The sequence below is a fragment of the Pseudomonas sp. HMSC066A08 genome (assembly GCF_001813025.1).
Classification (GTDB): domain Bacteria; phylum Pseudomonadota; class Gammaproteobacteria; order Pseudomonadales; family Pseudomonadaceae; genus Pseudomonas; species Pseudomonas aeruginosa.
This window is the reverse complement of sequence record NZ_KV811242.1, coordinates 1-55,577: the sequence shown is the minus strand read 5'-3', so window position 1 is coordinate 55,577 and position 55,577 is coordinate 1. Positions and strand designations below refer to the sequence as shown.

The 55,577-nt window shown below is 65.8% G+C and carries 52 protein-coding genes, 2 tRNA genes and 1 pseudogene (1 of these 55 running past the window's edge); 30 read left to right on the top strand and 25 right to left on the bottom strand.

Annotation, left to right across the window (positions count from 1 at the left end; all coding sequences use genetic code 11):
* Positions 1–281, top strand: the end of a protein-coding gene (gene dauA, locus HMPREF2886_RS02655; RefSeq protein WP_070746751.1) for a C4-dicarboxylic acid transporter DauA. It extends 1,471 nt beyond the left edge of the window; the window shows 281 of its 1,752 coding nt (coding positions 1,472–1,752); its start codon lies beyond the left edge, outside the window; its stop codon occupies positions 279–281.
* On the opposite strand, the gene HMPREF2886_RS02650 is transcribed toward dauA, so the two are convergent.
* On the bottom strand, positions 269–742 hold the full coding sequence (locus HMPREF2886_RS02650; protein WP_033976134.1) for a WbuC family cupin fold metalloprotein: 474 nt from the start codon (positions 740–742) through the stop codon (positions 269–271). The two genes, dauA and HMPREF2886_RS02650, sit on opposite strands and share 13 nt — an antisense overlap.
* A 1-nt stretch (position 743) precedes the next feature.
* Complete coding sequence (locus HMPREF2886_RS02645) at positions 744–1,301, bottom strand: hypoxanthine-guanine phosphoribosyltransferase (protein WP_033976136.1); 558 nt, start codon at positions 1,299–1,301, stop codon at positions 744–746.
* Positions 1,302–1,470: 169 nt separating this feature from the next.
* Between HMPREF2886_RS02645 and upp the strand changes: the two genes are divergently transcribed.
* From upp to HMPREF2886_RS02605, 8 genes are all read left to right on the top strand, one after another.
* Positions 1,471–2,109, top strand: a complete 639-nt coding sequence (gene upp, locus HMPREF2886_RS02640; RefSeq protein ID WP_016562364.1) for a uracil phosphoribosyltransferase — start codon at positions 1,471–1,473, stop codon at positions 2,107–2,109.
* 2 nt (positions 2,110–2,111) lie between these two features.
* Entirely contained in the window at positions 2,112–3,395 is a 1,284-nt protein-coding gene (locus tag HMPREF2886_RS02635; RefSeq protein WP_003094970.1) for a uracil-xanthine permease family protein, read from the top strand.
* A 332-nt stretch (positions 3,396–3,727) separates the two neighbouring features.
* Complete coding sequence (locus tag HMPREF2886_RS02630; RefSeq protein WP_003117437.1) at positions 3,728–4,276, top strand: Csu type fimbrial protein; 549 nt, start codon at positions 3,728–3,730, stop codon at positions 4,274–4,276.
* A 30-nt stretch (positions 4,277–4,306) separates the two neighbouring features.
* Positions 4,307–4,840 carry a Csu type fimbrial protein gene (locus HMPREF2886_RS02625; RefSeq protein WP_073649750.1) on the top strand — a complete coding sequence of 178 codons (534 nt, stop codon included), beginning with the start codon at positions 4,307–4,309 and terminating at the stop codon, positions 4,838–4,840.
* A complete protein-coding gene (locus HMPREF2886_RS02620; protein WP_079385352.1) occupies positions 4,840–5,382 on the top strand; it encodes a Csu type fimbrial protein in 543 nt (180 codons plus the stop codon). The genes HMPREF2886_RS02625 and HMPREF2886_RS02620 overlap by 1 nt, the downstream gene beginning before the upstream one ends.
* 18 nt (positions 5,383–5,400) lie before the next feature.
* Entirely contained in the window at positions 5,401–6,189 is a 789-nt protein-coding gene (locus HMPREF2886_RS02615) for a fimbrial biogenesis chaperone (protein WP_042164345.1), read from the top strand.
* 16 nt (positions 6,190–6,205) lie between these two features.
* Positions 6,206–8,578 carry a fimbria/pilus outer membrane usher protein gene (locus tag HMPREF2886_RS02610; RefSeq protein WP_058016972.1) on the top strand — a complete coding sequence of 791 codons (2,373 nt, stop codon included), beginning with the start codon at positions 6,206–6,208 and terminating at the stop codon, positions 8,576–8,578.
* Positions 8,575–9,522, top strand: coding sequence for a Csu type fimbrial protein (locus HMPREF2886_RS02605; RefSeq protein WP_033976141.1), 948 nt, complete (start codon positions 8,575–8,577; stop codon positions 9,520–9,522). The genes HMPREF2886_RS02610 and HMPREF2886_RS02605 overlap by 4 nt, the downstream gene beginning before the upstream one ends.
* Before the next feature lies 1 nt (position 9,523).
* Here HMPREF2886_RS02605 and HMPREF2886_RS02600 read toward each other — a convergent pair whose 3' ends face one another.
* From HMPREF2886_RS02600 to HMPREF2886_RS02590, 3 genes are all read right to left on the bottom strand, one after another.
* Entirely contained in the window at positions 9,524–10,897 is a 1,374-nt protein-coding gene (locus tag HMPREF2886_RS02600) for a spinster family MFS transporter (protein ID WP_003099328.1), read from the bottom strand.
* 279 nt (positions 10,898–11,176) lie between these two features.
* A complete protein-coding gene (hemH, locus tag HMPREF2886_RS02595; RefSeq protein WP_042164338.1) occupies positions 11,177–12,199 on the bottom strand; it encodes a ferrochelatase in 1,023 nt (340 codons plus the stop codon).
* Entirely contained in the window at positions 12,196–13,113 is a 918-nt protein-coding gene (locus HMPREF2886_RS02590) for a TIGR01777 family oxidoreductase (RefSeq protein WP_070746749.1), read from the bottom strand. The genes hemH and HMPREF2886_RS02590 overlap by 4 nt, the downstream gene beginning before the upstream one ends.
* Positions 13,114–13,527: 414 nt before the next feature.
* Here HMPREF2886_RS02590 and HMPREF2886_RS02585 point away from each other — a divergent pair, with 414 nt between their 5' ends.
* The 4 genes from HMPREF2886_RS02585 (at position 13,528) to phrB (ending at position 17,971) form a co-directional block, all read left to right on the top strand.
* Positions 13,528–14,511, top strand: coding sequence for an NAD(P)/FAD-dependent oxidoreductase (locus HMPREF2886_RS02585; protein WP_003099318.1), 984 nt, complete (start codon positions 13,528–13,530; stop codon positions 14,509–14,511).
* A 152-nt stretch (positions 14,512–14,663) separates the two neighbouring features.
* Entirely contained in the window at positions 14,664–15,620 is a 957-nt protein-coding gene (locus HMPREF2886_RS02580) for a DUF523 and DUF1722 domain-containing protein (RefSeq protein ID WP_070746747.1), read from the top strand.
* A gap of 9 nt (positions 15,621–15,629) precedes the next feature.
* Entirely contained in the window at positions 15,630–16,529 is a 900-nt protein-coding gene (locus tag HMPREF2886_RS02575; protein WP_058178915.1) for a MerR family transcriptional regulator, read from the top strand.
* A complete protein-coding gene (gene phrB, locus HMPREF2886_RS02570; protein ID WP_070746745.1) occupies positions 16,526–17,971 on the top strand; it encodes a deoxyribodipyrimidine photo-lyase in 1,446 nt (481 codons plus the stop codon). The genes HMPREF2886_RS02575 and phrB overlap by 4 nt, the downstream gene beginning before the upstream one ends.
* 125 nt (positions 17,972–18,096) lie before the next feature.
* On the opposite strand, the gene pagL is transcribed toward phrB, so the two are convergent.
* The 6 genes from pagL to hemA all read right to left on the bottom strand — a co-directional run bounded on the left by pagL (position 18,097) and on the right by hemA (position 23,491).
* Positions 18,097–18,618 (bottom strand): lipid A 3-O-deacylase, encoded by a 522-nt coding sequence (pagL, locus tag HMPREF2886_RS02565; RefSeq protein ID WP_003099307.1) that lies wholly within the window; start codon positions 18,616–18,618, stop codon positions 18,097–18,099.
* A 133-nt stretch (positions 18,619–18,751) separates the two neighbouring features.
* Positions 18,752–19,549 carry a glutamate racemase gene (murI, locus tag HMPREF2886_RS02560; RefSeq protein ID WP_070746743.1) on the bottom strand — a complete coding sequence of 266 codons (798 nt, stop codon included), beginning with the start codon at positions 19,547–19,549 and terminating at the stop codon, positions 18,752–18,754.
* Entirely contained in the window at positions 19,539–20,297 is a 759-nt protein-coding gene (locus HMPREF2886_RS02555; RefSeq protein ID WP_009316212.1) for a molybdopterin-synthase adenylyltransferase MoeB, read from the bottom strand. Before HMPREF2886_RS02555 ends, murI begins: the two co-directional genes overlap by 11 nt.
* Entirely contained in the window at positions 20,291–21,121 is an 831-nt protein-coding gene (prmC, locus tag HMPREF2886_RS02550) for a peptide chain release factor N(5)-glutamine methyltransferase (protein WP_070746742.1), read from the bottom strand. The genes HMPREF2886_RS02555 and prmC overlap by 7 nt, the downstream gene beginning before the upstream one ends.
* Position 21,122: 1 nt before the next feature.
* Positions 21,123–22,205 (bottom strand): peptide chain release factor 1, encoded by a 1,083-nt coding sequence (gene prfA, locus HMPREF2886_RS02545; RefSeq protein ID WP_003099290.1) that lies wholly within the window; start codon positions 22,203–22,205, stop codon positions 21,123–21,125.
* A gap of 17 nt (positions 22,206–22,222) precedes the next feature.
* Positions 22,223–23,491, bottom strand: coding sequence for a glutamyl-tRNA reductase (gene hemA, locus HMPREF2886_RS02540; RefSeq protein WP_003095001.1), 1,269 nt, complete (start codon positions 23,489–23,491; stop codon positions 22,223–22,225).
* 143 nt (positions 23,492–23,634) lie between these two features.
* Here hemA and lbcA point away from each other — a divergent pair, with 143 nt between their 5' ends.
* The 9 genes from lbcA (at position 23,635) to HMPREF2886_RS02495 (ending at position 30,744) form a co-directional block, all read left to right on the top strand.
* On the top strand, positions 23,635–25,407 hold the full coding sequence (gene lbcA, locus HMPREF2886_RS02535; RefSeq protein WP_073649756.1) for a proteolytic complex protein LbcA: 1,773 nt from the start codon (positions 23,635–23,637) through the stop codon (positions 25,405–25,407).
* Between the two features lie 4 nt (positions 25,408–25,411).
* Positions 25,412–26,029 (top strand): lipoprotein insertase outer membrane protein LolB, encoded by a 618-nt coding sequence (gene lolB, locus HMPREF2886_RS02530; protein ID WP_003095005.1) that lies wholly within the window; start codon positions 25,412–25,414, stop codon positions 26,027–26,029.
* Position 26,030: 1 nt separating this feature from the next.
* Entirely contained in the window at positions 26,031–26,879 is an 849-nt protein-coding gene (gene ispE, locus HMPREF2886_RS02525; protein WP_033976149.1) for a 4-(cytidine 5'-diphospho)-2-C-methyl-D-erythritol kinase, read from the top strand.
* Between the two features lie 36 nt (positions 26,880–26,915).
* Positions 26,916–26,990: transfer RNA gene (locus HMPREF2886_RS02520), tRNA-Gln, on the top strand.
* 55 nt (positions 26,991–27,045) lie between these two features.
* Positions 27,046–27,987: a ribose-phosphate pyrophosphokinase gene (locus HMPREF2886_RS02515; protein WP_003099281.1), complete on the top strand. Its 942-nt coding sequence runs from the start codon at positions 27,046–27,048 to the stop codon at positions 27,985–27,987.
* A gap of 116 nt (positions 27,988–28,103) precedes the next feature.
* Positions 28,104–28,718 carry a 50S ribosomal protein L25/general stress protein Ctc gene (locus HMPREF2886_RS02510; RefSeq protein ID WP_003151680.1) on the top strand — a complete coding sequence of 205 codons (615 nt, stop codon included), beginning with the start codon at positions 28,104–28,106 and terminating at the stop codon, positions 28,716–28,718.
* A 41-nt stretch (positions 28,719–28,759) separates the two neighbouring features.
* Positions 28,760–29,344, top strand: a complete 585-nt coding sequence (pth, locus tag HMPREF2886_RS02505; RefSeq protein ID WP_033976150.1) for an aminoacyl-tRNA hydrolase — start codon at positions 28,760–28,762, stop codon at positions 29,342–29,344.
* A gap of 44 nt (positions 29,345–29,388) precedes the next feature.
* Positions 29,389–30,489, top strand: a complete 1,101-nt coding sequence (ychF, locus tag HMPREF2886_RS02500; protein ID WP_058178912.1) for a redox-regulated ATPase YchF — start codon at positions 29,389–29,391, stop codon at positions 30,487–30,489.
* A 178-nt stretch (positions 30,490–30,667) separates the two neighbouring features.
* A tRNA-Met gene (locus HMPREF2886_RS02495) sits at positions 30,668–30,744 on the top strand.
* A gap of 125 nt (positions 30,745–30,869) precedes the next feature.
* Here HMPREF2886_RS02495 and HMPREF2886_RS02490 read toward each other — a convergent pair.
* The 3 genes and pseudogenes from HMPREF2886_RS02490 to HMPREF2886_RS02480 form a co-directional block, all read right to left on the bottom strand.
* The gene (locus HMPREF2886_RS02490; protein ID WP_033976169.1) at positions 30,870–31,289 is read right to left on the bottom strand and encodes a type II toxin-antitoxin system VapC family toxin; all 420 of its coding nucleotides are present in this window, start codon (positions 31,287–31,289) and stop codon (positions 30,870–30,872) included.
* Positions 31,286–31,531, bottom strand: a complete 246-nt coding sequence (locus HMPREF2886_RS02485; protein WP_003156874.1) for a FitA-like ribbon-helix-helix domain-containing protein — start codon at positions 31,529–31,531, stop codon at positions 31,286–31,288. The genes HMPREF2886_RS02490 and HMPREF2886_RS02485 overlap by 4 nt, the downstream gene beginning before the upstream one ends.
* Positions 31,532–31,556: 25 nt before the next feature.
* A pseudogene (locus tag HMPREF2886_RS02480) lies at positions 31,557–31,882 on the bottom strand (tyrosine-type recombinase/integrase); the annotation flags it as partial.
* 300 nt (positions 31,883–32,182) lie between these two features.
* Between HMPREF2886_RS02480 and HMPREF2886_RS02475 the strand changes: the two are divergent.
* The 3 genes from HMPREF2886_RS02475 to HMPREF2886_RS02465 all read left to right on the top strand — a co-directional run bounded on the left by HMPREF2886_RS02475 (position 32,183) and on the right by HMPREF2886_RS02465 (position 36,908).
* Positions 32,183–32,386 (top strand): hypothetical protein, encoded by a 204-nt coding sequence (locus HMPREF2886_RS02475; RefSeq protein ID WP_033976173.1) that lies wholly within the window; start codon positions 32,183–32,185, stop codon positions 32,384–32,386.
* Between the two features lie 242 nt (positions 32,387–32,628).
* Positions 32,629–34,488: a DEAD/DEAH box helicase gene (locus HMPREF2886_RS02470; protein WP_003156877.1), complete on the top strand. Its 1,860-nt coding sequence runs from the start codon at positions 32,629–32,631 to the stop codon at positions 34,486–34,488.
* A 191-nt stretch (positions 34,489–34,679) separates the two neighbouring features.
* Complete coding sequence (locus HMPREF2886_RS02465) at positions 34,680–36,908, top strand: TonB-dependent receptor (protein WP_033976175.1); 2,229 nt, start codon at positions 34,680–34,682, stop codon at positions 36,906–36,908.
* Between the two features lie 69 nt (positions 36,909–36,977).
* Here HMPREF2886_RS02465 and can read toward each other — a convergent pair whose 3' ends face one another.
* From can to HMPREF2886_RS02425, 8 genes are all read right to left on the bottom strand, one after another.
* Positions 36,978–37,625 carry a carbonate dehydratase gene (can, locus tag HMPREF2886_RS02460; protein WP_003095021.1) on the bottom strand — a complete coding sequence of 216 codons (648 nt, stop codon included), beginning with the start codon at positions 37,623–37,625 and terminating at the stop codon, positions 36,978–36,980.
* Between the two features lie 61 nt (positions 37,626–37,686).
* Entirely contained in the window at positions 37,687–38,925 is a 1,239-nt protein-coding gene (locus HMPREF2886_RS02455) for a C69 family dipeptidase (protein ID WP_033976177.1), read from the bottom strand.
* A 198-nt stretch (positions 38,926–39,123) separates the two neighbouring features.
* Positions 39,124–39,576, bottom strand: coding sequence for a ribosomal protein S18-alanine N-acetyltransferase (gene rimI, locus HMPREF2886_RS02450; protein WP_003095025.1), 453 nt, complete (start codon positions 39,574–39,576; stop codon positions 39,124–39,126).
* Positions 39,573–40,274 carry a protein TonB gene (locus tag HMPREF2886_RS02445; RefSeq protein ID WP_079387590.1) on the bottom strand — a complete coding sequence of 234 codons (702 nt, stop codon included), beginning with the start codon at positions 40,272–40,274 and terminating at the stop codon, positions 39,573–39,575. The genes rimI and HMPREF2886_RS02445 overlap by 4 nt, the downstream gene beginning before the upstream one ends.
* 259 nt (positions 40,275–40,533) lie before the next feature.
* Positions 40,534–41,070: a DUF6160 family protein gene (locus tag HMPREF2886_RS02440; RefSeq protein WP_003141635.1), complete on the bottom strand. Its 537-nt coding sequence runs from the start codon at positions 41,068–41,070 to the stop codon at positions 40,534–40,536.
* Between the two features lie 30 nt (positions 41,071–41,100).
* Positions 41,101–42,120: a hypothetical protein gene (locus HMPREF2886_RS02435; RefSeq protein WP_003095031.1), complete on the bottom strand. Its 1,020-nt coding sequence runs from the start codon at positions 42,118–42,120 to the stop codon at positions 41,101–41,103.
* A 1-nt stretch (position 42,121) separates the two neighbouring features.
* Positions 42,122–43,168, bottom strand: a complete 1,047-nt coding sequence (locus HMPREF2886_RS02430) for a DUF6160 family protein (protein ID WP_070746740.1) — start codon at positions 43,166–43,168, stop codon at positions 42,122–42,124.
* 203 nt (positions 43,169–43,371) lie between these two features.
* Positions 43,372–43,974 (bottom strand): hypothetical protein, encoded by a 603-nt coding sequence (locus HMPREF2886_RS02425; RefSeq protein WP_003095035.1) that lies wholly within the window; start codon positions 43,972–43,974, stop codon positions 43,372–43,374.
* Between the two features lie 283 nt (positions 43,975–44,257).
* On the opposite strand from HMPREF2886_RS02425, the gene mksB reads away from it, so the two are divergent.
* The 5 genes from mksB (at position 44,258) to HMPREF2886_RS02400 (ending at position 51,762) form a co-directional block, all read left to right on the top strand.
* Positions 44,258–45,556: an Mks condensin complex protein MksB gene (gene mksB / locus HMPREF2886_RS02420; protein WP_003095037.1), complete on the top strand. Its 1,299-nt coding sequence runs from the start codon at positions 44,258–44,260 to the stop codon at positions 45,554–45,556.
* Positions 45,546–46,241: an Mks condensin complex protein MksE gene (gene mksE / locus HMPREF2886_RS02415; RefSeq protein WP_023126619.1), complete on the top strand. Its 696-nt coding sequence runs from the start codon at positions 45,546–45,548 to the stop codon at positions 46,239–46,241. The genes mksB and mksE overlap by 11 nt, the downstream gene beginning before the upstream one ends.
* Positions 46,238–49,084 carry an Mks condensin complex protein MksF gene (gene mksF / locus HMPREF2886_RS02410; protein ID WP_003106141.1) on the top strand — a complete coding sequence of 949 codons (2,847 nt, stop codon included), beginning with the start codon at positions 46,238–46,240 and terminating at the stop codon, positions 49,082–49,084. The genes mksE and mksF overlap by 4 nt, the downstream gene beginning before the upstream one ends.
* Before the next feature lie 111 nt (positions 49,085–49,195).
* Complete coding sequence (locus HMPREF2886_RS02405; protein ID WP_033976183.1) at positions 49,196–50,203, top strand: iron ABC transporter substrate-binding protein; 1,008 nt, start codon at positions 49,196–49,198, stop codon at positions 50,201–50,203.
* A gap of 20 nt (positions 50,204–50,223) precedes the next feature.
* Positions 50,224–51,762, top strand: coding sequence for an ABC transporter permease (locus HMPREF2886_RS02400; RefSeq protein ID WP_083318510.1), 1,539 nt, complete (start codon positions 50,224–50,226; stop codon positions 51,760–51,762).
* A 72-nt stretch (positions 51,763–51,834) separates the two neighbouring features.
* On the opposite strand, the gene HMPREF2886_RS02395 is transcribed toward HMPREF2886_RS02400, so the two are convergent.
* From HMPREF2886_RS02395 to HMPREF2886_RS02385, 3 genes are read right to left on the bottom strand one after another with little or no spacing between them, the layout of a single operon-like run.
* A complete protein-coding gene (locus HMPREF2886_RS02395) occupies positions 51,835–54,141 on the bottom strand; it encodes a PqiB family protein (protein ID WP_039028076.1) in 2,307 nt (768 codons plus the stop codon).
* Positions 54,134–54,754, bottom strand: coding sequence for a paraquat-inducible protein A (locus HMPREF2886_RS02390; protein ID WP_003107436.1), 621 nt, complete (start codon positions 54,752–54,754; stop codon positions 54,134–54,136). The genes HMPREF2886_RS02395 and HMPREF2886_RS02390 overlap by 8 nt, the downstream gene beginning before the upstream one ends.
* Positions 54,741–55,448: a paraquat-inducible protein A gene (locus HMPREF2886_RS02385; RefSeq protein ID WP_079394969.1), complete on the bottom strand. Its 708-nt coding sequence runs from the start codon at positions 55,446–55,448 to the stop codon at positions 54,741–54,743. Before HMPREF2886_RS02385 ends, HMPREF2886_RS02390 begins: the two co-directional genes overlap by 14 nt.
* Between the last annotated feature and the right edge of the window lie 129 nt (positions 55,449–55,577).

Here is a 55,577-nt window from a genome sequence, read left to right as displayed (position 1 = left end):
CGAAGGTGGTGATCATCGAGATGAGCGCGGTGCCGATGCTCGACCTGACCGCCCTGGCGGCCCTGGAGAGCATGCTTCTCGAATACCGGCAGCGCGGCATCGGCGTGATCTTCTGCGGCTGCAACGCGCGCCTGCGGCTGAAGCTCAAGCGCGCCGGCATCCATCCCGCGGCCGGCCGCATGGCGTTCGTCCACAACCTCGAGGTGGCCAGGCGCAAGGCCGAGGCCTGGCTGGCCGGCGCGGCAAGCGAAGCGGACGGGCTCGCCGCTCAGGCGAACTGAGCGCGCATCCAGTCGCGGTAGGCCGGCGCATCGGCGCTGCCTTCGGCGGGCGCCCAACTGGCGAACTCGCCTTCGCCGAGCGGGCGGTAAGGCCCGGCCTTGCATTCGAACAAGATGCTGTCCGGCTCCAGCACCACCAGGGCATGGAACACTCCGGGCGGCAGGTCGACACCGGGGCAGTCCCCAGCGGCGCTCAGTTCACGCTTGTCGAGGAGCTTCCCGTCCTCGGCGAAGACCAGCAGGCCGAGACGGCCCTTGAGCACGATCAGCGCCTCGGCCTTGCCCGCATCCAGGTGCCGGTGCGGCGGGATGTAGGTATTCGGCTGGAGGCCCACTGCCATGCGGTGGCAGGGCTCCTCCATGCAGTGGAAGTTGTGATGCTGGCGACCACGCGGCGCGTTACCCGCCCCGCTCGCCAGTTCGGCGAACAATTGCTGGTCGAGGTAGCGCGGTCCGGCCATCTCAGAGCCCCTTGACCGCGAAGATGCCCGCGGCGTTGCGCCAGTAGCCCTTGTAGTCCATGCCGTAGCCGAACACGTAGCGGTCGGCACAGTAGAGGCCGGTGAAGCTGGCCTTGAGGTCGGGCCGGGCCTTGCGCTCGTGTTCCTTGTCCACCAGTACGGCGGTGTGCACCGCGCGTGCGCCGGCATGCTTGCAGAAGTCGATGATCGCCGAGAGGGTGTGCCCTTCGTCGAGGATGTCGTCGATGATCAGCACGTCACGGTCGATGAAGGAGACTTCCGGCTTGGCCTTCCAGAACAGTTCGCCGCCGGAGGTCTCGTTGCGGTAACGGGTCGCATGCAGGTAGGACAGTTCGAGGGGGAAGTCGAGCAGCGGGAGCAGCTTGCCGGAGAAGATCAGGCCGCCGTTCATCACGCAGAAGACCACCGGGTTGGTCTCGCCGAGATCGCGGTTGATCGCCTCGGCGACGCGACCGATGGCTGCCTCGACCTCGTCGTTGTTGAACAGGCAGTCGGCTTCCGCCCTGACTTGGCGGATGTGCGCGAGATCGACGGACATGGTGCTTCTCCCTGGCTGGGCTGAGAAAAAGTCGGCAAAGGTACTCATCCGGTCGCCATCGGGCAACCCCCGGCGGTCGAGTGCGAATCAGAATAATGGTCCAGACTGTGCGGAATGCATTACGCTAGCGCAATTTTTTTGCCCGCCCCCCCGTTGGAGACAGTCGCCCATGCCCGTACATGAGATCCGCCACCCCCTCATCCGCCACAAACTGGGCCTGATGCGCCGTGCCGATATCAGCACCAAGAACTTCCGCGAACTGGCCCAGGAAGTCGGCGCCCTGCTGACCTACGAGGCGACCAAGGACCTGCCCCTGGAACAGTACGAAATCCCCGGATGGGCCGGCCCGGTGACGGTGGAGAAGATCTCCGGGAAGAAGATCACCGTGGTGCCGATCCTGCGCGCCGGCATCGGCATGCTCGACGGCGTGCTCAGCCTGATTCCCGGCGCCAAGGTCAGCGCGGTCGGCGTCGCCCGCAACGAAGAGACCCTGGAAGCCCGGACCTACCTGGAAAAACTGGCGCCGGACATCGCCGAGCGCCGCTCGCTGATCATCGACCCGATGCTCGCCACCGGTGGCTCGATGGTCGCCACCATCGACCTGCTGAAGAAGGCCGGCAGCAAGGAAATCCGCGCCATGGTGCTGGTCGCCGCCCCCGAGGGCATCGAGGCGGTACGCCAGGCCCACCCGGACGTGATCATCTATACCGCCTCGATCGACGAGAAGCTCGACGAGAACGGCTACATCATTCCGGGCCTGGGCGACGCCGGCGACAAGATCTTCGGTACCAAGCAGAAGGAAGCCTGAACATGGGCGATGCCTTCCAGGAGCCGCTCTGGCGCCAGGTGCTGTCAGGCGCGCAGATGCTGTTCGTCGCCTTCGGCGCGCTGGTGCTGATGCCGCTGATCACTGGCCTGGATCCCAACGTCGCGCTGTTCACCGCCGGCCTCGGGACCCTGCTGTTCCAATTGGTGACCGGGCGCCAGGTACCGGTGTTCCTCGCCTCCAGCTTCGCCTTCATCACCCCGATCATCCTCGCCAAGGGCCAGTTCGGCCTGGCCGCGACCATGGGCGGGGTAGTCGCCGCCGGCTTCGTCTACACCTTCATGGGCCTGGCAGTGAAGATCAAGGGCACCGGCTTCATCGATAAACTGCTGCCGCCGGTGGTGATCGGCCCGGTGATCATCTCGATCGGCCTGGCGATGGCGCCGATCGCGGCGAACATGGCGATGGGCAAGGCCGGCGACGGCAGCGAGTTGCTGCCGTACCGCACCGCGATGATGATCTCGATGCCGGCGCTGCTCACCACCCTGGTGGTGGCGGTATTCGGCAAGGGCATCTTCCGCCTGGTGCCGATCATCGCCGGCGTGCTGGTCGGCTTCGCCCTGTCGTTCGTCTTCGGCGTGGTCGACACCGCCGCGATCGTCGCCGCACCCTGGCTGGAGCTGCCGAAATTCACCGCGCCGGAATTCAACTGGCAGGCGATCCTGTTCATCGTTCCGGTGGCCCTGGCCCCGGCCATCGAGCATATCGGCGGGGTCATCGCGGTGGGCGGCGTCACCGGCCAGGACTACCTGAAGAAGCCCGGCCTGCACCGCACCCTCCTCGGCGACGGCCTGGCCACTTCGGCTGCCGGCCTGTTCGGCGGACCGCCCAACACCACCTACGCGGAAGTCACCGGCGCAGTGATGCTGACCAAGAACTACAACCCGAAGATCATGACCTGGGCGGCGGTGATCGCCATCACCCTGGCCTTCGTCGGCAAGTTCGGCGCGATCCTGCAAAGCATCCCGGTACCGGTGATGGGCGGCATCCTCTGCCTGCTGTTCGGCACCATCGCCTCGGTCGGCATGAACACCCTGATCCGGCACAAGGTCGATCTCTCGGAAGCGCGCAACCTGGTGATCGTCTCGGTGACCCTGGTGTTCGGCATCGGCGGCGTGCTGATCGGCAGCGGTACCGGTCCCGATGACATCGGCCTGAAGGGCATCGCCCTGTGCGCCATCGTCGCCATCGTCCTCAACCTGTTGCTGCCGGGCAACGACGGCTGGCAGAACAAGGCGCTCGACGAACAACACAAGGATTCGCACTGAAAACAACGGACGGAACACTTCGCTGTTCCGTCCATTTGCCACCCGCCACGTTATTTTCAACGCATGTAGCCAATCGCTTACTACTTTGTAATTAAACTTCCCTGTATTTTCCAAATAATCACGCCATCTAACTGGCAGAGGCTTATTCGCGCTGCTATATAGCCAGTCAAGCATGACTGGCGAGCCGCTCTGCGCCGCGCCCGGCGCGTTGCCAGCCATGAACTTCGAGTTTGGCGGATATATAAGTCCGGTCATTTAAAATCCTGGAAAACTTGTTTATCCGCCAACATCGTCCTGCGCCACCGACATTCGTTATCGACAGGAAGTTAGAGATGAATAAACGCACTCCGGCAGTCTTGTTGTTCTGTGCCTGCGCCAGCCTGCTGGGCACCGCCCAGGCCGCCGGTACGCTGATCGGCCAGGTCGGCGTGCAGATGGTCATCGGTGCCGGCTGCACCATCATCAACGGCAGCGTCAGCGGCGGTATCAACCAGTGGGGAACCCTGGACTTCGGCAGCCATTCCGACCTCACCAACGTGGTCGACGCGCAGACCGTCGGCACCAGCGGCAATATCCAGATCCAGTGCAGCACCGGCCTGACCCCGAGCCTGACGGTGAACGCAGGCCTGCACGCCAGCGGCGGCCAGCGCTACATGCAGAACACCACCACCACCAGCAGCACCATCGCCTATAACATCTATTCGGACGCCGCGCGCAGCGCGCTGATCCAGGCCAACACACCGGTAGACATTTCCTCGGTCTCCACCGGCACCGCGGTCAACATCCCCCTCTACGGCCGCGTGGTGCCCACCGGACAAAGCACGCCCACGCCGACGGCGGGGACCTACACCGATACCCTGCTGGTCACCATCGCCTGGTAAGACGCGCCGCCAGGCGCGGCGCCGGGCACAGTGGTCCTGGGGGGACCGATGAGCCTGAACCGCTACCTCGCCGGAGGACTGCTCTGCCTGCTCGGCTGCAACCCGGCAAACGCACAGACCGCCACCATCGTCCTGAGCGCCACGCTGCTCCCGGCCTGCGAAGCGGGTAGCGTCGGCAGCGGTGGCGCGATCACCTTCGGCACCCTCGACTTCGGCCAGTACGCCTCCCTGAACAACGCCATCAGCGCCACCAGCCAGCAGGGCGCAGGCTCCATCCGGGTCAAGTGCGTCAGCGGCCAGACCTATGCGATCACGCTCGACGGCGGGCTCTACGGCAGCGTCGCCACGCGGCGCATGGCGAATATCGCCAACACCGCCCTCACCCTGACCTACAACCTGTACAGCGACCGCCCCGGCGGCATCGTCTGGGACAACACCACCGGCGTTGCCGCTACCGGCAACGGCAACGACCAGTGGTACCCCATCTACGGCCTGGTGCCGGCACAGGCCACGCCGGTCGCCGGGACCTACCGCGACACCGTCAACGTGACCATCAGTTGGTGATGCCGATGTCCAGCCGGCGTCTATTCCTGCCGCTTCTCCTGCTCCCGCTGCCGAGCCTGGTCGCGCATGCCGATCCATCGCCGATCAGCCGCGCCTTCCAGGTCCAGGCGGTGGTCGCCAACGGTTGCACCTTCGGCACCGCCATCAGCAACAACGCCTATGACCTCGGCACCCTGAGCTTCGGCACCCTCGGCAACCTGGCCAGCCCGGTGAACGTCGCCAGCAGCTCCGGGGCCGGCTCCATCGTCCTGACCTGCACTCCGGGAATGACCGTCTCCGTCGCCCTCGACTATGGGGTCAATGGCGGCAGCAGCAGCCAGCGCTACCTGAAGCAGGTGAGCGGTAACGAGACCCTCGCCTACCAGCTCTACCAGGATGCCGCCTACTCCCAGGTCTGGGGCAACGGGGCTCTCGCGCGGACCATCGCCAGCTTTCCCGCCAGCACCCAGACCTACACGGTATACGCGCGCCTGTTCGCGGTCGGCAGCCTGCCGTCCGCCGGCAACTACCGCGATACCGTCACCGTCACCCTTTCGTTCTGAGCCGTCATGGAGGATCACATGCCCAGTCCACATCCACCTCTCCGTCCCGGCCTCTGGCTTGCGGCGCTGCTGACGCTGCTCCTGGGCGGCCCGGCACAGGCCGCCAGCGCGGTGCTGATCTGGCCGATCAACCCGGCCATCGAAGCCGACCAGCCGGCCACGGCGCTGTGGCTGGAGAATCGCGGCAAGCAACCGGTCACCCTGCAGGTACGGGTGCTCGGCTGGTCCCAGGCGGATTTCCAGGACGTCTACCGCAACCAGCAGGCGGTGATTCCCAGCCCGCCCTTCGTCAAGGTCGAGCCGGGCCGCCGGCAACTGGTCCGGCTGATCCGCCAGGGCGGCCAGCCCAGCACGCCGGAGGACGCCTACCGGGTGCTGATCGACGAAGTCCCCGACAGCAGCGCGGGGCAGGCGCAACGAAGCCCCGGTCTCGCCCTGCAGTTCCAGATGCGCTATTCGGTACCGCTGTTCGTCAGCGCCGACGGCGTCTGGACCCAGCCGCGCAGCGATCTCGAGCGCGACCCGGCCGACGCGACCCGGCCGAAGTTGGCCTGGCGGCTGGTCGAGGAACAGGGCAAGCGTTACCTGCAGGTGCGCAACGAGGGTAGCGTGCACGCCCGCCTCAGCCATGTCCGCTGGGAGGGCAACGGCCGCAGCCTGGCGCTGCTGGACGGCCTGCTCGGCTACGTGCTGCCCGGCCAGCAGATGCGCTGGCCGCTGCCGCCGGGGCTGCTGCCGGGCGCCGGCATGACCCTGAAACTGCAACTGGCGGACAACGACACGCCGATCAGCGTTCCCGGATACTGAGGCGGACGTCGGTCCCGTGCCTCGCCCGTGTCAGCGGCGCTCCCGCCGCCACCGCTCGCTACTGATCGGCCTGGCGCTGCTCTCCCCTGTCCATGCGGCGGACTACCTGGCCGGACTGCCGCCGCCGCAACCCGCTCCGTCCGGCGGCGGCAACGTCCTCTACTACCTGGAACTGGTGATCAACGGCCGCGACAGCGGCCAGGTGGTGCCGGTCAACGCCGCCGATGGCCATTACCTGCTCGACGCCGCGGCCCTCCGCGAAGCCGGCGTGCGCCTGCCTGGCAACCCCGCCGGACAGGTCGCGGTGGACGCCCTGCCCGAAGTCCGGGCGGACTATGACAGCGCCAGCCAGCAACTGCACCTGCAAGTGCCGCCGGACTGGCTGCCGGAGCAGCGCTTCGACGATCCCGGACTGGTCGCCCGCGCCCCAGCGCGCAGCAGCCTCGGCGCGCTGTTCAACTACGACCTGTACTACTCGGACCCCGCCGACGGCGCCACGCCCTGGCTTTCCGCGCTGCTCGAGCAACGTCTGTTCGACGGTTTCGGGGTGATCTCCAACACCGGCGTCTACACCCGCTATTTCGGCGACGCCGACAACCTCGACAGCCGCTACCTGCGCTACGACACCTACTGGCTGTACAACGACGAACGCAACATGCACAGCTACCAACTGGGCGACTACGTCAACGGCGCGCTGAACTGGACCACCCCGGTACGCATGGGCGGCTTTCGCCTCGCCCGCAACTTCGGCGTACGTCCGGACCTGGTCACCTATCCGCTGCTGCGCTTCGACGGCCAGGCCGCGGTACCCAGCACCGTCGACCTGTTCATCAACGGCTACAAGGCCAGCAGCGCCGACCTGCAACCCGGCCCCTTCGCCATCAGCAACGTGCCGTACATCAACGGAGCCGGCGAAGCCACGGTGGTGACCACCGACGCCCAGGGCCGACAAGTGGCGACCAGCCTGCCGTTCTACGTATCCAACACCCTGCTGGCGCGCGGCCTGAGCGACTTCGACCTGTCCGTCGGGCGCCTGCGCGACGACTACGGCCTACGCAACTTCTCCTATGCCGACAACGCCGCCAGCGGCATCTACCGCTACGGCGTCAGCGACCGCCTGACCCTATCCACCCACGCCGAGGCCGCCAGCGACCTGCACCTGCTCGGCATCGGCGGCGACATCGCCGTCGCCACCTTCGGCACCCTCAGCCTGGCGGCCAGCGGCAGCGACGGCCAGGGCGACAGCGGCCAGCAATACCTGCTCGGCTACTCCTACTATTCGCGCCGGCTCGGCCTCAGCCTGCAACACATCGAGCGCAGCGCCGGCTATGGCGACCTCGGCACCCTGGACGGCGAGTACCAGTTGAGCCGGCGCACCGACCAGGCTACCGCCAGCCTGACCTTCGACGAGCAGGGCACCATCGGTACCGGCTACTTCGACATCCGCGCCCGCGACGGCAGCCGCACGCGCCTGGCCAACCTCTCCTACAGCCGCCCGATCGGCAGCCGCAGCAGCTTCTACCTGGCGCTGAACAAGGATCTCGACGGCGACGGCTACAGCGCACTGATGCAACTGGTGATTCCCTTCGACATCAACGGCCTGCTGAACATCGGCGTCACCCGCGACAGCGACCGGCGCTACAGCGAGCGGGTGATCTGGAGCCGCTCCACGCCGAGCCAGGGCGGCCTCGGCTGGAACCTCGGCTATGGCGGCGGCGCCAGCCGCTACCAGCAGGCCGACCTGACCTGGCGCATGCAGAACGTGCAACTGCAGGGCGGCCTCTATGGCGAGACCGGCAACTACACGCGCTGGGCCGATCTCAGCGGCTCGCTGGTATGGATGGACAATGCCGTGTTCGCCAGCAACCGGATCAACGACGCCTTCGTCCTGGTCAGCACCAAGGGCTATCCACAGGTGCCGATCCGCTACGAGAACCAACTGATGGGCAGCACCGACGACAACGGCCACCTGCTGGTGCCCTGGGTCGCGGCCTACTACCCGGCGAAGTTCCAGATCGAGCCGCTGGACCTTCCGGCCAACGTCAGCGCGCCCGAAGTCGAGCAGCGCGTGGCGGTACGCCAGGGCAGCGGCCTGCTGCTGGATTTCCCGATCCGTGCCGTGATCGCCGCCAGCATCAGCCTGGTGGACGAGCGCGGCGAACCGCTGCCGCTGGGCAGCCGGGCCGAGGAAACCGGCAGCGGCCAGCGCGCCAGCGTCGGCTGGGACGGCCAGGTCTATTTCGAAGGATTGCAAAGCGACAACCAGCTACGCGTGGTCCGGCCCGACGGCCGGGCCTGCCAGGCACGCTTCCGCCTGGACACGCGCAAACCCACCGTCAGCCAGGTCGGCCCGCTGACCTGCTCGGCCCCGATCGGAGATACGCCATGAGCCGCCACTCCACGTCCGCCTGCCTGCTCGGCTTCGCTACGCTCTGCGCCAGCCCGTTGCTGCTCGCCGCCTGCACCACCAGCTCCGGCACCGGCAATTTCGGCAGCCTGAGCTCGTTCACCGTGGCCAGCACCGCCCAGACCATCACCGGCACCACCGGCTTCAAATGCACCGGCAGCCTGTTGTCGATCCTCAGCACCAACACCATCGACGCGACCATCGCCAGCACCGCCAATCCGCTGGGCACCACGCCGCGGCTGTACAACGCCGCCAGCGGCACCTACCTGCCCTACAGCATCTGCAAGGACAACGGCTGCGGCACCGTCTACAACGTCGGCTCGACGGTGCGCTGGAGCAGCACTACCTTCCTCGGCATCCTCGGCCTGTTCAACGCCACCGACGGCAGCCTGCCGCTGTACCTGCGCACCGCCACCGGGGTGACCCTGCCGGCCGGCACCTATACCGATACCATCGGCCTCAATTGGGCCTGGCACCTCTGCGCCGCCGGTGCCCTGGGACTCTGCGTATACGACGACGGCACCGCCAGCAGCAGCGTCAACGTTACCCTGACGGTGCTCAAGGACTGCTTCATCGACAGCGCTCCGGACCTCAGCTTCGGCAGCGCCGCGCTGGTCTCGGCCTTCACCACGGTGAACCAGAACATTGGCGTGCGCTGCACCCTGAACGCCACCTATACCATCGGCTTCGACAACGGCAACAACTTCAGCGGCGGGTGGCGGCGAATGCTCAGCGGTGCCAACGCGATCCAGTACAACCTTTACAAACCCGGCGACTCGACGGTCTGGACCACCAGCAACACCCAGGCAGGCACCGGTAGCGGCGCCGCGCAGAACGTGCCGTACCGGGCCATCGTCAACCCGGCCCAGGGCAACGTCCCCGCCGGTACCTACAGCGATACCGTGCGGGTCATCCTCACCTACTGAGTCAGGCCGGCTGCCGGGACGCCTTCCAATCCTCGCCGCCCTCGCCTTCCCGTCGCAGGCTCCAGTCCTTCAGGTGCTCCAGGCTGGCGCGATAGGGCTTGAGGCCGATCCCCAGCAGGACCACCGCACCAAGCACCGCGGCCAGGGTCACCAGCAGCAGCGAGTAGCGCAGCGCCATGTCGTCGGCGAAGACGAAATCGGTGACCAGCGCCACCGCCGTCGGGCCCACGCCGAGACCGAACAGGGTGACCACGAACAGGTAGATCGCCGAGGCCTGGCCGCGCATCGAGTTAGGCATGATCTCCTGGATCGCCGCCGGGGCCACGCCGAACGGCATGCTCAGGAAGAACACCGTCGGCGCCATCAGTGCCGCCGCCCAATTGGCATTGTCCAGCAGCGGATAGACCAGGGTGAAGGGAATCACCGCCCAGGCGGCGAGCAGCCCGACGCGCATGTTCGCGTCGCTCCGCCCGCGCTTCGCCCAGTAGTCGGCCAGGCGCCCGCCGAAGACGATGCCGAGACAGCCGAACACCGCAACGATGCTGCCGTAGACCACCCCGACATGGCCGGCGTCCCAGCCGTGGGTGCGGACGAAGAAGGTCGGCACCCAGGCGCCGCTGCCGTAGCCGGCGAAGGACAGGCAGGCGAAACCGAAGTTGTGGCAGAGCACGGTCTTGCGGTTGGCCCGCAGGTAGGCGCCGACCTCGCCCAGCGGCACCGCCACGCCTGCGCCGACTCCGCGCCGGGCCGGCTCGCGGATCGCCAGCAGCAACAGGCAGAAGAGCACGCCGGCGGCGCCGAGGATGAGGAAGATCAGTTGCCACGGGCGCACCTCGCCGAACAGCGGCAGGTGCACGTCGCCCTGGGCCGAGGCGAACTTGATCACCAGACCGCCGAGCAGGAAGGCCAGCCCCGAGCCCAGGTAGATGCCCATCGAGTAAACGCTGATCGCCGTCGCCCGACGCTCGCGCGGGAAGCTGTCGGCGATCAGCGAATAGGCCGCTGGCGACAGCGCCGCCTCGCCGACCCCGACGCCGACCCGGAAGGTGAGGAATTGCCAATAGCTGCGCGCCAGACCGCAGGCCGCGGTCATCGCGCTCCACACCAGCACGCCGAACAGGATCAGGCCGCGCCGGCTGCGGTTGTCGGCCATGCGTCCGAGCGGGATACCGCAAAGGGTGTAGAACAGGGCGAAGGACAAGCCCATCAGCAGGCTCATTTCCGTATCGCTGATGGCCAGGTCGCGGCGGATCGGGCCGACCAGCAGGTTGAGGATCTGCCGGTCGATGAAGGACAGCACATAGGCGACCATGAGTATCGCCACCGTGGTCCAGGCCGCAAGGTTGGAGGGATAGCCGTTATTGTTGTTATGCATGCCGAACTCCTGGACGCCGCCGAAGCGGCGGATGCGAAGGGAGGGTCGACAGGCAGGATAAGCCGGCAACATCCGGGCTTATACCCAGGGCAAGGGACTATAGAACTGCTGAATGCGGGAAGCGGGTTCCGGCGAATGACCGTCAGGTCATTCGCCGCCGCGTGCGCTCAGAACCTGTCCAGCATCTCGCGAGCTGGGCGGGGAAGCGGAGCTGACGAGCGGCAAATGAGCACTTCACAGCCGTCATACCGCGACGCGCAGCGGATCATGAACAGGCTCTCAGAGCGGCCTGGCCAGGCGTCCGCTCATGTCGGCCAGGGCGCCGACCCAGGCGGGGTGGTCGTTGAGGCAGGGAACCAGCACCAGATCTTCGCCGCCGGCACTGATGAACTGCTCGCGACCGCGCATGCCGATTTCCTCCAGGGTCTCGATGCAGTCGGCGACGAACGCCGGGCACATCACCAGCAGGCGCTTCACCCCACGCTGCACCAGTTCGTCGAGCTTGGCGTCGGTATAGGGCTCGATCCACTTGGCGCGCCCCAGGCGCGACTGGAACGACACCGACCAGCGCCCCTGCTCCAGGCCGGCGCGCTCGGCGAAGGCCTCGGCGGTGCGCAGGCACTGGCTGCGGTAGCAGAGGGCGAGGGCTTCGGGGCTGACGTTGCGGCTGTTCTCGGCCAGCAGGTCGTGGGCAGGATCCTTCACCAGCTTGCGGATGTGCCGCTCGGGCAAGCCATGGAAGCTCAGCAACAGATGGTCGTGGGGCTGCTGCAGGTACGGACGCACGCTTTCCACCAGGGCATCGAGGTAGACCGGCTGGTCGTAGAACGGCGGCAGCGTGCTGACCTCCAGGTCCAGGCGATGGGCGGCGATCACCCGGCGCACCTCCTGTTCGGCGGTGGTCGTGGTGCTGTCGGCGAACTGCGGATACAACGGCGCCAGGGTCACCCGCCGGATACCACGGCGCGCCAGGTCGAGCAGGACCTTCTCGATGGCCGGCTGGCCGTAGCGCATCGCCAGTTCCACCGGCCCATGCGGCCAGTGCGGCTTCATCGCCTCCTGCAGGCGACGACTGAGGACGATCAGTGGCGACCCTTCGTCCCACCAGATCGAGCTGTAGGCGTGCGCCGATTCGGCCGGACGCTTGATCAGGATCAGCGACACCAGCAGGCGCCGCAGCGGCCAGGGAAGGTCGACCACGTAAGGGTCCATGAGGAACTGGTCGAGATAGCGGCGAACATCCTCCACCCGGGTCGAATCCGGGGAGCCCAGGTTGAGCAACAGCAGGGCATTCTCGGTCATGCCTGATCCTTTCGTCGGGCGGCCAGGACATCGGCCAGCGCCGCGTCCAGGTCGGTGAATTGAAAACGGTAGCCGGCATCCTGCAAGCGCTGCGGCAAGGCTCGCTGGCCACCGAGCAGCAATCCGGACATTTCTCCCAGCCCGAGGCGCAGGACGAACCCGGGGGTCGGTATCCGCGCCGGCTTGTGCAGCGCCCGGCCCAGGGCCTTGGCGAAATCGCGGTTGCGCGCCGGGTGGGGAGCGCACGCATTATAGGGACCGCTGGCATCGGGCCGCCGCAAAAGAAAATCGATCAGCTCGATTTGATCCTCGATATGGATCCACGGCATCCATTGCCGGCCGTCACCCAGCGGTCCGCCCAGGCCGAGCCGGTAGAGCGGCAACAGGCGCTCGAGGAAACCACCCTCGGAGGCCAGCACCAGGCCGGTGCGCAGCAGCACGACACGGGTGCCGAGCTTCTCCGCCTCGCGGGCGATCTGCTCCCAGGCGAGGCATAGCTCGCTGGCGAAATCCTCGCCGGCCGCCGCCCCCTCCTCGGTCACCGGGCGCTCGCCGCTGTCGCCATACCAACCCACCGCAGAACCCGATAACAGAAGACCCGGGCGCTGCTCGCGAGCGTCCAGCCATTCCACCAGGCGCTCGGTAAGGCGTACCCGGCTTTCCCACAGCAGCGCCTTGCGCTTGTGGCTCCAGGTTTTGTCCGCGATCGGCTCGCCGGCCAGGTTGACCACCGCGTCGAGCGGCTGGTCGCCGTACTCGTCGAAACGATCGATGCCGCGCACGCCGACGCCGCACAGCGATTCCACCTGCTGCGGCCTCCGGCTGAACACGGTCAGCCGGTGCCCGGCCTGTCGCCAGCGGGCGCACAGGCGGCGACCCATCAGGCCGGTACCGCCGGTCAAGAGAATGTGCATGGCTGTCTCCTCGTTTTGCCTGCGTGCCCTTTCAGTCTGGACCCTGGACATCGATCTGCCCGATGACCGTGCATCCTCCCCCCCATTCCGGCGTTATCCTGTGGATGGAAGATCCGTCGGCTCCGGCCGGGGAACCCTGGCGTCGTTTTCGACTCAGCCAAGGAACAGGGCTTGCATCGCACTGGTGCCTAAGTGAACGGCGCCAGCCGTCTATTCTTCAGATAACTCGGTTGATACTTCCGAACGGAACGTCTGAAGGTTCGACAGGCCAGGAAGCGAGCCGTGCGCCACAAGCGCGCCATCGGCGCGACGCAAGGTGCGCCTCGAAGCACGCGCAATACTGTACATTGAATCAAGCTTGTACAAGAAACCTGATTCGCCTGTCCAGACGCTACACAACCAGAGAGGCATGTCATGAGCGTCCCCATCGCCATCATCGGTACTGGCATCGCCGGGCTTTCCGCCGCCCACGCATTGAGATCCGCCGGCCAGACCGTACAACTGTTCGACAAGGGCCACGGCAGCGGCGGCCGCATGGCCAGCAAGCGCAGCGAGGCCGGCACGCTGGACCTCGGCGCGCAATACTTCACCGCCCGCGACCGGCGCTTCCTCGACGCCTTGCAACACTGGCGCGAGGAAGGCTGGGTGGACGAGTGGAAACCCGCTCTCTACCAATACCGCGACGGCCAGTTGAGCCCCTCCCCGGACGAGCAGCCACGTTGGGTCGGCATCCCGCGGATGAGTGCGATCACCCGCGCCCTGCTCACCGATCTGCAAGTGGTCTTCTCCTGCCGCATCACCGAGGTCTTCCGCGGCAAGCAACACTGGCACCTGCAGGACGCCGAGGGACAGAACCACGGTCCGTTCAACCAGGTCCTGATCGCCATCCCCGCTCCCCAGGCCACGCCGCTGCTGGCCAGCGTGCCGAAACTGGCGGCCACCGCCGCGAGCGTGGTCATGGAGCCGACCTGGGCGGTGGCGCTAGGCTTCCGCGAGGTACTCGACACCCCGGTGCAGGGCTGCTTCGTACACGACAGTCCGATCGCCTGGCTGGCCTGCAATCGCAGCAAGCCGGGGCGCGACACCACCCTCGACACCTGGGTGCTGCACGCCACCAGCCAGTGGAGCCGGCAGCACATCGACATGGCCAAGGAGGACGTGGTCGAGCACCTGCGCTGCGCCTTCGCCGAAGTGATCGGCTGCGCCGTACCGGAAGCCGCCTTCAGCATCGCCCACCGCTGGCTCTATGCACGCCCGGCGGAGGCCCACCAGTGGGGCGCCCTCGGCGATCCCGACCTGGGCATCTACGCCTGCGGCGACTGGTGCTCCAGCGGCCGCGTCGAAGGCGCCTGGCTCAGCGGCCAGGAAGCCGCGCGGCGCCTGCTGGAACATCTCTGAGGGGATCGGGCCGTCGCCTGGCGGCCCGATGTGACAAGAAAATACCTATACAAATACATTGACCTGTACAAGATAAGTTCTAGGATGTGTCGTATGACCGCCTGGCTGTCGAGCTGCGCGCGAACCTCCTTTCCCCTCGGGAGACGACACCGATGCACGAATCTCACCCTTCCCTGACGCCTCGACTCGGCATCAGCGCCTGCCTGCTCGGCGAACCGGTGCGCTTCAACGGCGGCCACAAGCGATCCGCGCTTTGCGAGGAACTGGCGCGGCACGTCGAGTTCGTCTCCTTCTGCCCGGAACAGTCCATCGGCCTGGGCACGCCGCGCCCGGCGATTCGCCTGGAAGGCACTCCGGAAGCCGCCGAGGCGCGGAGCCGCGACGGCCTGGCGGTCGGCGGAGCGCTCGCCGAATATGCGCGGCGGGTGGCGCAACGGACAGACACGCTGGACGGTTTCATCTTCATGCAACGTTCGCCGTCCTGCGGGCTGCAACGGGTCAAGGTCTACCCTGAAGGCGGCGGCGCACCGCGCGCCGAAGGCCGTGGACGCTTCGCCGCAGCCCTTTGCGAAGCCTTGCCGGAGCTACCGGTGGAAGAAGAAGGCCGGCTGCACGATCCGGTCCTGCGGGAGAACTTCCTCACCCGCGTGTTCGCCCATGCCCACTGGCAGGCCCTGTGCCAGCGCGGCCTCAGCCATTCGGCCATCGTCGCCTTCCATAGCCGCTACAAGTACCAGTTGCTGGCCCATTCGCCGGAGCACTACCGCAGCCTCGGCCGCCTGCTCGGCGAAGCCGGCCACTACCAGCCGGAAGCACTCGGCACTCGCTACTTCGGCGAGCTGATGCAGGGCCTGCGCCGCTGCGCGACCCGCGGCAGCCATGGCAACGTGTTGCTGCACCTGAGCGGCTACCTGAAACGCGACCTCACAACCGAAGACAGGCGTGAATTGCGCGAGCTGATCGAGCAGTACCGGCATGGCAGCGTGCCGCTGGTGGTACCGCTGACCCTGCTAAAGCACCACTTCCGTCGCCACCCGCATGCATACATCGCCCAGCAGGCCTACCTGCAACCGCACCCGACCGAACTCGGCCTGCGCAACGCGCTCTAGGATTTCCCGATGAACTCGCCCCACCTCGAACGCGGCGGCCTGCCGATCCGCGAAGTCACTCGTCTGACCGGCGTCCATCCGGTCACCCTGCGCGCCTGGGAGCGCCGCTACGGCCTGGTGGTGCCGCAACGCACCGGCAAGGGGCACCGGCTCTACAGCGAAGAGCAGGTCGAGCGCATCCGCCGGATACTCGTCTGGCTCGAGCGTGGCGTCGCCATCAGCCAGGTACGCGCGCTGCTGGAGCATCCGGAGGAAACCTCGGCGGCGGATGTCGAATCCCCCTGGGAACGCCTGCACGAACAACTGCTGGACGCCATCGCCGCGCTGGCCGAGCGACGCCTCGACGATCTGTTCAACCAGGCCGCGTCGCTCTATCCGGTAGCGACCCTCTGCGAAAAGCTTCTGCAACCCTTGCTGCAGCACCTCGAACGACGCTGGCAGGGACAATTCGGCGCCCGTATGGAGCGTGCCTTCTTCTTTTCCTGGCTGCGCAGCAAGTTGGGCGCCCGCCTTTATCACCAGCAGCGGCTACAACAGGGCGCCCCTCTGTTGCTGGTCAACCAGTCCGAACTATCGCTGGAGCCGAACCTCTGGCTGTGCAGTTGGCTGCTCGGCAGCGGCGAGGTGCCGCTGCAGGTCTTCGACTGGCCACTACCACCGGCAGAACTCGCCCTGGCCTGCGAACGCCTGGAGGCTCGCGGCGTGTTGCTGTACGCCAGTCATCGCCTCAACCCGGAGCACCTGCCGCGCCTGCTGGCAGGGGTGAGCTGCCCGGTGGTGCTGGTCGGACCGGCCGTGGAGATCCAGCGCGAAGCCTTCGAAACCCTGGCGCTAGCCGGCCTGCTGCTGGCGAGCACGCCCCTGGAAGCCCGCCGCCTGCTCGGCGAACGAGGCCTGTTGAACCCATGAACGGCATCCCGATGAACCTGATCTGGTTTCGCTGCGACCTGCGAACCACCGATAACAGCGCGCTCCTCGCCGCCGCCGATGGACGCCCCTGCGTGGCCCTCTACCTGCTCAGCCCGACGCAGTGGCGGGAACACGAAGATGCGCCCTGCAAGGTCGACTTCTGGCTGCGCAACCTGGGCGAGCTGCAACGCCAGCTCGCCGCACTGAACATCCCACTGCTGGTGCGCGACTGCGGCCACTGGCGGCAAGCCCCGGAAGTCATTGGCCGACTCTGCCGGGAGCTGGGAGTCGGCGCGGTACACGTCAACCAGGAATACGGGGTGAACGAGGAACGCCGCGACCAGGCCGTCGGCCAACGCCTGCGCGAACAGGGCGTGGCCTTCCACAGCCACCTCGACCAGTTGTTCTTCGCCCCCGGCTCGGTACTGACCCGAACCGGCGGCTATTTCCAGGTGTTCAGCCAGTTCCGCAAGGTCTGCCACGAACGGCTGTACCAGGCCCTGCCGGGTGTCCGCCCGCGTCCGCGGCCCCAGCCACCGCACGCGCTGGCCAGCGACCCGCTGCCGGATGCCGTGCCCGCCTTCCCGCGGCCGGCCGACAGCTTGCGCCACCTCTGGCCGGCAGGCGAAGAGGTAGCGCAGGAACGCCTGCGCGACTTCGCCGACCAGCACCTGGCCGACTACCATGAACGGCGCGACTTCCCGGCGCTTCCCGGCACCAGCCAACTGTCGCCCTACCTGGCCGCCGGCGTACTCTCGCCCAGGCAATGCCTGGACGCCGCGCTGGTCGCCAACCGCGGCGAGTTCAGCGGCGGCCAGCAAGGCGCCGCGACCTGGATCAACGAGCTGCTCTGGCGCGAGTTCTACAAGCACATCCTGGTCGGCTACCCACGGGTCTCCCGGCACCGCCCCTTCCGCGAGGAGACCGAGGCCCTGCGCTGGCGCCAGGCCCCGGCGGAACTCGAAGCCTGGCAACAGGGGCGCACCGGCATACCGATCATCGATGCGGCAATGCGCCAGTTGCTTGCCACCGGCTGGATGCACAATCGCCTGCGGATGGTGGTAGCGATGTTCCTCAGCAAGAATCTGCTGATCGACTGGCGCGAAGGCGAACGCTGGTTCATGCGCCACCTCATCGACGGCGACCTGGCGGCGAACAACGGTGGCTGGCAGTGGAGCGCATCCACCGGCACCGACGCCGTCCCCTACTTTCGCCTGTTCAATCCGCTTTCGCAGTCCGAACGCTTCGATCCACGCGGCGAGTTCATCCGCCACTGGCTGCCGGAACTGGCCGGCCTGGAGCGCAAGGCAATCCACGATCCGTCCAGCCTGGGGCTGTTCGCCGGGGTCGACTATCCACGGCCGATGGTCGACCTGAAGGCCAGCCGCGAACGGGCGCTGGCGGCTTTCCGCAACCTGCCGCCGCGCGATGGTCGCGCGTAGGGCGCGTCAGCGAGCTATCGCCTCCCGCCAAATGGCTCGCTCTTTCCAAGGGCGGTGCGGCGTGGCGGAAGAATCGAAGGCATGAAAAAGCCGGGATGAACCCCGGCTTTTTTCGCCCGTGCCGACTAGATCGGGATCTTGTAGAACAGGCTGTAGGACTCGATACCGTCGTTCGGCTGTTTCAGGCCGGCGTTGGAATAGTGGATCGCCCGAACGCCGACCGACTGGCCGTTGGCGAACTTCAGGCCGGCGCCGATGCGGTCTTCGAAGTTCAGGGAGGACCCCAGGTTCTGGTCGCCGACACGGGTGCCGGAGAACGCCGCCACGCCGATACCGGCCTCGATGAATGGCTTGATCGAGTCGCCGGCGAACTCGTAGACGAATACCGGAGCGAACGACAGCGAATGCTTGCCGGCGCCTTCATCGCCACCTTCCCAATAGGTGTAGCCCGCATCCCAGTAGCCGGTCAGGCGCCCGGTGGAGGTCTGCCACCAGCTCTTGTCCCAATCCCAGCTCAGGCCCAGGCGATAGGTCATGCCCGACTGGCCGGTCGCACCGACGGCGGCCGAGACGTCCGCCGCCTGGGCGGAGGCCACGTGGACGGAGGAAAGTGCGGCCAGAACGGCCAGCGGAAGTAGTTTCTTCATTGAAACGTCCTTTTCGAAAGTTGCATGAAAGCCCCCGCATTCAAGCTGCGCATTATAAGAGCGCACTTACTAAAGCAGATACTAGACCAAACGCTTTAGTTCAAAAAATCGCTGACACGTCTGCCAGGAACGACTAAACGATTAATTTTCCTACGCTTTCCGGGCTTCCCCAGAGGATCGGCAGAATCCTTTCCATCTCCTCCGGCAGCGCGCTGGTCCAGAAACGCGGCGGCGCGGCCTGGCCAGAGGCCAGTAGCGCCCGCGCCGACAATACGCGCTCCAGCTGCCGGGCGACAGCCGCTCCCGTATCGATCATCGCCATCTCCGTCGGGATCAGCTCGGCCAGCAGGGGTTTGACGAAGGGATAATGAGTACAGCCGAGGATCAGCGTATCGCAGCCCTGTTCGAGGATGGGCGCCAGCAGGCGTTCCAGCAGCGTTCGGGTTTGCGGCCCATAGAGATCGCCGGCTTCGATGCGCTCGACCAGCCCCGGGCAAGGCTGGGTGAAGACCTGTACGTCGCTGGCGAAGCGGTCGAGCAAGGCGGCGAAACGCGCGCTCTTCAGAGTTCCGGTGGTGGCCAGGACGCCGACCCGACCGTTGCGGGTGGCCGCCGCGGCCGGCTTCACCGCCGGCTCCATGGCCACCAGCGGCACCTGCGGATAACGTTCGCGCAATTCCGCCGCAGCCGCAGCCGTCGCGGTATTGCAGGCCAGTACCAGAGCCTTGGCGCCCTGCTCCAGAAGGAAATCACCGATCCGCTCGCAGCGTTCGCGGATGTACTCCGCGCTCTTCTCGCCGTAGGGCACATGGGCGTTGTCGGCGACGTAGAGCAACGATTCGGATGGCAGGCGCGCGCGAATCTCACGCAATACGCTGAGCCCGCCGACCCCGGAATCGAAAACGCCGACCGCGGCCGACTCAACCGCCATGGCGTTGCCCGCAGACGGCACAGGAAGGATCGCGACGCACCCGCAATTCGCGGAAGCGCGTGCCGAGGGCGTCCACCAGCAGCAGGCGGCCCACCAGCGGTTCGCCGAAACCGGCCAGCAGCTTGAGCGCCTCCAGCGCCTGCAGGCTACCGACCAGCCCCACCAGCGGACCGATCACGCCGGCCTCGCTGCAGGTCAGCTCGGCCTCGCTGCCGTGCCCGTAGAGGCAGTGGTAGCAGGGGCTTGCGTCGCGGCGGGTATCGAATACCGAAAGCTGGCCCTCGAGACGGATCGCCGCGCCACTGACCAGCGGCTTGCCGGCGCGCACGCAGGCGACGTTGACCGCCTCGCGGGTGGCGAAGTTGTCGGTGCAGTCGAGCACCAGGTCGACCGCCGCCACGGCGGCATCGAGGGAGTCCTCGTCCAGCGCGGCGCTATGGCTGACCAGGCGGATCTGCGGATTCAGCGCGCCCAGCCGACGCATCGCCGACTCCACCTTGCCGATACCCACGCTGGCGCCATCGTGGATGACCTGCCGTTGCAGGTTGGTCAGGTCGACCGTATCGAAATCCGCCAGGTGCAGCTCGCCGACTCCGGCCGCGGCCAGGTACAGCGCCACCGGCGAACCCAGGCCGCCAAGACCGACGATCAGTGCGCGGCTGCGCTTCAGGCGCAGCTGGCCCTCGACGTCGACCTGCGCCAGCAGGATCTGGCGGCTGTAGCGCAGCAGTTCCTCGTCGCTCAGCATGCCCATTGTCCGAGAGTGATCCGCTCGTTGCCGCCGAGGTCGCGCAACGTATGTACCCCGGCGAAGCCGCGGGCGCCGAGCAGTTCGCGCACCGCCGCCCCTTGATCATAGCCGTGCTCGAGCAGCAACCAGCCTTCGTCCAGCAAATGCTGTGGTGCCTGGGCGACGATCTGGCGGATATCGTCGAGGCCATCGCTACCCGCGACCAGTGCGCTCTTCGGCTCGAAACGCACGTCGCCCTCGCTCAGGTGCGGATCGCTGGCAGGGATATACGGCGGATTGCCGACGATCATCCGGAAGCGTCGGCCATCGAGAGCGGAGAACCAGTGGCTGCGGCGCACCTCGACGTTCTCCAGGAGCAACCGCTGGCGATTGCGTTCGGCCAGCACCACGGCCTCTTCCACACGGTCCACCGCAGTCACTGTCCATAGCGGCCGCTCGCTGGCCAGGGCCAGGGCGATGGCGCCGGTGCCGGTGCCCAGGTCGAGCACGGTAGCGGTGTCCGCCGCGAGGGTCGCCAGCGCGGTTTCCACCAGCAGCTCGGTGTCCGGGCGCGGGATCAGGGTGTGTGGAGCGACCTCCAGGTCCAGGCTCCAGAAGCCCTGGTGGCCAAGTATGTAGGCCACCGGCTCACCGTTGCGCCGACGGGCGATCCAGTCGTCGAACAGCTCGTTGGCCTCGCGCGGCACGATGCGCTCCGGCCAGGTACGCAGGAAGCTGCGCGGCTTGCCCATCGCCGCCGCCAGCAGCAACTCGGTGTCGAGCCGGGCGCTGGGCGAATCGGGCAGTTGGGAATCCTTGAGAAGGGTACAGATAGTGGTCATGTCAGTCGCCCAGGGCCGCCAGTTGATCGGCCTGGTATTCCTGCAGCAGCGGCTCGATCACCTGTTCCACCGCGCCCTCCATCACCTCGCCCAGGGAGTACAGGGTGAGGTTGATGCGATGGTCGGTGACCCGCCCTTGCGGGAAGTTGTAGGTACGGATGCGCTCCGAGCGGTCGCCCGAGCCCACCAGCAGCTTGCGCGTGCTGGCGATCGCCTGCTGCGCCGCGGCCTGCTGCTGGTCGTTGAGCTTGGCCGCCAGCCAGGCCATGGCCTTGGCGCGGTTCTTGTGCTGCGAGCGCTCTTCCTGGCACTCGACAACGATGCCGCTGGGAATGTGGGTGATGCGCACCGCCGAGTCGGTCTTGTTGACGTGCTGGCCGCCGGCGCCGGAGGAACGGTAGGTATCCACCCGCAGGTCGGCCGGGTTGATCTCGATCGCTGCCTGCTCGTCCGGCTCCGGCAGTACCGCGACGGTGCAGGCGGAAGTGTGGATCCGGCCCTGGGATTCGGTTTCCGGCACCCGTTGCACGCGGTGCGCGCCGGATTCGAACTTGAGCTTGGCGTAGACGTTGTCGCCCTCGACCCGGGCAATCACTTCCTTGTAGCCACCGTGCTCGCCCTCGTTCTCCGACAGCGTCTCGACCCGCCAGCCCTGGCGTTCGGCGTAGCGCGAATACATGCGGAACAGGTCGCCGGAGAAGATCGCCGCCTCGTCGCCACCGGTGCCGGCACGGATCTCCAGGAACACGTTGCGGCTATCGTTGGGATCCTTCGGCAGCAGCATGCGCTGCAGGCTGTCGCCGAGGGCGGCGAGGCGGCCGCGCGCTTCGGCGACCTCTTCCTCGGCGAGGTCGCGCAACTCCGGGTCGCTGTCCTTGAGCAACGCCTGGGCGCCCTCGAGGTCGGCCTGCACCTTGCGGTAGTCGCGGAACGCCAGGATCACCGGTTCGACCTCGGCGTACTCGCGGGAATAGGCGCGGAAGCGGGTCTGGTCACTGATCACCTCGGCGTCGCCGAGCAGCGCCGTCAGTTCTTCGTAGCGATCGCTGAGGACATCCAGCTTTTTCAGCAGAGAAGCTTTCATGCAGGCATAGGTACCGGTCAGTGGCGCGGCGCGCCCTCGTCGAGGGCGAACAGCTCCTGGGCCAGGGCCAGCGCGTCGATGCGGCCCTCGGCGGACATTTTCTTCATCTGCACGCTGGGCGCGTGCAGCAACTTGTTGGTCAGGCCGCGGGCCAGCTGGGCCATCACCTCGGCCGGGTCGGCACCGTTGGCCAGTTGCCGCTGGGCCTTGCCCAGCTCCTCATCGCGCAGGCGCTCGGCCTGCTGCCGATAGGCGCGCAGCACGTCCACCGCGGCCAGTTCGCGCAGGCGCTGCATGAACTCGGCGACGCCGCTGCCGACCAGTTCCTCGGCGGCCTGGGCAGCGCCCTGGCGGCTCTTGAGGTTCTCCGCCACTACTTCGTGGAGGTCGTCGACGCTATAGAGGTAGACGTCGTCCAGCTCTCCGACTTCCGGCTCGATGTCGCGCGGCACGGCGATGTCGACCATGAACATCGGCTTGTGCTTGCGCTGCTTCAGCGCGCGCTCCACGGCGCCCTTGCCGAGGATCGGCAACTGGCTGGCAGTGGAGCTGATGACGATATCGCTGTTGGCCAACTCCTCGGGTATCTCCGAAAGCAGGACCGCATGGGCGCCGAACTGCTCGGCGAGCAGGCTGGCGCGCTCCAGGGTGCGGTTGGCCACCACGATGCGCTTCACGCCTTGCTCGAACAGGTGGCGAGCGACCAGGGTGATGGTCTCGCCGGCGCCGATCAGCAGCGCCTGGCTGCGGTGCAGGTCGCTGAAGATCTGCTTGGCCAGGCTCACCGCGGCGAACGCCACGGACACCGGGTTCTCGCCGATGGCGGTATCGGTGCGGACAGTCTTCGCCGTACTGAAGGTGGCCTGGAACAGGCGGCCGAGCAGCGGACCGACGGTGCCGGCCTCGCGCGCGACGGCGTAGGCCGACTTCATCTGACCGAGGATCTGCGGCTCGCCGAGGACCATCGAGTCGAGGCCGGAGGCCACGCGCATCATGTGGCGCACCGCGTCTTCGTCCTGGTGTACATAGGCACATGCGCGCAACTCGTCGAGGGTCAGGCGATGGTAGTCCGCCAGCCAGGCGAGCACGTCGTCCGCGGTCGGATGGTCGATCTCCAGGTAGAGTTCGCTCCGGTTGCAGGTCGATAGGATGGCCGCCTCGCGGCTGGTGGTCAGGCGGCAGAGCTGCTGCAGCGCCTCGACCATCTGTTCCGGAGTGAAAGCCACGCGCTCGCGGACAGCCACCGAGGCGGTCTTGTGATTGATGCCGAGGGCAATGAAGGCCATGCAGGATCGCTGAGCTAATCGGGGAAACGCGCAATTCTCCTACTTCGCCAAGGGCAGGACAACCATTGCCGATGTATTGACCCCATAGACAGCTTCGTCGACGCCCGTCCCGGCCCCCTTGGGCTTGCCGGACGGCTTATGTCATGATGGCGCCACCCTCGCAGGTTCAAGGCCGGCTTTCTTCCTCTATGAACAAATCCCTTGCGCTGCTGACCGTCACGCTGCTGCTCGGCGGCTGCCAGTCACTTATCCACAAGACTCCCGATGGCACCCCGCCGGTGGAAGACACCGCGGTCGAGACCAAGGCCAAGCCGGAAAAGTACGGCTCCTTCAGCGAGGACGGCCTGTATTCGCTGCTGGTGGCCGAACTGGCCGGGCAGCGCAACCGCTTCGACATCGCCCTGAGCAACTATGTGGTGCAGGCGCAGAAAACCCGCGACCCCGGGGTTTCCGAGCGCGCCTTCCGCATCGCCGAATACCTCGGCGCCGACCAGGAGGCCCTCGACACCTCCCTGCTCTGGGCGCGCAGCGCGCCGGACAACCTCGATGCCCAGCGCGCCGCCGCGATCCAGTTGGCCCGCGCCGGGCGCTACGAGGAGTCCATGGTGTACATGGAGAAGGTCCTCAACGGCCAGGGCGACACGCACTTCGACTTCCTCGCCCTGTCTGCCGCGGAGACCGACCCGGATACCCGCGCCGGCCTGCTGCAGAGCTTCGACCACCTGTTGAAGAAATACCCGAACAACGGCCAGTTGCTGTTCGGCAAGGCCCTGCTGCTGCAACAGGACGGCCGCCCGGACGAAGCCCTGGCCCTGCTAGAGGACAACTCCGCAAGCCGCCACGAAGTCGCCCCGCTGCTGCTCCGCTCGCGCCTGTTGCAGAGCATGAAGCGCAGCGACGAGGCCCTGCCACTGCTCAAGGCCGGGATCAAGGAACACCCGGACGACAAGCGCGTGCGCCTCGCCTACGCGCGCCTGCTGGTGGAGCAGAATCGCCTGGACGACGCCAAGGCCGAGTTCGCCGGACTGGTCCAGCAATTCCCCGACGACGACGACCTGCGCTTCTCCCTGGCGCTGGTCTGCCTGGAAGCCCAGGCCTGGGACGAAGCCAGGATCTACCTGGAAGAACTGGTCGAGCGCGACAGCCACGTCGACGCCGCTCACTTCAACCTCGGCCGCCTCGCCGAGGAACAGAAGGACACCGCGCGCGCCCTCGACGAGTACGCCCAGGTCGGCCCGGGCAATGACTTCCTCCCGGCGCAACTGCGCCAGACCGACGTCCTGCTCAAGGCCGGCCGCGTCGACGAAGCAGCCCAGCGCCTGGACAAGGCGCGCAGCGAGCAACCCGACTACGCCATCCAGCTGTACCTGATCGAAGCCGAGGCGCTGTCCAACAATGACCAGCAGGAAAAGGCCTGGCAGGCCATCCAGGAGGGTCTGAAGCAGTACCCGGAGGACCTCAACCTGCTCTACACCCGCTCGATGCTGGCGGAGAAACGCAACGACCTGGCGCAGATGGAAAAGGACCTGCGCTTCGTCATCGCCCGCGAGCCGGACAACGCCATGGCCCTCAACGCCCTCGGCTACACCCTGGCCGACCGCACTACCCGCTACACCGAGGCCCGCGAGCTGATCCTCAAGGCACACAAGCTGAACCCGGACGACCCGGCGATCCTCGACAGCATGGGCTGGATCAACTATCGCCAGGGCAAGCTGGCGGACGCCGAGCGCTACCTGCGCCAGGCGCTGCAGCGCTACCCCGACCACGAGGTCGCCGCGCACCTGGGCGAAGTCCTCTGGGCCCAGGGGCGCCAGGGCGACGCCCGCGCCATCTGGCGCGAATACCTCGACAAGCAGCCCGACAGCGATGTGCTGCGCCGCACCATCAAGCGCCTGACCGGCGCCGAGACTCCTTGAAACCATGCGTCTACGTCTTTTCCTCGCCGCCTCCGCGCTGGCCCTGCTCAGCGGCTGTGCCGGCCTGACCTCCCACGAAGCCCTGGAAGGCCAGGGCGATGCGCAGACCTGGAAAACCCACAAGCAGCAACTCAGCGAGCTGGATGCCTGGCAGATCGACGGCAAGGTCGGCATCCGCGCCCCGCGCGACTCCGGCAGCGGCACCCTGTTCTGGCTGCAGCGCCAGGGCTACTACGACATCCGCCTGTCCGGCCCGCTCGGCCGCGGCGCAGCACGCCTGACCGGGCGTGAAGGCGCGGTGAGCCTGGAAGTCGCCGGGCAGGGCCGCTACCAGGCAGAGTCCCCGGAAGCCCTGCTGGAAGAACAACTAGGCTGGCGCCTGCCGGTCTCGCACCTGCTCTGGTGGGTACGCGGCCTCCCGGCGCCGGACAGCAAGAGCCGCCTGACCCTCGACGCCGACAGCCGCCTGGCGCGCCTGGAACAGGACGGCTGGCAGATCGAATACACCCGCTACGCCGAGCAGAACGGCTACTGGCTGCCCGAGCGCCTGAAGCTGCACGGCCAGGACCTCGATGTCACCCTGGTGATCAAGGACTGGCAGCCGCGCCAGCTCGGCCGCTGACATGGCCGTGCGTCTCAGCCTGCCGGCGCCAGCCAAGCTCAACCTGTTCCTGCACATCCTCGGCCGTCGCGCCGACGGCTACCACGAGTTGCAGACCCTGTTCCAGTTCCTCGACCACGGCGACGAATTGCATTTCGAAACCCGCGAGGACGGCCAGGTACGCCTGCACACGGAAATCGCCGGGGTGCCTCACGACGGCAACCTGATCGTGCGCGCCGCGCGCGTGCTGCAGGAAGCCTCCGGCAGCCCGCAAGGCGTCGACATCTGGCTGGACAAGCGCCTGCCCATGGGCGGCGGCATCGGCGGCGGCAGCTCCGACGCCGCCACGACGCTCCTGGCCCTGAACCATCTCTGGAACCTCGGCTGGGACGAGGATCGCATCGCCGCCCTGGGCCTGCGCCTGGGCGCCGACGTGCCGGTCTTCACCCGCGGACGCGCGGCTTTCGCCGAAGGCGTGGGGGAAAAGCTCACCCCGGTGGACATCCCGGAGCCCTGGTATCTCGTCGTGGTTCCGCAAGTACTTGTCAGCACAGCAGAAATTTTTTCAGATCCACTGTTGACACGCGATTCTCCCGCCATTAAAGTGCGCACCGTTCTCGAGGGGGACAGCCGAAACGACTGTCAGCCGGTAGTCGAGAGGCGTTACCCAGAAGTTCGTAACGCTTTGATCTTGCTAAACAAATTTGTTTCAGCTAGATTAACCGGCACTGGAGGTTGTGTGTTTGGGAGCTTCCCAAACAAAGCTGAAGCTGATAAAGTCTCGGCCCTTCTTCCAGACCACCTTCAGAGGTTCGTCGCCAAGGGAAGCAACGTCTCGATGTTGCACCGGAAGCTGGAAACTCTGGTCTGAGAAAGGAATGCCGAAACGGCATTCGAGCAATACCACAGGGGCGTCGCCAAGCGGTAAGGCAGCAGGTTTTGATCCTGCCATGCGTTGGTTCGAATCCAGCCGCCCCTGCCATTTTCCTCTTCTGTATTTCATCCGGATCCCTTCGGTCGACACAGGTACCTGTAGCGTGTCCAAGATGATGGTCTTCACGGGGAACGCTAACCCCGATCTTGCACGACGCGTCGTGCGTCAGCTGCACATTCCTCTTGGCGATGTTTCAGTTGGCAAATTCTCCGATGGCGAAATCAGCGTCGAAATCAACGAAAACGTCCGCGGCAAGGACGTATTCCTGATTCAGCCGACCTGCGCGCCGACCAACGACAACCTGATGGAACTGGTGGTGATGGCCGATGCCTTCCGCCGCTCCTCGGCCACTCGTATCACCGCCGTCATCCCCTACTTCGGCTATGCCCGCCAGGATCGCCGTCCGCGCTCCGCCCGCGTGGCCATCAGCGCCAAGGTAGTGGCCGACATGCTGACCGTGGTCGGCGTCAACCGTGTCCTCACGGTCGACCTGCACGCGGACCAGATCCAGGGCTTCTTCGATATCCCGGTAGACAACATCTACGGTTCGCCCGTGCTGGTGGACGATATCGAGGACCAGCGCTTCGAGAACCTGATGATCGTCTCCCCGGACATCGGTGGCGTGGTGCGTGCGCGCGCCGTGGCCAAGTCCCTGGGTGTGGACCTGGCGATCATCGACAAGCGCCGTCCCAAGGCCAACCAGTCCGAGGTGATGCACATCATCGGTGACGTCGAAGGCCGCACCTGCGTGCTGGTCGACGACATGGTCGATACCGCCGGCACCCTCGGCCACGCCGCCAAGGCCCTGAAAGAGCATGGTGCCGCCAAGGTCATCGCCTACTGCACCCACCCGGTGCTGTCCGGCCGCGCCATCGAGAACATCGAGAAATCCGTACTGGACGAGTTGGTGGTGACCAATACCATCCCGCTGTCCGCCGCTGCCCAGGCCTGTGGCCGCATCCGCCAGCTGGACATCGCTCCGGTCGTCGCGGAAGCCATGCGCCGGATCAGCAACGAAGAATCGATCAGCGCGATGTTCCGCTGAGGCCCAGCCTCGGCGAACGCGCCTGAACGAAAACGCCCCGCTGCGGCGGGGCCTTTGAAATCGCCCGAACGCTGGTCGCAAGCGTTCGGGCGCATTGTTATTTTTGGAGAGACACAATGGTCGACTTTATTCTGAATGCCCAAGTGCGTTCCGATCTGGGGAAAGGTGCGAGCCGCCGCCTGCGTCGTAACGCCGCTCAGGTTCCCGCGGTAATCTACGGCGGCGACAAAGAGCCCCAGTCCGTTACCCTGGAACTGCGCGAAATCGCCAAGCTGCTGGAAAACGAGGCTGCCTTCAGCCACGTGATCGCCCTGAACGTTGGCGGCGCCAAGGAAACCGTACTGATCAAGGCCCTGCAGCGCCATCCGGCGAAAGGCTTCGTGATGCACGCCGACTTCCTGCGCGTGGTCGCCGACCACAAGCTGACCGCCCACGTACCGCTGCACTTCATCAACGAAGACGTAGCCGTTGGCGTCAAGCAAGCCGGTGGCGAGATCTCCCACACCATCTCCGAAGTCGAAGTTTCCTGCCTGCCGAAAGACCTGCCGGAATTCATCGAAGTCGACATGGCCAAGGTCGAGCTGGGCCAGATCGTTCACCTGTCGGACCTCAAGGCTCCGAAAGGCGTCGAGCTGGTACAACTGGCCCACGGCAACGACCTGGCCGTTGCCAACATCCACGCCTCCCGCGTGGTGAAGGAAGAAGGTAGCGAAGAAGGCGCCGCCGAGTAATTCATTACTCGATCGCCTTTTTATAGAGAGGGGCTCCCGTCGTGACTGCCGTACAACTGATCGTTGGCCTGGGAAACCCGGGTCCTGAATACGACCAGACCCGGCATAACGCGGGGGCCCTTTTCGTTGAGCGCCTGGCGCATGCCCAGGGCATCAGCCTCGTGGCTGAGCGCAAGTATTTCGGCCTGGTCGGCAAGTTCAGCCACCAGGGCAAGGACGTTCGTCTGCTGATCCCGACCACCTACATGAACCGCAGCGGCCAGTCCGTGGCGGCGCTGGCGGGATTCTTCCGGATCGCCCCGGACGCCATCCTGGTGGCCCACGACGAACTCGACATGCCCCCCGGCGTCGCCAAGCTCAAGACCGGCGGCGGGCACGGCGGGCACAACGGGTTGCGCGACATCATTGCCCAGCTCGGCAACCAGAATTCTTTCCATCGCCTGCGGCTTGGCATCGGCCATCCGGGGCACAGCAGCCTGGTGTCCGGTTACGTGCTCGGCCGCGCCCCGCGCAGCGAGCAGGAACTGCTCGACACCAGCATCGACTTCGCCCTCGGCGTGCTGCCGGAAATGCTCGCCGGGGACTGGACCCGGGCGATGCAGAAGCTGCACAGCCAGAAGGCCTGATCCATTTTTTCTAGCGCCCACACTCTGCGCGCGAGGGACATAGCATGGGATTCAACTGCGGCATCGTCGGCCTGCCCAACGTCGGCAAGTCCACCCTGTTCAACGCCCTGACCAAATCCGGTATCGCGGCGGAAAACTTCCCGTTCTGCACCATCGAGCCGAACAGCGGCATCGTGCCGATGCCCGATGCGCGCCTGAACGCCCTGGCCGAGATCGTCAAGCCCGAGCGCGTACTGCCGACCACCATGGAATTCGTCGACATCGCCGGCCTGGTGGCGGGCGCCTCCAAGGGTGAGGGCCTGGGCAACAAGTTCCTCGCCAACATCCGCGAGACCGACGCCATCGCCCACGTGGTGCGCTGCTTCGAAGACGACAACGTAATCCACGTGTCCAACAGCGTCGACCCCAAGCGCGACATCGAGATCATCGACCTCGAACTGATCTTCGCCGACCTCGACAGCTGCGAGAAGCAACTGCAGAAAGTCGCCCGCAACGCCAAGGGCGGCGACAAGGAAGCCCTGGCACAGAAGGCCCTGCTGGAAAAGCTCATCCCCCACTTCACCGAGGGCAAGCCGGCGCGTTCGCTGCTGAAGAACCTCGGTGACGAGGAGAAGCGCCTGGTGCGCAGTTTCCACCTGCTGACCAGCAAGCCGGTGATGTACATCGCCAACGTCGCCGAGGACGGCTTCGAGAACAACCCGCACCTGGATGTGGTGAAGGCTATCGCCGAGGAAGAAGGCGCGGTGGTGGTGCCGGTGTGCAACAAGATCGAAGCCGAGATCGCCGAACTGGAAGACGGCGAAGAGAAGGACATGTTCCTCGAGTCCCTCGGCCTCGAGGAACCCGGCCTGAACCGTGTGATCCGTGCCGGCTACAGCCTGCTCAACCTGCAGACCTACTTCACCGCCGGGGTGAAGGAAGTCCGCGCCTGGACCGTCCGCGTCGGCGCCACCGCCCCGCAGGCCGCCGGCGTGATCCACACCGACTTCGAGAAAGGCTTCATCCGCGCCGAAGTGGTCGCCTACGACGACTTCATCCAGTTCAAGGGCGAACAGGGCGCCAAGGAAGCCGGCAAATGGCGCCTGGAAGGCAAGGACTATATCGTCAAGGACGGCGACGTGATGCATTTCCGCTTCAACGTGTAATCCCCTTCACGTCCCTGGAAAGCCCCGGCCAAGCGCCGGGGCTTTTTGTTCCAGCCCCTCCCCACCGCCCGCTCTCCGGCGATCTGACCCCATCCGTCTAAACGATTGAAAGATCAGAAAATTATCTGGGCCCAGGGGTTGACAGCCCCGCCCGAGATACGGAAAATGCGCGCCACTCGGCTACATAGCTCAGTCGGTTAGAGCGCAGCATTCATAATGCTGATGTCCCAGGTTCAAGTCCCGGTGTAGCCACCATATTTTTCAAGGGGTTAGCGCAAGCTAACCCCTTTTCTTTTGCCTGTGGTGACTACAAGTGACTACAGCGTGTCTACCAAGCTAAAGACCACAGTTGCAACCAGCCTCCTTGCTCGCATTTGGTGTCAGCCACTCCAGGGATTAAACAGCTCAACACCGAAGCTCTGGAAGTGGTGGATATTGCGGGTAGCAACCGGTACGCCGTGCAACTTGGCTATCGCTGCAATTTGCCCGTCAGCCATATCGGCTATCTTTCCCTTGCCCTCACTCTCTGCCGCCAGCTCTGCGTAATGAACAGCGGCATCCGCATCGAATGGCAAGATCCTCCCGGCAAAGTCCTCTTCGAACATGGCAATGGCCACGTCCTGTAGTGCTTGCCTGCGCTTACCCTCCGGTATTCTGGCGATACCATAGAGGATCTCTGCCACCGTGATCGAACTGATGAGCAAATCCTGGACAGGTTGAGCGTCGACCCAAGCAACCACCACCGGATCCGGCTTCGCTCTCATGAGTTCTGACAGGACATTGGTGTCGAGCAGGATCATTCGTCGAAGTCCGCAGCCCGAGCCTTGGTATTACGAGCGGGCACCTCGATATCAGCCCCACCAACCAACGCAAAGCGGGAATGAATTCGGCTTCCCAGCCCACCACGTTTCTCTTCCCGAGAAAGTGCTTGGGCGAGGATTATCCGGACTTCCTCTTCCATCGAGCGGCCATGGTTCGCAGCGACCACTCGAAGCTTGGCCTTGAGGTCTTCGTCTAGGTTCCTAATGGTGATACTGGCCATATTCCCTCCAGTGCAATCAATGAAATCACTGATAGCATACAGCAGACTGTCCAAGCTGAGCGAGCGGCGACAGACGCATGGCTGATTCAAGATGCTCCGGCGATAGGTGCGCATACCGCATGGTCATCGTGATCGAGGAGTGTCCGAGGATCCGCTGTAGAGCCAGGATGTCCCCTCCCCCCAACATGTAGTCGCTGGCGAAGGTACGGCGGAGGATATGGGTCATCTGGCCCGGCGTCTGGAACCCGCAACGCTGATAGGCGCAGCGGAACGCGGCGCGGCAGGACCTGAACAGGCGGCCAGACCCAGGCATGCCACCTTGAATGTCAGCCTCTCCAACTCACCTGGGATCAGCAGGTGGCTTGTAGTGACTCATAATGCTGATGTCCCAGATTCAAGCCCCGGTGTAGCCGGCATGTTCTTCAAGGGTTAGCGCAAGCCAAACCCTTTTTCTTTGGCCTGTGCCGACTCCAGCCCCGGGACGATCCATAAACCCCATGAAACAGGGGCAGGGACGCCGGTAGATCCCGCTCCCTCTTCCCGGAAAACTTGGGAATATCCACCTCTGCAAAAATCAGAATTCCCTGACTGACGTCCCCCTTTCCCCTGTGAAGTAATGGGCGTTTCCGTCAGCCCAAGGGAGAAGTCCCCATGCAGGTGCATATCTGGAAACGCAGAGAAGGTGACATCGTCACCCTCAAGCTGGCCAGCGACGGTGACGAACACACGTTGCTCCAGCAGTTGCGCGACGAAGGTATCGAGCTGATCTTCGGGCCGAACGACAGCCAGGTCACCGAAGTCTGCGTGCGTGCACCGGCATCGCTGAGGGCGCGGATCGACTCGGATGCGATCTGAGCGGCTAGCACGTCGAGGCCGGTGCGCCAACTACCTGATCTGGATCCGACACCTCGCCCGCTGAGCCTGGAAAGACGTGGCGATCTGTGCATCAATAGCCCTCTGCCAGTATTTGCGCCTTTTCGAGTCCGGGGCTCCGCTCCGGGCTTTCCTTCGCGCTCGTTGCCACGGCGAGCGCGGTCGGACCAGGGCGCCGTTCCCGCTTCACCCGTGCCCGACGCACGCCAAGGATAGGCATCGACATGGCCCAGTTCTTCCCCGCCCGCAACGCCTGTCGCTTCGACAGCCCCGGCGAACGGCGCCTCGCCGAACGCCTGGAAAAGAAACTCGACGACGACTACCTATGCTGGTTCAACGTCCCGGTCGGCGACAACGCCCTGCATCCCGACGTGATCCTGGTCCATCCGCAGCGCGGCATGCTGGTGCTGGAGGTCAAGGACTGGAGCCTGGAGCGGATCACCTTCATGGACAAGGCGCAGGCGCGGATCCGCGACGGCGCTGGCGAGCGGACCCACAAGCATCCGCTGGAGCAGGCGCGCGAGTATACCTTCGAGGTGGTGAAAACCCTGCGCAAGGACGCCGCCCTGAAGCAGCCGGAGAGCGCCGCGCGGCCGGGCCAGCTGGTGATGCCCTTCGGCTTCGGCGTGGTGCTCAGCAACGTTACCCGCAGCCAGTTCGAACAGACCGACCTGCACGAAGTACTCGACCCGCACAAGGTGATCTTCCAGGACGAAATGACCGAGTCGGTAGACAGCGAGGCCTTCCAGCAGCGCCTGTGGGACCTGTTTCCCTACCCCTTCCACTGCCAGCTGTCGCCGGAGCAGCTGGACCGGGTGCGCTACCACTTGTTTCCCGAGGTACGGGTCAGCCAGCAGTCCGGGCAGTTCGGCCTGTTCAGCGCCAGCGAGGCGCCTCTGCCGAGCCTGATCAAGGTCATGGACCTGCAGCAGGAACAACTGGCCCGCTCCCTCGGCGACGGTCACCGGGTGATCCACGGCGTCGCCGGCAGCGGCAAGACCATGATCCTGGCCTACCGCTGCAAGCACCTGGCGGCGCTGGCGAGCAAGCCGATCCTGGTGCTCTGCTACAACCGCTCGCTGGCCGGGCGCCTCAACCAGCTGATGGTCGAGCGCGGCCTGGGTGACAAGGTAAAGGTGCGCAGCTTCCATGCCTGGTGCCGGGAATTGCTGGTCGAGCACGGTCTCGAGCTGCCCGGAGCGACGCTCTCGGTCAACGAGAAGATGGAAACCATGGTCCGCCAGGCCGTCGACGGCGCGAACGACGGACGCATTCCCGGCGCACGCTACGCGGCGGTGCTCATCGACGAAGGCCACGACTTCCAGCCCGACTGGTTCCGCCTGGCCGTGCGCATGGTCGACGGCGACAGCGGCTCGCTGCTGGTGCTCTACGACGACGCCCAGTCGATCTACCGGCCGAAGGGCGGCAGGCGCCTGGACTTCAGCTTCGCCAGCGTCGGCATCCGCGCCCAGGGCCGCACCACCATCCTGCGGACCAACTACCGCAACACCCTGGAGGTGCTCAGCGTAGCCCGCGCCTTCGCCCACGACCTGCTCGCCGCTCGCGAGGACAGCGACGATGGCGTTCCCACCCTGGCCCCGGAAAGCGCCGGCCGCCGCGGCGCCTTCCCGGAACTGATCCACTGCGCCAGCGAACGCAAGGAATGGCAGTGCCTGGTCGAACGCATCCGCGACGCCCAGGCCCACGGCCGCGCGCTCAGCGACATCGCCATCGTCTATCGCCACCACACCCAGGGCCAACGCGCCGAGCGCGCCCTGCAGGAGGCCGGCATTCCCTGCGCCTCCGGCCTCTCCACCCAGGGCCGCGCCAGCCTCTACGGCGCCAGCGATTCGGTGAAGCTGGTCAGCATGCATTCCAGCAAGGGGCTGGAGTTCGGCCTGGTGCTGATTCCAGGTCTGCACGAGATGCCCAGGACGAACGAAGACGAAAGCGACGAGGCGCGTCTGCTCTACGTGGCGATGACGCGGGCGATCGACCGTTTGGTGATGACCTATAGGGAAGGCACCGGATTCACCGGGAGGGTTGCAGAGGCGATAGGGGTCGCGCGGGGAGTGCTTGCCTGAGGGGGTAGGCGGGCTCGCGACTGGTCCAGTCGCCGGCCTTTTTCTGCCCCTCGTTTTCGGCCCGTCGTCAGGCATGCCGTCTTGTTTGGCTACCAGGCAAGGGTCGCTGAAACAGTTCGTATCATTTGATAATAATTATCAATTTGTTTAGCTTTGCCGTCGACAAAACAACAGCAAATCGGACACCCCTCATGCCCCGCTCCATTCCTTCGCGCCCGGCTCCCCTGGCGCTTTCCCTCTCCCTGTTCGCTTCGTTTTCCGCTCCCACGCTGGCTGCCGATCCGGTGGAGCAGCAGATGGTGGTGATCGGCTCGCGCGCGCCGACCAGCATCAGCGAGTTGCCCGGCACGGTCTGGGTGATCGAGCGCGAGCAACTGGACCAGCAGACCCAGGCCGGCGTGCCGCTGAAAGAGGCGTTGGGACAATTGATCCCGGGCCTGGATATCGGCTCCCAGGGTCGTACCAACAACGGCCAGAACCTGCGCGGACGCAGCGTGCTGGTGATGATCGACGGAGTGTCGCTGAACAGTTCGCGGGGCATCAGCCGGCAGTTCGATTCCATCGACCCATTCAACATCGAGCGCATCGAGGTGATGTCCGGAGCCAGCGCGGTATACGGCGGCGGCGCCACCGGCGGGATCATCAACATTGTGACCAAGAAGGGTGTCGGCGGCGACACTCGCTTCAACACCGAGCTGGGCGCCCGCAGCGGCTTCCAGAGCCATGAGGACCACGACCTGCGCGCGGCGCAGTCGATCAGCGGCGGCAACGACCTGTTCAACGGCCGCCTGGCCATCGCCTACCAGAAGAACGGCGCGGCCTACGATGGCAGTGGCGACCAGGTACTGACGGACATCACCCAGACCGACCTGCAGTACAACAGGTCGGTGGACCTGATGGGCAGCCTTGGCTTCACTTTCGCCAATGGCCACAGCCTCGATCTCGGCCTGCAGTACTACGACTCCGGCTACGACGGCGACCGCGGCCTCGATCTCGGGCGCAACTTCGAGGCCCTACGCGGACGGGCACCCTATTCGATCAAGGGCGGCGTCGACCTCGACCGCGAGCCGGAGAGCAAGCGCCATCAGTTCAACGCCACCTACCACGCGCCGGAAGTGCTGGGTCACGACCTCTACCTGCAGGCCTACTACCGCAACGAGAAGATGGCCTTCAACCCCTTCCCCACCATCCGCTACAGCAATAGCGGCGCGATCAACTACGGCACCTCCTACTATTCCGCCTCGCAGCAGGACACCGACTACTACGGGATGAAACTGGCCCTGGTGAAGACCTGGGAGCGCGCCAGCCTGACCTACGGGGTGGACCTGGACCGGGAAAAATTCACGTCCGACCAGATGCTCTTCAACCTGCCGCTCGCCGCCGCCAGCGGCGGGCTGGTAGCCAGCGAACAGGCCAAGCTGGGCCGCTACCCGGACATCGATACCGACAGCCGCGCATTCTTCCTCCAGGGCAGTTGGAAGGCCACCGACGACCTGACCCTGAGCGCCGGCGTGCGGCGCCAGTCGATGAGCACCGACGTCAGCGACTTCGTTGCGGCGAACCAGCAGATCCTCATCGCCAACGGCCTCGGCAAGACCGCCGACGCGGTTCCGGGCGGGAGCAAGGACTACGACGTCAACCTGGTCAACGTCGGCGCCATCTACAAGCTGAGCCAGCAACAACAGGTCTGGGCCAACTACAGCGAAGGCTTCGAGCTGCCGGACCCGGCCAAATACTACGGTTTCGGACGCTACGGCGCAGCCGACGGCAATGGCCACTACCCGCTGTTGCAGGGGGTCAGCGTGAACGACTCGCCGCTGGACGGGATCAAGACCAAGCAGGTCGAGCTGGGCTGGCGGCACACCGACGGTGCCCTGGATACCCAGGTGGCGGCGTTCTATTCCTGGTCGGACAAGAGCATCAAGTACGACTCGAAGACCCTGGCGGTGCTGCAGCAGGACACCAAGAAGCGCAACTACGGCCTGGAGGGCCAGGCTACCTACTGGCTGGACGATCACTGGCAGGTCGGCGTCAACGGCCTGGCCATCCGCTCCCAGGAGAAGGTCGACGGCCGCTGGCTGAAGCAGGACGTGACCTCGGCCAGCCCGTCCAAGGCCGGTGCCTTCGTCGGCTGGAAGAACGACCAGCGCAGCCTGCGCCTGCAGGGCGTGCGCACCTTCAACCTGAACGACGAGGCGGGCAACAAGATCGACGGCTACGCGCTGTTCGACCTGCTCGGCACCCAGGCGCTGCCGGTGGGCACCCTCACCGCGGGCATCCAGAACCTGCTGGACAAGGACTACACCACGGTCTGGGGACAACGCGCCCAGGTCTACTACGGCGGGCTCGCACCAGCGGGACTGTTCGACTACAAGGGACGGGGGCGGACCTACAGCCTGACGTATAGCGTGGAGTTCTGAAGCCGTCCTCGACAGTTCCCCTGTCCCTCCAGGGAGAGGGGAACGCGCGGGGAAGAGCTTCCGCCTCTCTCAGCAGCAACCGCCCAGCGGACTCAAGCGATACTGCGGCGGCAACTGGTCGAGGCCGCTGACGGTGACGTTGAGGTTCTTCCACAGGCCATCCTTGATCCCGTAGATGCAGCCATGCACGGACAGCGACTGGCCGCGGTGCCAGGCGTTCTGGACGATGCTGGTGTGGCTGACGTTGGCCACCTGCTGGATCACGTTGAGCTCGCAGAGGCGATCGACGCGCTCCTCCTCGGTCGGCAACTGCTCCAGGTGCTCGCGGTATTCGTAGGCGAGGTCGCGAATGCTGCGCAGCCAGCCGTCGATCAGGCCGAGCTGGTCGTTGTGCAGGGAGGCGCGCACGCCACCGCAGCCATAGTGGCCGGTGACCAGGATGTGCTTGACCTTGAGCACGTCGACGGCGAACTGGATCACCGACAGGCAGTTGAGGTCGGTGTGCAGCACGACGTTGGCGACGTTGCGATGGACGAACAGGTCGCCGGGCAGCATGCCGACGATTTCGTTGGCCGGCACCCGCGCGTCGGAGCAGCCGATCCAGAGGTACTCGGGGGTCTGCTGGCGGGCCAGCTTGGCGAAGAAGTCCGGGTCTTCCTGCTTGATCGCTTCGGCCCAGCGGACGTTGTTCTCGAACAGTTGCTGCAAGTCGCTCATGGCATGCCCCTCGTTTGACCGGTGCAGCACCTTACGGAAGGCGGTGCCCGTTTGACAAGCGTCACAGCGCGGCGTGGCTACGCCACCAGCGCTGCTGCGCCAGCGGCTGCATGGCGACCTGATCATGCCAACAGGCGTGCCAGGTTGCGGCGTCCTCTGCCAGGCGCGGCCAGTCGGGCTGTTCGAGGTCGGCGAAGAGTTCCCGTTCCAGCCAATCGCGGCCGCTGCGCAGGAGCCGGCGGAAGGCGCGGTCGGTGAGCGCGCGGCGGTGCACCGCCTCGAAGCGCCACCAGGGGGACTCCTGTACCGCCTCCCGCGGCTGGCTGAGCACGGCGGCGCCGGAGGCCGGATCGAAGGACAGCGGCTGGAACAGTCCCAGGCACGGCGCCGAAGTACCGGTGGCGGCCAGCAGCGGGCCGCCGTCGCGCAAGCGGGCGACCAGACTGGCGGTAGTCTGCGAGGGCCGCCAGAAGCTGCCGGCGTGCATGCATACCTGGCGGTTGTTGTGGCGGCGGAAGTGGTCCCCGCGCGGACCATGGTGGCGCAGCGCGGCGAACAGGGCGTGCCAGTCCGGCTCGCCAGGCAGACTGTCGAGGAAGCGCTGGTTGATCCGACAACGCCGGTGCGCGCCGCCGACCCAGGGTAGCAGGCGGGTGTCGAAGACCCGCGCGAAGTGGAAATCGCCGCGACCATCCCAGCAGCCCTGGCGACGTGCCTGGTCCTCGAGGTCGCGGCTGCACAGGTCGAATTCGTGGCCAAGGGTCAGGGCGTTGGAGATGGCCCAGCGCTCGACCTTCTTCGCCGCCCACAGGTTGCCGGCGGTTTCCAGCACCCAGGCCTCGCCGGAGTCGGCGATAAGGAAGCTGTTGTCGTAACGGATGCGCTTGTCGCGATAGCCGGCCGGGCCGCCCTGGCCGTAACGCTGCAACAACCCGGTGATCACCTCCAGCGCCTCGCGGGCGCTGGCGCCGCGCTCCAGACCCAGGCGCAGCAGGTCCATGCCGAGCAGCGCGGTGCCGCGCTGACGGGTCAGCTTGGTGAACACCGCTTCGTTGCCGATGGCTACACCGTGCTCGTTGACGCCCATTTCCGCGCCCCAGATCCAGCTCGGCTGGCTGATCACCAGCGCATGCCGCTGGGCGGCCTGGGGAATGTCGAGGTAAGTGGTGCGCAAGCGCGCTTCCGGATCGTTGCGCACCGCCGGCAGGCGCAGCAGACGCTGCGGTTCGGCGGGCTCGCGGTCGCTGTTCTTGGCGAACCAGGTCTGGCCCTGGTGGCGAAGGATCAGGGTGTCGCACATGGGGGGCTCCAGTCTGCGCATCCTGCCACCGGCCGCTGTCGACCTGACTTCGCACTCCCGCGAAGGGTTACCGCATGAAGGGACCTGCCTGCGGTATGCAGGCGAGAATCGGAATGCTGGTAAGGGTACGGCGGTGCCAGAAGGCCAGCCAGCTACTCCAAGTGATAGCTAGTTGCCGGCAGGGAAGCGGAGCAAGCCTCAGTCGAACAGGGTACAGGCCATGACCAGGGCGTCTTCGCGCCCGCCGACGGCGGGGTAGTAGTCGCGACGGCGGCCGATCTCGTTGAAACCGTAGCGTTCGTAGAGGCGGTAGGCGGCCTGGTTGGAAGCGCGCACTTCGAGGAAGCATTCGCGAGCCTGGTGGCCGGCCGCCTCGCGCATCAGGTGTTCGAGCAGGCGCAGACCGAGGCCACGCCCCTGGCTTTCGGGCTTCACCGTGATATTCAGCAGGTGCGCCTCGTCGAGGATGATCTGGATGACGCCATGGCCGACCTGCTGGCTACCCTCGAACATCAGCCAGCAATGGTAGTTCTTCAGGCCTTCGCTGAAGATGCCACGGGTCCAGGGGTGGCTGAAGGCGGCATATTCGATTTTCAGCACGGCATCGAGGTCCGCCTCGGTCATCGGGCGGAAGGAAATCGCATCGCTCATTGAATCTCGCTCGACCAGCGCTGACGGACACGGCGCATGGCGCGCCACAGCTCGCCCTTGAGGGCGGGTTCTTCCATGAGGGCTTCCAGGCCCGGCACGGCCCAGGTTGCGCCCAGACCGTCCACCTGCAGTTCGCGGAACAGGCTGCCCTCGTCGCCCTCGCCGGCGAAGCGGATCGCCGGCAGGCCGACCAGCCACAGGCAGCGGCTGCGCTCGCTCTCCTCCATGCGCGCGGCGACGAAGCTCTGGACGAACTCCAGGGCCGCCTGCGGCCCCTGGTCGAGGTTGCCGCGCGCCAGCAGCGGCCAGCGTACCGGTTCGCCGATCAGCCGCGGGCTGTCCGGCAGGCCGGCGGCGCGCAGCAGGTCGCGCAGCAGCAGGTAACCCGGATCGCGGCTGGCGAAGGGTTCGCCGGTGGGCAGTTCGACCAGCAGGGTGCAGGAGTCCGCCTGCAGCAGTTGCAGGGCGAAGCGCGGCGGCGGGGCCTGGGCCGCCGGCGGCTCGGCCGGGGCCTCTTCGACCGGCACGACCGGCTCGGCTTTCTTCGCCGCCGGGGCGCCCGGCTTCGGCAGGCTGATCGGGATCCCCCGGCCTTCCGCTGGCGCGGCGGGAGCCACGCTCGGCGCGCTGGCCGGCGCCTCGGCTTGCGGGACGCGAGCCTGCGGCGCATCGATCGCGGCGCGCGCGCGCACAGGCACCGCCGGCTCTTCCCGTGGCGGGGTCTCCAGCAACTCCGGCCGCGAGGGTGCGGCGAACGGCAACGGCTGGCGGGGCAGCCAACTGGTTATCTGCATCGCGCCCAGGAAGGCGCGGCGACGCTGTTCTTCGATCAAATCTCGGGCACCGGCAAATAGGCGATGCGCGGGGACGGTTTCGCCCCCGGCGTTCAGGCAGGCAATGATAGCGGTTCTTCGACCTCGGCGGAGCGGCTTTGTCCCGCCATGCGACGGTTCGCCCTCAACGCGGGGCGACGGTGAAGATATTGACGTTGCCCTGCAGCTTGAGGGTGCCGTCGATACGTGCGCTGACCAGGTTGGTCTGCACCAGCCCGGGATCGGTACCGCGCGCCTTGTTGGCGCCAGCGATGGTGAAGCGCAGGTCCTGGAAGCTGGTGTCCTTCAGGCCGACGCGCAGCACCGGGCGGTTGAAGGCGGCGCCGTCGCCGCCGAATCCATCCTTGATGGTAACGACGTCCAGGGTGACTTCGTCGAAGCTGAACTTGCCGCTGATATCGTCGATCACCAGGTAGTTGTTGCCGCTGCCGGCCGGCTGGATCGCCAGGCGCGCGCCGCAACCGCCGGCGCAGCGAGTCTGCGAAGGATTTTCCTGGAGATTGAGCGAGGCGCTGATGCTGATCCCGGCCTGGCCGACCACGTCGTCCAGATCGCTATCGCCCAGCGAGCGCAACTCGGCCCCGGCCGAAGCGCTGAACAGCAGCGCCAGCGCCGCGAGGATGCCGATGCCGCCTGCCAGTGGATGAGTCTGCTTGGCCATGTGCTGCGTACCTCGTTTCGCGCCGCCACCTCAGAGGTTGTGCGACGTCACCTTCAGGTAGTTGAAGCTGAGCCCGGATATCTCGTTGCGGCCCATGTTGTAGCCGCCGGTCGGTACCTGCCCGTAGCCTGGCCGGGTACCGCCGATGTTGAGGTTCTCGATCACCAGGCTGGTGCGCGGCGCATTGGCGTAGAAGTCGGCGGCGTTGGCCAGGGTCAGCTTGGGCAGTTCGAAAGTGAAGTTGCCGTCGGCGGTGACCGAGAACAGCAACGGCTGCGACTTCCCGTAGCCAAGCGCGACGCTGGCATAGGCGTTGGTCAGGTAGACGGTGCGCGCGGCCTGCTCGGCGGCGCTGACGCAACTGGGCGAGCCAGCACCGCAGGACATGATCTCGAAAGTCTTGGCGTAGAGGTTCAGGCGCATCTCGCCGACCAGTTGGCTGCGCGCGTTGGCACCCCAGAAGCGCAGGTAGGAACCGTCCATCGCCAGTTCGGAGAAGTCCAGGTTGAGCACATCGGTGCGCGTGGAAGTGACGCCGAAGTCGAAGCGGATGCCGGCGTCGACCTTTTCGCTGGCCCGGCTCGAGCAGTTGCTGCCGGCACCGGCGTAACCAGCGATGCACGGCTGGCCGCCGGCGCCGCTCACCAGGCTGGGGAAGGCCAGTTCGATCACGTCCGCGGTGTCCGGCAAGGTGCTGACCACCCGCCCGTCGTCGAGCTGGGTGGTCAGCACCGAACCCTTGGCCAGATTCAGCTTGAACGGGAAATTGAGACGGCCGAGAGTCACCGGCGCCAGGGTACTGCCCTTGTTGCTGCCAGTGGCGGCGACGTACAGCTCCTTTACCGTGATCGGCACGTTCTGCCCGGTGGCGGTGTTGGTCACGCCATTGATCGCGATGGTGGCCTTGTTGCCGTCGACCATGGCGCTGTCGAGGACGAAGCCGATGCCGGCACCCTGCACGTCCGACAGTTGCTCGTCGTCGAGCGCTGTCATCTCGGCATGGGCGAAGGGGGCGGCCAGCAGGGCCGCGAGCAGGCAGGCGCGACTCATCTCAGCAGCCCTTGTTCAGGCCGCCCAGGCAGGTGTCCTGCCGTGGAATGCCATTGAAGGCCTGACCGAAGTCGACCTTGATCGGCGCTGTTCCATCAGCGTTGCGCGACATGTTGAGGAAGGCACCGGCCAGCGCGGCGACCAGCTTGGAGGGATCCTGCTGGTCGCGCCACTGGACGTTCTGGCTCTGCATCGAGATGAAGAAGCCTTTCGACGAGTCGATGAAGTTCTGCGCGTTGTTCGGATCCACGGTGCCGATCGGGAACGACTGGTACTGGGCCAGGTTGAAGCAGGTCTGGGCGCCCATCAGCTTGCAGTCGTTGGAGGTGAGGAAGGGCAGCAGGACGTTCACCAGGCTACCGATGATGGTGCTGTCGTGCATGTCCAGGGCCGTGCCGTTCTTCAGGCCGATCATGGCAGCGCGGATCGGGTCGGGGTTGCCGGAGCTGTTCACCAGTTCGGCCTGGGCGGTGTATTGGGAGCTGCCGGTGAGGGTGATGGCGGTCTTCGCCGCCAGGCAGTCGAGGGCCAGCAGGCCGCAGGAAATGCTGCCGCCCAGCTGGCTGCCGGTGCCATACAGGTCCACCGGCACGTTGCCGGTGAGGGTCTTGATATCGCCCGAGAGGTAGCCCTTGGCTTCGCCGAAACCGATACGGATGCCGACCATCTTGCTGCCATCGTAGGCGAACTCGATGTAGGGATTGCTGATGAGGAACGGGTTGATCGCGCCGGTGGCGTCGTTGACCGTGCCCAGGGCGAAGTTGTCGATGGCAATGTCGGCACTGCCGGCAAGCTCGTCGCTGCGGTTGTACTGGCCCAACTGCAGCTTCTTCATGTTCAGTTGGGTCTCGATGTCGGCGCCGAAGTTGATGCGGGTGAAGTTCAGTCCGTTGGCGGCGTCGGTGGTGAGGTTGATGAAGGCCTGGCCGACCACGTCGGAAAGCTGGTCGTCGTCCAGCGACTCCATCCTCGCCTGGGCGGTAGCAGCCAGCAGACCGGCTCCGCAGAACAGCGCGCAACGCAGCAGGAAGGGCAGACGACGGGACATGGGCTCACCTCTTGTTCTTCTCGTGGCCGACGGCAGAGACACTGCGGCCTGTAGTCACTATAGAAAGCCCCGGGCGAATCGGGGCCGACCCATAGTCGAGAAAAACCGCCGAATGACGCGGTCGCCGAGCTCGGTGCAGCGGATGAGCGGTCGCTCGGCCAGGATGGATGTTACCCATCGTCACACGGGGTAACGTCAGCCCTTCACTGCTGGCGGAACAGGCCGATCAGATGGTCGGCGATGGCGCCCTTGATAGCGTTGAGGCTGAGCAGGGAGTGTGCGCTGAGCCGGGCGGGGTTGATCCGGTGCAGGTGTAGCGAGGGCATGCGCGCTTCATACTCGCGCAGGTCGCCCTTGACCAGGATCGGCAGGAACACGTCGTCGTGAGCCTGGTAACGCTGGATCAGCAGTTTCAATCCTTCCTGGAACGGCAATTCCTTCGACGCCACCAGGCGGTGCTCGCCGGGAATCTTCAGGTAGAGCCCGCGATAGCCCATGGTCTCGCCCGGCAGGATATGGATCCCGGTGGGCTCCACCGCGGCCAGCGGGATATCGTGGAAGGTGTCGTGCCAGGCCTGCTCGCTGGGCAGGATGGTGATGCCGCCATGATCACTCTCGGGAATCACGAAGCTGTAGTTGCTGTAGAGCTTCTCGACATAGGCCGAGTAGATGCACAGGCGGTTCTCGAAACGCTTGAGGAAGGCGATCGCCTCGCTGCGGTTGGTGATGGCATCCAGGTCCCAGGCAAGGTCACCCTGGTTCTGCAGTTCGGCCCAGCGGGCCTCGGCGTAGGCGGCGTCGTTCAAGAGTCGGCATTCATTTGGAATAGACAGGCCAGGGGACTTCAGCAGAAAGCGTGCCAGCCCCTGGAAGCCCCATTCCTCGGACCAGGCAGGGCAGGAAAGTCCTTACGAAGTCATAAACTGCCGCTTTTCGACACTTCAATGATAGCCAGGTGCCACCCATCGATGCCGGCCCGTACCTGCGCCGCAGACGTGCCGGCGGCCTGCATCGCACTCATCGGCGGTGTCTGCGTCGCCCGTACCTTTGCAGTACAATCGGCGCTTTTTCCACGGACCGGCCCTCCCGATGATCGACCCCCGACGCGTACTGCGTGCGCTTGCCGAACACTGGGCCCTGCTCGAGCCTCTCTGCGAGCGCTTCGATGCCGGCACCCTGAGCCTGGCGGAACTGCGCAGCCAGTTGAACACCCAGTTGCCGGAAAGCAACCCGGCGGAAATCACCGCCCTGCTCGACCAGTGGATCCGCCTGGATATCCTGGTCCCGGTGGCCAAGAGCCCCAACCGTTTCGAGCTGAACGCGCAGATCCACGACTTCCTCGCCTACCTGCGCCACGAACATCGCCTTGGTCTGTGCCTGGAGATCGAGGCCTACCTGCGCCATCTGGAGCGCCTCGCCGGGTACATCCAGGACGCCTTCGAGACCCGCGACAGCCAGGACCTGGCGCGTCAGTTGCGACTGCTCGACATGCGCGTGCGCGATGTACTGAAGAAGCTCGGCAATGACGAGCAGGCACTGATCGGCGTGGCCGAGCGGGCCAAGACCAGCGACCGGCAGATTCCCCTGGCGCAGCGCTACGCGGAGGTCCTGGCGACCTGGGACGAGTACGTCGAGCCGATGATCCAGCTGGTCAGCGCCGACGGCGCCTTCGAGCAGGGTGTACGACGGGTCGAACAGGTCCTGCTGCGCCTGCTCGGCGAACAGCAGCGCCTCGGCCATCTGGTCGACGACGACCTGGTGCTGCGCACCCACGCGCGCATCCTCGAGATGCAGACCAACGCCCAGCTGACCCTGCGCCGCGCCCGCGAATTATTGCTGCCGCTGCGCGAGGAAGCGCGCCGGCACAACGCGGTGACCCGTGGCGCCGCCCTGGCGCTGGCGGCGATCCGGCGCAAGGGCCTGGATGCCGTGCCGCAGGCGGCGATGCCGCTGTTCACCCGGCCGCAGAGCACCTTCCTCGGCACCGCCTCGCAGGTCGAGAGCTACGTCTTCGCCCTCGCCCGCTTCGAGCCGAAGCCGGCGCAGTTCCCCAAGTCCAGCGGCACGCGCAAGAGCAACGGGCCGGCGCGACCACCGCGGACCGCGCGGGAAATGATCGAGCGCTGCCAGGCGGCGCTGCCGCTGCCGGACCTCATGCAATGGCTGCTGGCCCAGGAACCGGACGGCGCCACCGACGAGTTGCTCTACTGGTTCTCCCGGCTGTCGCGCGACGCGCGCTTCCAGCGCGAACGCCTGCAACGCCGCGAGTACGAAACCACCGAACATTGCGTCAGCCTCTGCTCCTTCGCCCTGAACCCCGCCGCCAAGGACAAGGGCCAGGCCAGGGACGCAGACACCCTTTCCGCGAGCGAAACCCATGCATCTTGATCTCTCCGAACTGACCCAGCTCGCGCCGATCTTCCGCGAGCTGTTCAAGGGCTACCACATCAGCCACCGCGACCCCGAGCTGTACACCCAGCTGTCCTCGCACCAGGACCAGTACCGCGGCCTGTTCCGCGCCATGGGCTTCGAGCTGGTCTGCGACACCCGCGGCTTCTACTACTTCGTCCCGGAGCAGGTCGGCGCCCAGGTGAACAAGACCGCCCAACGCCTGGCGTTGTTCACCTTCATCCTCGTCGAGCACCTCGCCGACCAGGGCCGCGACCCGCTGTCCGTGCTGGACGGCGGCAGCATCGGCCGCGAAGAGCTGCCGCCGCTGCTGGAGAAATACCGCGACCTGTTCCTCCAGGCCGAGGTGCAGACCCAGGAAGAACTGGAAGAGAAAGTCATGCGCCGCCTGACCCAACTCGGCTTCGCCTCCGAGGACAGCGGCGTGTACCGCTTCATGCCGCCGATGCACCGTTTCCTCGACGTCTGCCTGTCGGTGCAACAGGACCGCAACCTGTCCGCCAGCCTGCACGCCGACCTGCCGTTGCAGACGCCGGTGCTGGTCGATGACGGCGAGATCGAACCGCTGATGGCCAGCGACGAAGAACTGGCCGAAGAGAGCGAGGAAGACGCCCTCGCCCGCGCCATCGCCGAAGAACACGCGCAACAGGAGGCTGACGCATGAGCCAGACCCGCTACGGCATCCGCCGCTTCGCCCTGCTCAATACCGCCGGCTACAGCCTGGGTATCTTCCCACTGGAAAACCCGCTGTCGATCTACGGCGCCAACAACCTGGGCAAGAGCGCCTCGATCAACGCCCTGCAGTTCCCGATCCTTGCCCGCCTGTCGGACATGAGCTTCGGCAAGTACAGCATGGAGCAGTCGCGGCGCTTCTACTTCGCCTCGGACACCAGCTACATCCTCCTCGAACTGATGCTGCCCCACGGTCCGCACGTGATCGGCGTGGCCGGACGCGGCCCGGGCGGCGGCTTCGGCCACCAGTTCTTCGCCTACGCTGGCGAGCTGAGCCTGGACCACTACCAGAAGAATGGTACCTGCCTGCGCCAGCGCGAGCTGTTCGCCAACCTCGAGCGCGAAGGCATCAAGGCCTACGAGGTGAAGCCGGAAGAGCTGCGCCGCCTGCTGGTTGGCGGGCACACGTCGATCCCGCTCGACCTGACCATGATCCCGCTGCGCTCCACCAGCGAGCAGAGCCTGAAGACCTTCCGCTCGCTGTTCATCAACCTGCTGCACATGCGCGAGATCACTGCGGCCAAGCTCAAGCAGTTGTTCCTCGACGCCTTCGAGCACAGCCTGCGCTCGGGTAACGTCGACTACATCGCCGCCTGCGAGGAGGCCTTCCGCGACGTGCGGCGGATGGAGCAGGACTACCAGGCGCTGGTCGCCGCCGGCCCGCTGGTGGAGGCCCTGGCCAACGGCGTGACCCAGCGCGACGTACTGCGCGGCAAGATGCACCGCCTTTCGCCGCTGCTCGACAGCCTGCTCGGCACCTGGCACGACTACGCCGGGGCGCGCCGCGAGGAACTGCTGATCCAGCACGAGCAATACCGCGCCGAGCAGGACGGCCTGCAGAACGAACAGCGTGGCGGCACCCAGGAGCTGATGCGCCTGGAGCGCGAGATCGCCGGCATCCAGCGCTGGCTCGGCGAGCTGTCGGTGCTCAAGACCCGCTTCGCCCTGGTCGACGACGCCAAGGTCCTCGAACAACAGCTGCTCGCCGCCAAGGATGCCCACGACGAACTGGCCGGCGCCCTGGCCCATTCGCGGCAGTTCTCCAGCGAAGACCTGGAAGAGCGTCTGCGCGACCTGGAAAAACGCCTGAAGAACGTCCGCCAGCAGCTCGAACACGCCGACAACAACAGCTACGCACGCCTGCGCGAGGAGTTCAGCCAGCAGGACGTGGAACGCCTGATGCGTCTGTTCAACGGCGCGCTGTTCAGCCTGCCGCTCGGCGAGAACGGGGTGAACCTGGATGACGGCGACGTCTGGGTGAAGAGCGTCGAAGCCATCCTCGACCACTTCAAGGGCGAGCATTTCGAAGCCCCAGGCCTGAGCATCGACCTGTCGCACATCGAGCCCCCGGCGTTGCAGGCCCTGGCCGACCGCGCCGCCCTGCGCGACCAGAAGGAGCGCCTGGAGAAAGAGCTGAAGCAACTCAAGACCCAGCAGAGCGTCGCCGCCGACCGCGCCGCGAGCAAGGCCCAGGCAGAGAAGCTGTACCAGGACGTGCTGGATGCGCAGAAGGCCCTGGAAGACTTCCGCCGCACCCAGACGCTGACCGCCGAGGAGCCCGAGAAGCTCGCCGAACTGGCCCAGCTGGAGGCGTCCCAGGACGAGCTCAAGCGCTCCAGCGACGCCTTCGCCGAGCGCGTCCAGCAACTCTCCGCGCGCCTGCAACTGGTGGCCCGGCAACTGGGCGACCTGGAAGCCAAGGAGCGCACCCTGGAAGATGCCCTGCGCCGCCGCCAGCTACTGCCGGCCGACCTGCCCTTCGGCACGCCGTTCATGGAGCCGGTGGACGACTCGCTGGACAACCTGCTGCCGCTGCTCAACGACTACCAGGACACCTGGCAGGCGCTGCAGCGTATCGACGGGCAGATCGAGGCGCTGTACGCCCAGGTGCGCCTGAAGGGCGTCGCCAAGTTCGATAGCGAGGACGACACCGAGCGCCGCCTGAAGCTGTTGATCAACGCCTACGCGCATCGCCAGGACGAGGCCCTGACGCTGGCCAAGGCGCGCCGCGCGGCGGTCACCGACATCGCCCGGACCCTGCGCAACATCCGCAGCGACTACGACAACCTGGAACACCAGTTGGCCCTGTTCAACCGCGAGATCAACAAGCGCCAGGTTTCCAACCTGCAGAGCTTCCGCATCGTCCTCGCGCCGAACAAGGATGCGCTCAAGCACATCGACCAGATCATCCACAGCGCCGGCCAGTACGAGGAAGGCGAGAACCTCTCGGTGTTCGACCTGACCCAGAGCGCCGAGCAGGACGCGAAGAACGAGGAGGCCAAGGAATACCTGGCCCGCCTGGTCGCCGCCAACCACAACCAGTTGGGCCTGAAGGACCTGTTCGAACTGGCCTTCGAGATCACCAAGGTCAACGGCCAGCCGATCATGCACACCGACATCGACGGCGCCGCCTCCAACGGCACCACCATGACCATCAAGGCCCTGACCAACATGTACCTGTTGCTGCACCTGATGGACCGCGAGCAGGCCGGGCGCGTGCGCCTGCCCTACTACCTGGACGAGGCGGCAGACATCGACGAGCGCAACCAGGCCGCGCTGCTGGAGACCAGCCTGCAACTGGGCTTCGTGCCGATCCTGGCGAGCGTGAAGCCGCAGGTTTCCGCACACGTGGCGATCGACCTGGAAGGCGGTAGCGGCCCGAACGGTATCTATATCGACGAAGCCGACTGGAAATACATCCGTCGCCGGGATGCCGCCGCCAGCGGCGAAACCCGCGCAGCCAGCGAGCCGGAGGAAGCCGGCGAACCGGCGTGAAGCGTCTGCCACGGCCCTGCCTGACAGGGCCGTGGACTTTTCCGATAGGCCCGAAGCTCCCACGAAGATATAATTGGTTACATTCGCATTTGTAACCCACGGGGAGAATCCATGCCTGTTCGACTTCTCAACCGTTTCCGCCACGCCGCCCTGGCGTGCCTGCTCGGTTCGCTTTCCCTCAATGCGGCGGCCGATCCCGTCACCCTTACCCTCTACAATGGCCAGCACGCCGCCACCGGTATCGCCATCGCCAAGGCCTTCCAGGACAAGACCGGCATCCAGGTGAAGATCCGCAAGGGCGGCGATGGCCAGCTCGCCAGCCAGATCACCGAGGAAGGCGCGCGCTCGCCGGCCGACGTGCTCTACACCGAGGAATCGCCACCGTTGATCCGCCTGGCCAGCGCCGGCCTGCTGGCCAAGCTGGAGCCAGAGACCCTGGCCCTGGTCGAGCCGGAGCACGCCGGCGGCAACGGCGACTGGGTCGGCATCACCGCCCGCACCCGGGTACTGGCCTACAACCCGAAGAAGATCGACGAGAAGGATCTGCCGAAGAGCCTGATGGATCTTTCCGATCCGTCCTGGTCCGGCCGCTTCGGCTTCGTGCCCACCAGTGGCGCCTTCCTCGAACAGGTCGCCGCCGTGATCAAGCTCAAGGGCCAGGAGGAGGCCGAGGATTGGCTGACCGGCCTGAAGGCCTTCGGCTCGATCTACACCAACAACGTCACCGCCATGAAAGCCGTGGAGAACGGCGAGGTCGACATGGCGCTGATCAACAATTACTACTGGTACACCCTGAAGAAGGAAAAGGGCGAGTTGAACTCGCGCCTGCACTACTTCGGCAACCAGGACCCGGGCGCGCTGGTCACCGTCTCCGGCGCCGCGGTGCTCAAGTCCAGCAAGCACCCCAAGGAAGCCCAGCAGTTCGTCGCCTTCATGCTCAGCGAGGAAGGCCAGAAGGCGATCCTCAGCCAGTCCGCCGAGTACCCGATGCGCAAGGGGATGCAGGCCGATCCGGCGCTGAAGCCGTTCGCCGAACTGGACCCACCGAAACTGACTCCGGCCGACCTGGGTGAGGCCAGCGAGGCCCTCAGCCTCGAACGCGACGTTGGCCTGAATTGATCGGCGCCGCCTCCACGACCGTGCACCTGCGCCCGGGCTCGCGCCGGCGAACGCCATTCTGGCTGCTCCTGCCGGTCCTGCTCCTCGCCCTGCTGGCCAGCCTGCCGCTGCTCTACGTCGCGGCCAAGGCCTGGGATGCCGGCTGGCACACCGCCTGGCAACTGCTCTGGCGCCCCTACGTATTCCGCTTGCTGGGCAACACCCTGTGGCTGATGTTCGGCGTGACCCTGCTCAGCGCCCTGCTCGGCCTGGCCCTGGCCTGGTGCGTGGAGCGCAGCGACCTGCCGGCGCGGCGCTTCTGGAACGTGGTGCTGTGCCTGCCGTTCGCCATCCCCGCCTTCGTCAGCAGTTTCACCTGGGTTTCGCTGAGCCCGATGTACGAAGGCCTCGGCGGCGCCATCCTGGTCATGACCATGTCCAAGTACCCGCTGGTCTACCTGCCGGTAGCGGCGACCCTGCGCGGCATCGATCCGTCCCTGGAGGAGTCGGCGCGAATGCTCGGTCTGTCGCGGCGCCAGGTGTTCCTGCGGGTCACCCTGCCGCTGCTGCGGCCTACCCTGGCCGCCACCGGGCTATTGGTGGCGCTGCATATGCTGGTGGAGTTCGGCGCGCTGTCGATCCTGCGCTACCAGACCTTCACCACAGCCATCTACCAGGAGTTCGAACTGGAGTTCAGCAACGCCACCGCGGCGATGCTCTCCTCGGTACTCCTGGCGCTGTGCTTCCTGCTGCTCTGGCTGGAGTTGCGCATGCGCGGCCGCGGCCGCCTGGTACGCACCGGCCAGGGCAGCGCGCGGCGGGCCGAGCGGGTCCGCCTGGGGTTCGGCAAGTGGCTGCTCCAGGCGCTGCTGGCGACGCTGGTGCTGGTCGGTACCGGTATTCCCCTGGTGATGCTCGGTTATTGGCTGTACGAAGGCTCCTCGGCCAGCTTCCCGCTGGTGGAAATCGCCTCGACCCTGCTTTCCTCCCTGTCGCTGGCCTTCGGCGGGGCCCTGCTCAGTTGCCTGCTGGCGCTGCCGGTAAGCATTCTGGTGGTGCGCTACCCCGGTGCCCTGGCACGCTGGACCCAGCGCCTGCCGTACCTGCTGCAAGCGTTGCCGGGACTGGTGATCGCCCTCTCGCTGGTGTACTTCTCGCTGCACTACCTGCCAGCCACCTACCAGACCACCGGCTTGCTGCTGGTCGCCTATGCCCTGCTGTTCATGCCGCTGACCCAGGCACCGATCCGCGTGGCCCTGGAAAAGGCCTCGCCGCAGTTGGAGGAAGCCGCCCGCACCCTCGGCCAGACGCCCTTGATGGCCTTCCTGCGGATCACCCTGCCGATCATCTCGCCGGCCATCGGCGCCGGCTTCGTGCTGGTGTTCCTCGACACCATGAAGGAACTGACCGCCACCCTGGTGCTAGGCCCCACCGGGCTGTCGACCCTGGCCACCTCGGTCTGGGTGCACACCGCCAACCTGGAGTACGCTGCCGCCGCACCCTACGCCGCGCTGCTGATCCTGATCTCCGGCTTGCCGGTGTACCTGCTGACCACCCGGGCGCATCTCAGCACTCACTGACACCCACTCCCCACCAGCAACGAAAACGCCGCTTACCCAGGTAAGCGGCGTTTCTTTTTGCCGGTCCGACAATCAGCGGCGGGCGGCTTCCTTCAGAGGAATCTTGGGCGCCCACTCCAGCCATTCGTCATTGGCCGAATCGAACAGGGCGAAGGTCTGCCCCGGCTTGGCGGGCTCGCCCATCTGCGCATTGTTCGGGGTGGCGAAGGCAATGCCGCCCTCCATCAGCGCCTCCATCGACTCGGTGCGTAGCGACAGGCCCTTGAACAGGCTGGCGTCGACGCCGAAGCCGCTGGCATTCCAGAAACGGCTGCCGGTACGCACCAGCGGTACGTAGCGCGGTTCGATGAGGATGCCGATCAGCACCCGGTCGGCCTGTTCGCCCAAGGCCAGGTCGACGACCTTGCCCACCGGGATCTGCCGGTAGGTCACCAGGTTGCCCGGCTTGATCGAGCCCTTGCGCGGCGCACTGAGGGTCAGCCGCAGGCCGTTTTCCCGGCCCAGCAGGTTGGGCGCTTCGGCGAGAGTCTGGAAGCGTGCCTGGCGCTCGCCCGGCGTGCTCGACGGCAGCGCCTCGATGTAGGGGCCGCTGACCAGGGTTCCGAGGTTCTCGGTACGCAGCAGGCCGAGCGCCGGACGTACCACCCAGAAGCGGGTTCCGCTGCGGGCGACGCGCTCGCCGGCGGAAGTCAGGCGGGCCTTCATCAGTACCCCGGAGAGGTCCGGGTTCAGCTCGACGCTTTCGATCTTGCCGATGTCCAGGCCCTTGAAGCGGATCGGCGTGCCTTCGCGCAGGCCGTCGGCATTGTCGATGCTCAGCTGGATCTCCACGCCACGGGCCATCGCCGCCTCCTCGCTGTCGAAGAGGGTGAAGCGACGCACCTTGGTCACGGTCGGCGCCTTCGGATCGAGGGTGTCGAAGGAAATCCCGCCGGTGATCAGGGTCTGTAGCGACTCGCTCTTCACCTGCACGCCGCTGAGGTTGCCGGTCAGGGTGATCCCGCTGGAGTTCCAGAAGCGCGTCGAGGTATTTACCAGGTGCGCGTACTCCGGCTCGATGTGCACACCCACCACCACTCGCTGGCGGTCGCGCGATAGCTGGTAGCTCTGCACGCTGCCGACGCGGACCTGGCGATAGAGGATCGGCGCGCCGATGTCGATCGAGCCGAGCTTGTCGCTGGTCAGCACCAGGTGCAGGCCGGGCGCGTCGGTGTTCAGCGGCGGCGCTTTCGGGCGGATGGTGAACTCGCGGCTCGGCGCGCCGCTCTTGGCGAAGCGCACGTCGATGTAGTTACCTTTCACCAGGGCCTCGAGGCCGGTGATGCCGGCCAGGGAGATGCTTGGCTTGACGGTCCAGAACTCGGTGCCTTCCAGCAACATGTCCTCGACCCGCGGATCCATCGCCAGATCGGCAGTGGCGCTGCTGTAGTCCTTGCCCATGTCGATCGACTTGACCAGGCCGACCTGCACGCCGTTGAACATCACCGGGGTGCGGCCCGGGTCGATACCGCTGACGTCGTTCATCTTCAGCTTCACGCGCAGACCGGCCTGGGCCGCGTCGTAGTCGTCGTACAGGCGGAACGGCTTGCTCGGATCGGTCGGCGGGCTGTCGGTGCGGTTCTCCGGGGTGGAGAAGGCGATACCGCCGGCGACCAGGGTCAGCAGCGACTCGCTGTGCACCTTGAAGCCGGACAGGCCGCCGGAAATGGAGATACCGCTGGCGTTCCAGAATCGCGTGTGCTTGCGCACCAGGTCGGCGTAGGCCGGCTCGATGTGCACCTTGATCTCGATGGTCCTCTGGTCATCGCCCAGCTGGAAGCTCTTCACCTGGCCGACCTGGATCTGTCGGTAGAACACCGGGCTGCCCTGCTCCAGGGAGCCCAGGCGATCGGCCTTGAGGGTCAGGTGCAGGCCGGGCAGCTTGTCGGAAAGGGGTGGCGGCTCCTTCAACGCGGTGAAGTAGCGTTCTTCCTTCTCGCCCTTCACCGGATCGACCGCGATGTAGACGCCGGATACCAGGGTTTCCAGGCCGGTGACGCCAGCCAGGGAAACGCGCGGCTTGACCAGCCAGAAGCGGGTGTCCTTGCTCAGGTATTCCTGGGCTTCCTTCTTGATCTCGATGGTCGCGACCACGCCCTTTATATCCTTGCTGACATGCAGGTCGGTCACCTTGCCCACCGAGATGCCCTTGTACAGCACCTCGGTCTTGTTGGCCTGGATCCCGTCGCCGCTCTCGAAGCGGACCTGGATGTCCACGCCGGCCTGGTCGAAGGCACGCCACGCCAACCAGGCACCGATGGCCAGGGCCACCAGCGGCAGCACCCAGATCGCCGACCAGTTCGAGGTCTTGTGTTTCTTCGGGCTTGGCAGATCACTCATTCTCGTCATCCAGATTGGTGTTGTCCCAGATAAGCCGGGGGTCGAACGTCACGGCGGCGAGCATGGTGAGCACCACCACGCTGGCGAAGGCGGCGGCGCCGAGGTTGGCCTCGATGCTCGCCAGGTTGCCGAAATTCACCAGCGCCACGAGGATGGCGATGACGAAGATATCGAGCATCGACCAACGCCCGATCCATTCGATGAAGCGATACATCAGGATACGCTGGCGGGCCGACATCGGCTGGTGCCGCTGTACCGAATAAAGCAGCAGGGCGATGCCCACCAGCTTGAAAGTAGGAACCAGGATACTGGCGACGAACACCACCATGGCGATGGGAAACATGTCGGCATGCACCAGTTCGACCACGCCCTCCATGATGGTGGCGGGCATTCCGCTGCCGAAGAGGTTGACCGTCATGATCGGCAACAGGTTGGCGGGTATGTAGAGGATCGCCGCGGTGATCAGCAAAGCCCAGGTGCGCGTGAGGCTGTTTGGGCGCCGGGCGTGCAGCACCGCACCGCAGCGACTGCAACGCGGATGCTCGTCCCCGTCGGCGCGATTCAACTGGTGGCACTCGCCGCACACCAGAATTCCGGCATCAAGCGCGCGCATCGTCGTCCTCGCCGCCCAGCGCTTCCCATACCTGGTGCGGCGACATGGTGACCTCCAGCCAGACCTGGGTGAACAGCAGCGCCACGAAACAGGCCAGACCGATGCCCAGGCTGAGATCGGCCATGTCGATCAGCTTGACGATGGAAACCAGGATACCCATGAGGTAGACCTCGAGCATCCCCCACTCGCGCAGATGGTGATAGCTGCGGTAGAGCAGCATGCCGATGTGACGGGCGATACCGAAACGCACGCTGATCATCACCAGCAACTGGCAGAGCAACTTGACCAACGGGATCACCATGCTGCACAGGAATACCAGGATGGCGACGCCCTGCATGCCACTGTCGTAAAGACCGAGCACTCCTGTCCAGACCGTATCGCTGCGGGTCTGGCCGAGCAGGCTGAGATTCATGATCGGCAGGAAGTTGGCTGGGATATAGAGGAATAGCGCCGTCAGAACCAGCGCGAAGCAACGGCGTTTCCATTGATGGCGATGCGCGGCCAGCTCGAAACCGCAGCGCGGACAATTGGCTTTCTCGCCCGGTCCCAGGGGTTCCCGGCGCATCAACAGATCACACTCATGGCAAGCAACCAGTTCTTCCAAGGGAAGATCCTGCAGGCCACGGACATCGGTATCGGACATGAATGAGCTCGGCTGGATTTGTCGGCTATTGTAGACGAGCGCACAGTGCAAATCGCGTCTCCCATGCCCTCGGAAGTACGCCGCCCGGCAGCTCTCGAAGTTTTTCGATTATCGTCCGCAGCGCTGCTGGCTTGCCACTTTTCCGCGCGCAAAAGCAAAACCCCCGGTCATTGCTGACCA

What these genes read in the sequence shown, in the direction of transcription:
- HMPREF2886_RS02650 (WP_033976134.1), bottom strand. Translation starts at nt 742, where the DNA reads ATGGCCGGACCGCGCTACCTCGACCAGCAATTGTTCGCCGAACTGGCG.
- HMPREF2886_RS02645 (WP_033976136.1), bottom strand. Translation starts at nt 1,301, where the DNA reads ATGTCCGTCGATCTCGCGCACATCCGCCAAGTCAGGGCGGAAGCCGAC.
- upp (WP_016562364.1), top strand. Translation starts at nt 1,471, where the DNA reads ATGCCCGTACATGAGATCCGCCACCCCCTCATCCGCCACAAACTGGGC.
- HMPREF2886_RS02635 (WP_003094970.1), top strand. Translation starts at nt 2,112, where the DNA reads ATGGGCGATGCCTTCCAGGAGCCGCTCTGGCGCCAGGTGCTGTCAGGC.
- HMPREF2886_RS02630 (WP_003117437.1), top strand. Translation starts at nt 3,728, where the DNA reads ATGAATAAACGCACTCCGGCAGTCTTGTTGTTCTGTGCCTGCGCCAGC.
- HMPREF2886_RS02620 (WP_079385352.1), top strand. Translation starts at nt 4,840, where the DNA reads ATGCCGATGTCCAGCCGGCGTCTATTCCTGCCGCTTCTCCTGCTCCCG.
- HMPREF2886_RS02615 (WP_042164345.1), top strand. Translation starts at nt 5,401, where the DNA reads ATGCCCAGTCCACATCCACCTCTCCGTCCCGGCCTCTGGCTTGCGGCG.
- HMPREF2886_RS02605 (WP_033976141.1), top strand. Translation starts at nt 8,575, where the DNA reads ATGAGCCGCCACTCCACGTCCGCCTGCCTGCTCGGCTTCGCTACGCTC.
- HMPREF2886_RS02600 (WP_003099328.1), bottom strand. Translation starts at nt 10,897, where the DNA reads ATGCATAACAACAATAACGGCTATCCCTCCAACCTTGCGGCCTGGACC.
- hemH (WP_042164338.1), bottom strand. Translation starts at nt 12,199, where the DNA reads ATGACCGAGAATGCCCTGCTGTTGCTCAACCTGGGCTCCCCGGATTCG.
- HMPREF2886_RS02590 (WP_070746749.1), bottom strand. Translation starts at nt 13,113, where the DNA reads ATGCACATTCTCTTGACCGGCGGTACCGGCCTGATGGGTCGCCGCCTG.
- HMPREF2886_RS02585 (WP_003099318.1), top strand. Translation starts at nt 13,528, where the DNA reads ATGAGCGTCCCCATCGCCATCATCGGTACTGGCATCGCCGGGCTTTCC.
- HMPREF2886_RS02580 (WP_070746747.1), top strand. Translation starts at nt 14,664, where the DNA reads ATGCACGAATCTCACCCTTCCCTGACGCCTCGACTCGGCATCAGCGCC.
- HMPREF2886_RS02575 (WP_058178915.1), top strand. Translation starts at nt 15,630, where the DNA reads ATGAACTCGCCCCACCTCGAACGCGGCGGCCTGCCGATCCGCGAAGTC.
- phrB (WP_070746745.1), top strand. Translation starts at nt 16,526, where the DNA reads ATGAACGGCATCCCGATGAACCTGATCTGGTTTCGCTGCGACCTGCGA.
- pagL (WP_003099307.1), bottom strand. Translation starts at nt 18,618, where the DNA reads ATGAAGAAACTACTTCCGCTGGCCGTTCTGGCCGCACTTTCCTCCGTC.
- murI (WP_070746743.1), bottom strand. Translation starts at nt 19,549, where the DNA reads ATGGCGGTTGAGTCGGCCGCGGTCGGCGTTTTCGATTCCGGGGTCGGC.
- HMPREF2886_RS02555 (WP_009316212.1), bottom strand. Translation starts at nt 20,297, where the DNA reads ATGCTGAGCGACGAGGAACTGCTGCGCTACAGCCGCCAGATCCTGCTG.
- prmC (WP_070746742.1), bottom strand. Translation starts at nt 21,121, where the DNA reads ATGACCACTATCTGTACCCTTCTCAAGGATTCCCAACTGCCCGATTCG.
- prfA (WP_003099290.1), bottom strand. Translation starts at nt 22,205, where the DNA reads ATGAAAGCTTCTCTGCTGAAAAAGCTGGATGTCCTCAGCGATCGCTAC.
- hemA (WP_003095001.1), bottom strand. Translation starts at nt 23,491, where the DNA reads ATGGCCTTCATTGCCCTCGGCATCAATCACAAGACCGCCTCGGTGGCT.
- lbcA (WP_073649756.1), top strand. Translation starts at nt 23,635, where the DNA reads ATGATGGCGCCACCCTCGCAGGTTCAAGGCCGGCTTTCTTCCTCTATG.
- lolB (WP_003095005.1), top strand. Translation starts at nt 25,412, where the DNA reads ATGCGTCTACGTCTTTTCCTCGCCGCCTCCGCGCTGGCCCTGCTCAGC.
- ispE (WP_033976149.1), top strand. Translation starts at nt 26,031, where the DNA reads ATGGCCGTGCGTCTCAGCCTGCCGGCGCCAGCCAAGCTCAACCTGTTC.
- HMPREF2886_RS02510 (WP_003151680.1), top strand. Translation starts at nt 28,104, where the DNA reads ATGGTCGACTTTATTCTGAATGCCCAAGTGCGTTCCGATCTGGGGAAA.
- ychF (WP_058178912.1), top strand. Translation starts at nt 29,389, where the DNA reads ATGGGATTCAACTGCGGCATCGTCGGCCTGCCCAACGTCGGCAAGTCC.
- HMPREF2886_RS02490 (WP_033976169.1), bottom strand. Translation starts at nt 31,289, where the DNA reads ATGATCCTGCTCGACACCAATGTCCTGTCAGAACTCATGAGAGCGAAG.
- HMPREF2886_RS02485 (WP_003156874.1), bottom strand. Translation starts at nt 31,531, where the DNA reads ATGGCCAGTATCACCATTAGGAACCTAGACGAAGACCTCAAGGCCAAG.
- HMPREF2886_RS02475 (WP_033976173.1), top strand. Translation starts at nt 32,183, where the DNA reads ATGCAGGTGCATATCTGGAAACGCAGAGAAGGTGACATCGTCACCCTC.
- HMPREF2886_RS02470 (WP_003156877.1), top strand. Translation starts at nt 32,629, where the DNA reads ATGGCCCAGTTCTTCCCCGCCCGCAACGCCTGTCGCTTCGACAGCCCC.
- HMPREF2886_RS02465 (WP_033976175.1), top strand. Translation starts at nt 34,680, where the DNA reads ATGCCCCGCTCCATTCCTTCGCGCCCGGCTCCCCTGGCGCTTTCCCTC.
- can (WP_003095021.1), bottom strand. Translation starts at nt 37,625, where the DNA reads ATGAGCGACTTGCAGCAACTGTTCGAGAACAACGTCCGCTGGGCCGAA.
- HMPREF2886_RS02455 (WP_033976177.1), bottom strand. Translation starts at nt 38,925, where the DNA reads ATGTGCGACACCCTGATCCTTCGCCACCAGGGCCAGACCTGGTTCGCC.
- rimI (WP_003095025.1), bottom strand. Translation starts at nt 39,576, where the DNA reads ATGAGCGATGCGATTTCCTTCCGCCCGATGACCGAGGCGGACCTCGAT.
- HMPREF2886_RS02440 (WP_003141635.1), bottom strand. Translation starts at nt 41,070, where the DNA reads ATGGCCAAGCAGACTCATCCACTGGCAGGCGGCATCGGCATCCTCGCG.
- HMPREF2886_RS02435 (WP_003095031.1), bottom strand. Translation starts at nt 42,120, where the DNA reads ATGAGTCGCGCCTGCCTGCTCGCGGCCCTGCTGGCCGCCCCCTTCGCC.
- HMPREF2886_RS02430 (WP_070746740.1), bottom strand. Translation starts at nt 43,168, where the DNA reads ATGTCCCGTCGTCTGCCCTTCCTGCTGCGTTGCGCGCTGTTCTGCGGA.
- mksB (WP_003095037.1), top strand. Translation starts at nt 44,258, where the DNA reads ATGATCGACCCCCGACGCGTACTGCGTGCGCTTGCCGAACACTGGGCC.
- mksE (WP_023126619.1), top strand. Translation starts at nt 45,546, where the DNA reads ATGCATCTTGATCTCTCCGAACTGACCCAGCTCGCGCCGATCTTCCGC.
- mksF (WP_003106141.1), top strand. Translation starts at nt 46,238, where the DNA reads ATGAGCCAGACCCGCTACGGCATCCGCCGCTTCGCCCTGCTCAATACC.
- HMPREF2886_RS02405 (WP_033976183.1), top strand. Translation starts at nt 49,196, where the DNA reads ATGCCTGTTCGACTTCTCAACCGTTTCCGCCACGCCGCCCTGGCGTGC.
- HMPREF2886_RS02395 (WP_039028076.1), bottom strand. Translation starts at nt 54,141, where the DNA reads ATGAGTGATCTGCCAAGCCCGAAGAAACACAAGACCTCGAACTGGTCG.
- HMPREF2886_RS02390 (WP_003107436.1), bottom strand. Translation starts at nt 54,754, where the DNA reads ATGCGCGCGCTTGATGCCGGAATTCTGGTGTGCGGCGAGTGCCACCAG.